At 40.6% G+C, this 57,671-nt stretch carries 59 protein-coding genes (1 of these 59 running past the window's edge); 34 read left to right on the top strand and 25 right to left on the bottom strand.

Annotation, left to right across the window (positions count from 1 at the left end):
• From recQ to WC819_05380, 8 genes are all read right to left on the bottom strand, one after another.
• Positions 1–1,984, bottom strand: partial view of a DNA helicase RecQ gene (gene recQ, locus WC819_05415; protein ID MFA5986757.1) — the 5' portion only. Its footprint begins 161 nt before the window's first position; only the first 1,984 of its 2,145 coding nucleotides appear in the window; its start codon is at positions 1,982–1,984; its stop codon lies beyond the left edge, outside the window.
• A gap of 14 nt (positions 1,985–1,998) precedes the next feature.
• The gene (locus WC819_05410) at positions 1,999–3,126 is read right to left on the bottom strand and encodes an ATP-binding protein (protein MFA5986756.1); all 1,128 of its coding nucleotides are present in this window, start codon (positions 3,124–3,126) and stop codon (positions 1,999–2,001) included.
• A gap of 107 nt (positions 3,127–3,233) precedes the next feature.
• Entirely contained in the window at positions 3,234–3,953 is a 720-nt protein-coding gene (locus WC819_05405; protein ID MFA5986755.1) for a DNA alkylation repair protein, read from the bottom strand.
• Between the two features lie 60 nt (positions 3,954–4,013).
• The gene (locus WC819_05400; protein ID MFA5986754.1) at positions 4,014–4,241 is read right to left on the bottom strand and encodes a DUF1653 domain-containing protein; all 228 of its coding nucleotides are present in this window, start codon (positions 4,239–4,241) and stop codon (positions 4,014–4,016) included.
• 352 nt (positions 4,242–4,593) lie between these two features.
• A complete protein-coding gene (locus WC819_05395; GenBank protein MFA5986753.1) occupies positions 4,594–5,241 on the bottom strand; it encodes a hypothetical protein in 648 nt (215 codons plus the stop codon).
• A 322-nt stretch (positions 5,242–5,563) separates the two neighbouring features.
• Positions 5,564–5,839 carry a DUF5698 domain-containing protein gene (locus WC819_05390; protein MFA5986752.1) on the bottom strand — a complete coding sequence of 92 codons (276 nt, stop codon included), beginning with the start codon at positions 5,837–5,839 and terminating at the stop codon, positions 5,564–5,566.
• Between the two features lie 182 nt (positions 5,840–6,021).
• Positions 6,022–6,510 (bottom strand): NUDIX domain-containing protein, encoded by a 489-nt coding sequence (locus WC819_05385; protein MFA5986751.1) that lies wholly within the window; start codon positions 6,508–6,510, stop codon positions 6,022–6,024.
• A gap of 8 nt (positions 6,511–6,518) precedes the next feature.
• Positions 6,519–7,307: a helix-turn-helix domain-containing protein gene (locus WC819_05380; GenBank protein ID MFA5986750.1), complete on the bottom strand. Its 789-nt coding sequence runs from the start codon at positions 7,305–7,307 to the stop codon at positions 6,519–6,521.
• 151 nt (positions 7,308–7,458) lie between these two features.
• Between WC819_05380 and WC819_05375 the strand changes: the two genes are divergently transcribed.
• The 3 genes from WC819_05375 (at position 7,459) to WC819_05365 (ending at position 8,972) form a co-directional block, all read left to right on the top strand.
• Complete coding sequence (locus WC819_05375; GenBank protein ID MFA5986749.1) at positions 7,459–7,869, top strand: hypothetical protein; 411 nt, start codon at positions 7,459–7,461, stop codon at positions 7,867–7,869.
• Positions 7,870–7,913: 44 nt separating this feature from the next.
• The gene (locus tag WC819_05370) at positions 7,914–8,228 is read left to right on the top strand and encodes a hypothetical protein (protein ID MFA5986748.1); all 315 of its coding nucleotides are present in this window, start codon (positions 7,914–7,916) and stop codon (positions 8,226–8,228) included.
• A gap of 111 nt (positions 8,229–8,339) precedes the next feature.
• Positions 8,340–8,972 carry a hypothetical protein gene (locus WC819_05365; GenBank protein MFA5986747.1) on the top strand — a complete coding sequence of 211 codons (633 nt, stop codon included), beginning with the start codon at positions 8,340–8,342 and terminating at the stop codon, positions 8,970–8,972.
• A 45-nt stretch (positions 8,973–9,017) separates the two neighbouring features.
• On the opposite strand, the gene WC819_05360 is transcribed toward WC819_05365, so the two are convergent.
• Positions 9,018–10,439: a methionine--tRNA ligase gene (locus WC819_05360; protein MFA5986746.1), complete on the bottom strand. Its 1,422-nt coding sequence runs from the start codon at positions 10,437–10,439 to the stop codon at positions 9,018–9,020.
• Between the two features lie 166 nt (positions 10,440–10,605).
• On the opposite strand from WC819_05360, the gene WC819_05355 reads away from it, so the two are divergent.
• From WC819_05355 to WC819_05345, 3 genes are all read left to right on the top strand, one after another.
• On the top strand, positions 10,606–11,082 hold the full coding sequence (locus WC819_05355; GenBank protein ID MFA5986745.1) for a hypothetical protein: 477 nt from the start codon (positions 10,606–10,608) through the stop codon (positions 11,080–11,082).
• A 198-nt stretch (positions 11,083–11,280) separates the two neighbouring features.
• Positions 11,281–11,631 carry a hypothetical protein gene (locus tag WC819_05350; GenBank protein ID MFA5986744.1) on the top strand — a complete coding sequence of 117 codons (351 nt, stop codon included), beginning with the start codon at positions 11,281–11,283 and terminating at the stop codon, positions 11,629–11,631.
• 106 nt (positions 11,632–11,737) lie between these two features.
• Positions 11,738–12,073 (top strand): phage holin family protein, encoded by a 336-nt coding sequence (locus tag WC819_05345; protein ID MFA5986743.1) that lies wholly within the window; start codon positions 11,738–11,740, stop codon positions 12,071–12,073.
• Positions 12,074–12,303: 230 nt separating this feature from the next.
• Here the strand turns inward: WC819_05345 and rsmI are convergent, their stop codons facing one another.
• Positions 12,304–12,987, bottom strand: coding sequence for a 16S rRNA (cytidine(1402)-2'-O)-methyltransferase (gene rsmI / locus WC819_05340; protein ID MFA5986742.1), 684 nt, complete (start codon positions 12,985–12,987; stop codon positions 12,304–12,306).
• Positions 12,988–12,991: 4 nt separating this feature from the next.
• On the bottom strand, positions 12,992–13,555 hold the full coding sequence (ruvA, locus tag WC819_05335; GenBank protein ID MFA5986741.1) for a Holliday junction branch migration protein RuvA: 564 nt from the start codon (positions 13,553–13,555) through the stop codon (positions 12,992–12,994).
• Positions 13,556–13,916: 361 nt separating this feature from the next.
• Between ruvA and rpsT the strand changes: the two genes are divergently transcribed.
• On the top strand, positions 13,917–14,186 hold the full coding sequence (rpsT, locus tag WC819_05330; GenBank protein MFA5986740.1) for a 30S ribosomal protein S20: 270 nt from the start codon (positions 13,917–13,919) through the stop codon (positions 14,184–14,186).
• 108 nt (positions 14,187–14,294) lie between these two features.
• Here rpsT and WC819_05325 read toward each other — a convergent pair whose 3' ends face one another.
• From WC819_05325 to WC819_05310, 4 genes are all read right to left on the bottom strand, one after another.
• Positions 14,295–15,245, bottom strand: a complete 951-nt coding sequence (locus WC819_05325; protein MFA5986739.1) for a type I phosphomannose isomerase catalytic subunit — start codon at positions 15,243–15,245, stop codon at positions 14,295–14,297.
• Between the two features lie 318 nt (positions 15,246–15,563).
• Positions 15,564–16,505: a DNA polymerase III subunit delta gene (gene holA, locus WC819_05320; protein MFA5986738.1), complete on the bottom strand. Its 942-nt coding sequence runs from the start codon at positions 16,503–16,505 to the stop codon at positions 15,564–15,566.
• Between the two features lie 78 nt (positions 16,506–16,583).
• Positions 16,584–17,855 (bottom strand): DUF3048 domain-containing protein, encoded by a 1,272-nt coding sequence (locus WC819_05315; GenBank protein ID MFA5986737.1) that lies wholly within the window; start codon positions 17,853–17,855, stop codon positions 16,584–16,586.
• A gap of 231 nt (positions 17,856–18,086) precedes the next feature.
• The gene (locus WC819_05310) at positions 18,087–18,344 is read right to left on the bottom strand and encodes a hypothetical protein (GenBank protein MFA5986736.1); all 258 of its coding nucleotides are present in this window, start codon (positions 18,342–18,344) and stop codon (positions 18,087–18,089) included.
• 240 nt (positions 18,345–18,584) lie between these two features.
• Here WC819_05310 and WC819_05305 point away from each other — a divergent pair, with 240 nt between their 5' ends.
• Positions 18,585–19,148, top strand: coding sequence for a hypothetical protein (locus WC819_05305; GenBank protein MFA5986735.1), 564 nt, complete (start codon positions 18,585–18,587; stop codon positions 19,146–19,148).
• Positions 19,149–19,316: 168 nt separating this feature from the next.
• Here the strand turns inward: WC819_05305 and polA are convergent, their stop codons facing one another.
• The 3 genes from polA to WC819_05290 form a co-directional block, all read right to left on the bottom strand.
• Positions 19,317–22,013, bottom strand: a complete 2,697-nt coding sequence (polA, locus tag WC819_05300; GenBank protein MFA5986734.1) for a DNA polymerase I — start codon at positions 22,011–22,013, stop codon at positions 19,317–19,319.
• Between the two features lie 132 nt (positions 22,014–22,145).
• Positions 22,146–22,799 carry a class I SAM-dependent methyltransferase gene (locus WC819_05295; GenBank protein MFA5986733.1) on the bottom strand — a complete coding sequence of 218 codons (654 nt, stop codon included), beginning with the start codon at positions 22,797–22,799 and terminating at the stop codon, positions 22,146–22,148.
• 67 nt (positions 22,800–22,866) lie between these two features.
• Positions 22,867–23,241 carry a hypothetical protein gene (locus WC819_05290; GenBank protein MFA5986732.1) on the bottom strand — a complete coding sequence of 125 codons (375 nt, stop codon included), beginning with the start codon at positions 23,239–23,241 and terminating at the stop codon, positions 22,867–22,869.
• Positions 23,242–23,473: 232 nt separating this feature from the next.
• On the opposite strand from WC819_05290, the gene WC819_05285 reads away from it, so the two are divergent.
• Complete coding sequence (locus WC819_05285) at positions 23,474–24,211, top strand: helix-turn-helix domain-containing protein (GenBank protein ID MFA5986731.1); 738 nt, start codon at positions 23,474–23,476, stop codon at positions 24,209–24,211.
• Between the two features lie 182 nt (positions 24,212–24,393).
• Here WC819_05285 and WC819_05280 read toward each other — a convergent pair whose 3' ends face one another.
• Positions 24,394–25,140, bottom strand: coding sequence for a peptidylprolyl isomerase (locus tag WC819_05280; protein MFA5986730.1), 747 nt, complete (start codon positions 25,138–25,140; stop codon positions 24,394–24,396).
• Positions 25,141–25,179: 39 nt separating this feature from the next.
• The gene (tsaE, locus tag WC819_05275; GenBank protein ID MFA5986729.1) at positions 25,180–25,602 is read right to left on the bottom strand and encodes a tRNA (adenosine(37)-N6)-threonylcarbamoyltransferase complex ATPase subunit type 1 TsaE; all 423 of its coding nucleotides are present in this window, start codon (positions 25,600–25,602) and stop codon (positions 25,180–25,182) included.
• Positions 25,603–25,702: 100 nt separating this feature from the next.
• Between tsaE and WC819_05270 the strand changes: the two genes are divergently transcribed.
• Both WC819_05270 and WC819_05265 read left to right on the top strand, forming a co-directional pair.
• Entirely contained in the window at positions 25,703–26,857 is a 1,155-nt protein-coding gene (locus WC819_05270; protein MFA5986728.1) for a hypothetical protein, read from the top strand.
• A 145-nt stretch (positions 26,858–27,002) separates the two neighbouring features.
• Positions 27,003–30,023 (top strand): GspE/PulE family protein, encoded by a 3,021-nt coding sequence (locus WC819_05265; GenBank protein MFA5986727.1) that lies wholly within the window; start codon positions 27,003–27,005, stop codon positions 30,021–30,023.
• A 44-nt stretch (positions 30,024–30,067) separates the two neighbouring features.
• Here WC819_05265 and WC819_05260 read toward each other — a convergent pair whose 3' ends face one another.
• Entirely contained in the window at positions 30,068–30,871 is an 804-nt protein-coding gene (locus tag WC819_05260) for a hypothetical protein (protein MFA5986726.1), read from the bottom strand.
• A 424-nt stretch (positions 30,872–31,295) separates the two neighbouring features.
• On the opposite strand from WC819_05260, the gene ruvB reads away from it, so the two are divergent.
• The 14 genes from ruvB (at position 31,296) to WC819_05190 (ending at position 46,501) form a co-directional block, all read left to right on the top strand.
• On the top strand, positions 31,296–32,312 hold the full coding sequence (gene ruvB, locus WC819_05255) for a Holliday junction branch migration DNA helicase RuvB (protein ID MFA5986725.1): 1,017 nt from the start codon (positions 31,296–31,298) through the stop codon (positions 32,310–32,312).
• A gap of 16 nt (positions 32,313–32,328) precedes the next feature.
• Positions 32,329–32,553: a hypothetical protein gene (locus WC819_05250; protein ID MFA5986724.1), complete on the top strand. Its 225-nt coding sequence runs from the start codon at positions 32,329–32,331 to the stop codon at positions 32,551–32,553.
• Between the two features lie 5 nt (positions 32,554–32,558).
• The gene (locus WC819_05245; GenBank protein MFA5986723.1) at positions 32,559–33,110 is read left to right on the top strand and encodes a PH domain-containing protein; all 552 of its coding nucleotides are present in this window, start codon (positions 32,559–32,561) and stop codon (positions 33,108–33,110) included.
• Positions 33,111–33,234: 124 nt separating this feature from the next.
• Complete coding sequence (locus WC819_05240) at positions 33,235–34,191, top strand: lamin tail domain-containing protein (GenBank protein ID MFA5986722.1); 957 nt, start codon at positions 33,235–33,237, stop codon at positions 34,189–34,191.
• 55 nt (positions 34,192–34,246) lie between these two features.
• Positions 34,247–35,758, top strand: a complete 1,512-nt coding sequence (locus WC819_05235; protein ID MFA5986721.1) for a lamin tail domain-containing protein — start codon at positions 34,247–34,249, stop codon at positions 35,756–35,758.
• 83 nt (positions 35,759–35,841) lie between these two features.
• Positions 35,842–36,540: a YebC/PmpR family DNA-binding transcriptional regulator gene (locus WC819_05230; GenBank protein MFA5986720.1), complete on the top strand. Its 699-nt coding sequence runs from the start codon at positions 35,842–35,844 to the stop codon at positions 36,538–36,540.
• Between the two features lie 35 nt (positions 36,541–36,575).
• Positions 36,576–37,085: a crossover junction endodeoxyribonuclease RuvC gene (gene ruvC, locus WC819_05225; GenBank protein ID MFA5986719.1), complete on the top strand. Its 510-nt coding sequence runs from the start codon at positions 36,576–36,578 to the stop codon at positions 37,083–37,085.
• Positions 37,078–37,770, top strand: coding sequence for a 7TM domain-containing protein (locus WC819_05220; protein ID MFA5986718.1), 693 nt, complete (start codon positions 37,078–37,080; stop codon positions 37,768–37,770). Before ruvC ends, WC819_05220 begins: the two co-directional genes overlap by 8 nt.
• A gap of 11 nt (positions 37,771–37,781) precedes the next feature.
• Positions 37,782–39,191 carry a sugar-transfer associated ATP-grasp domain-containing protein gene (locus WC819_05215; protein ID MFA5986717.1) on the top strand — a complete coding sequence of 470 codons (1,410 nt, stop codon included), beginning with the start codon at positions 37,782–37,784 and terminating at the stop codon, positions 39,189–39,191.
• Positions 39,192–39,197: 6 nt separating this feature from the next.
• On the top strand, positions 39,198–40,157 hold the full coding sequence (locus WC819_05210) for a YheC/YheD family protein (GenBank protein MFA5986716.1): 960 nt from the start codon (positions 39,198–39,200) through the stop codon (positions 40,155–40,157).
• Positions 40,158–41,207, top strand: coding sequence for a glycosyltransferase (locus WC819_05205; protein MFA5986715.1), 1,050 nt, complete (start codon positions 40,158–40,160; stop codon positions 41,205–41,207).
• A gap of 38 nt (positions 41,208–41,245) precedes the next feature.
• Positions 41,246–42,472, top strand: coding sequence for an ATP-grasp domain-containing protein (locus WC819_05200; GenBank protein MFA5986714.1), 1,227 nt, complete (start codon positions 41,246–41,248; stop codon positions 42,470–42,472).
• Between the two features lie 53 nt (positions 42,473–42,525).
• A complete protein-coding gene (locus WC819_05195; GenBank protein ID MFA5986713.1) occupies positions 42,526–43,779 on the top strand; it encodes a tyrosine/phenylalanine carboxypeptidase domain-containing protein in 1,254 nt (417 codons plus the stop codon).
• 94 nt (positions 43,780–43,873) lie between these two features.
• Complete coding sequence (locus WC819_05190; protein ID MFA5986712.1) at positions 43,874–46,501, top strand: PBP1A family penicillin-binding protein; 2,628 nt, start codon at positions 43,874–43,876, stop codon at positions 46,499–46,501.
• 41 nt (positions 46,502–46,542) lie between these two features.
• On the opposite strand, the gene WC819_05185 is transcribed toward WC819_05190, so the two are convergent.
• From WC819_05185 to dnaA, 3 genes are read right to left on the bottom strand one after another with little or no spacing between them, the layout of a single operon-like run.
• Positions 46,543–46,845 carry a DciA family protein gene (locus tag WC819_05185; GenBank protein MFA5986711.1) on the bottom strand — a complete coding sequence of 101 codons (303 nt, stop codon included), beginning with the start codon at positions 46,843–46,845 and terminating at the stop codon, positions 46,543–46,545.
• A 2-nt stretch (positions 46,846–46,847) separates the two neighbouring features.
• Positions 46,848–47,990 (bottom strand): DNA polymerase III subunit beta, encoded by a 1,143-nt coding sequence (gene dnaN, locus WC819_05180; GenBank protein MFA5986710.1) that lies wholly within the window; start codon positions 47,988–47,990, stop codon positions 46,848–46,850.
• 48 nt (positions 47,991–48,038) lie between these two features.
• Positions 48,039–49,466, bottom strand: coding sequence for a chromosomal replication initiator protein DnaA (gene dnaA / locus WC819_05175; GenBank protein ID MFA5986709.1), 1,428 nt, complete (start codon positions 49,464–49,466; stop codon positions 48,039–48,041).
• A 334-nt stretch (positions 49,467–49,800) separates the two neighbouring features.
• Between dnaA and rpmH the strand changes: the two genes are divergently transcribed.
• The 9 genes from rpmH to WC819_05130 all read left to right on the top strand — a co-directional run bounded on the left by rpmH (position 49,801) and on the right by WC819_05130 (position 57,109).
• On the top strand, positions 49,801–49,935 hold the full coding sequence (rpmH, locus tag WC819_05170) for a 50S ribosomal protein L34 (GenBank protein MFA5986708.1): 135 nt from the start codon (positions 49,801–49,803) through the stop codon (positions 49,933–49,935).
• Between the two features lie 32 nt (positions 49,936–49,967).
• Positions 49,968–50,303 (top strand): ribonuclease P protein component, encoded by a 336-nt coding sequence (rnpA, locus tag WC819_05165; protein ID MFA5986707.1) that lies wholly within the window; start codon positions 49,968–49,970, stop codon positions 50,301–50,303.
• Positions 50,304–50,322: 19 nt separating this feature from the next.
• Positions 50,323–51,084, top strand: a complete 762-nt coding sequence (locus WC819_05160; protein ID MFA5986706.1) for a YidC/Oxa1 family membrane protein insertase — start codon at positions 50,323–50,325, stop codon at positions 51,082–51,084.
• Positions 51,085–51,099: 15 nt separating this feature from the next.
• On the top strand, positions 51,100–51,588 hold the full coding sequence (locus tag WC819_05155; protein ID MFA5986705.1) for a R3H domain-containing nucleic acid-binding protein: 489 nt from the start codon (positions 51,100–51,102) through the stop codon (positions 51,586–51,588).
• Positions 51,585–52,997, top strand: coding sequence for a flippase (locus WC819_05150; GenBank protein MFA5986704.1), 1,413 nt, complete (start codon positions 51,585–51,587; stop codon positions 52,995–52,997). Before WC819_05155 ends, WC819_05150 begins: the two co-directional genes overlap by 4 nt.
• Before the next feature lie 7 nt (positions 52,998–53,004).
• Entirely contained in the window at positions 53,005–53,859 is an 855-nt protein-coding gene (locus WC819_05145) for a glycosyltransferase family 2 protein (GenBank protein ID MFA5986703.1), read from the top strand.
• Entirely contained in the window at positions 53,843–54,622 is a 780-nt protein-coding gene (locus WC819_05140; GenBank protein MFA5986702.1) for a glycosyltransferase family 2 protein, read from the top strand. Before WC819_05145 ends, WC819_05140 begins: the two co-directional genes overlap by 17 nt.
• A 200-nt stretch (positions 54,623–54,822) precedes the next feature.
• Entirely contained in the window at positions 54,823–55,893 is a 1,071-nt protein-coding gene (locus tag WC819_05135) for an O-antigen ligase family protein (GenBank protein MFA5986701.1), read from the top strand.
• A 241-nt stretch (positions 55,894–56,134) separates the two neighbouring features.
• The gene (locus WC819_05130; GenBank protein MFA5986700.1) at positions 56,135–57,109 is read left to right on the top strand and encodes an O-antigen ligase family protein; all 975 of its coding nucleotides are present in this window, start codon (positions 56,135–56,137) and stop codon (positions 57,107–57,109) included.
• On the opposite strand, the gene WC819_05125 is transcribed toward WC819_05130, so the two are convergent.
• Positions 57,077–57,671 (bottom strand): hypothetical protein (locus tag WC819_05125; protein ID MFA5986699.1); only part of this gene is annotated, 595 nt, incomplete at its 5' end. The genes WC819_05130 and WC819_05125 overlap by 33 nt on opposite strands.

The raw sequence follows: 57,671 nt of genomic DNA, 5'->3' as shown, positions 1-57,671 counted from the left end.
CATCAGAAGCGATCAATTTTTCGATATGCGCAATGATCGTACTTTCCGCGAGTCCGCGCTCCTGTGCGATGTCTGCAATCGACATTTTTTGTTTTAGCAGATCTTTGGTGATGTGATATGTTCCACCCTTTACATTCACTGTGCGTGTTTTTTTGATTTTTCTTTGTTGAGAATTCTTATTGAGATCTTTTGATTGTACATCATTTTTATCCACATATGTCCGTATTTCTTGCAAAAATGTCTGACCAAAATTCTTCAATTTCTGCTCACCCACGCCGGTAATCTGCAAGAAGCTTTTCTCATCTACGGGGAAATCGTGCGCCATCTCACGAAGTGATACATCGGAGAACACCACAAACGGCGGCACATTCATATCGTTTGCAATGCTCTTGCGCAATGCTCGTAATTGATCAAACAACACTTCATCATACGCAAAATTGCCTTGATCTTTTATTCTCTTTGTCAAAACCTCTTCTTTCGGTTTTGGGAGAAATATTTTTTCTGTGTCATTGAGAAACTTTTTCCCTTTATTTGTGATCTCCACTATCGGATAATCCCCTTGTGCTTTTTGTAAAATACCCGCGCCAACGAGCGATCGCATGATCTCACGCAACTGTCCTGCGGAAAAGTCTTTGACAATGCCATAGACAGAAAGCGTGTCATGCCCGCGATCCCGTATCTGTTTGATGTTTTTGCCCACGAGAACATCAGCGATATACCCCGCACCAAAACGCGAACCCGTACGAATGACTGCTGAAAGAATTTTTTGCGTAACAGTTGTTGCATCAAAAACTTCTTTTTCCGAAAGACATTCATCGCATCCGCCACAGTTTTCTTCCTCGTATTTCTCGCCAAAATATGAGAGGAGATGACGCCTTCTGCAAGAATTGAGATCCGCATATTCCATCACTTCACGCAACTTTTGTTCGGTTTGCTTTTTGATATTTTCATCTGCAATGTCATTCAAAAAATATTGATGTTTGCGCGCATCCGCATATGTATAGAACATCACACACTCCCCCGGCAACCCATCACGACCGGCACGACCAATTTCTTGATAATACCCCTCAAGAGACTTGGGAAATGTATAATGCACAACGAGTCGCACGTTTGGCTTATCAATGCCCATCCCAAATGCAATCGTTGCAACAATAATATTTGTTTCATCTCTGATAAACGCCTCTTGTGTTTTTTTCCTGCTTTCTGCATCCAATCCCGCATGATATGCCAGCGCAGAGAATCCTTCCGCACGGAGATTTTGGGCGATATTTTCCGTATCTTTACGTGAAAAGCAATAAATAATGATCGATTCGTTTTTGCGATCCTTGAGCAGTTGCAAGAGCTTGTCAAACGCATTCTTTTTTTCTACCACACGGAAAAAAAGATTTGCCCGATCAAAACTGGAAATAAAAACATTGGAATCATCAAACCCGAGTTGGTCCAAAATATCCTGACGCACCTTTTCTGTTGCGGTTGCCGTAAGAGCGATAACCGGCACACCGGGGAAAATGTCCTTTAATCTTTTGAGATTGCGGTATTCCGGACGGAAATCATGTCCCCATTCGGAGATACAATGCGCTTCATCCACGGCGATGAGGCTTGGTTGTAATTTTTTCAAAAAATTCTCAAACCCTGCCAACGACATCCGCTCCGGTGCGATATAGAGAATCTTGATATGCCCGGCAAGTGCATCTTTTTGGATCCTCTGGATCTCATCAAGAGACAGCGAGGAATTCAAGAATTCCGCAGACACACCATTGGCACGCAGTGCATCCACCTGATCTTTCATGAGAGCGATCAGCGGTGAAATGACGAGCGTGATCCCCGGAAACTTCAATGCAGGCAACTGATAGCACAATGACTTTCCTCCACCGGTCGGCATCAAAACAAATGTATCTTTCCCCGCCAAAACATTTTCTATGATCTCTTTTTGCAATGGTCGAAACTCCTCAAAGCCAAAGTATTTTTTTAGAATAGTTCTCATAGCTCAAAAAAAAATTAATTGTGAAATATATCCAAAAAATTATCCCTATTGATCAAAATAAAATTTGAATTTTGATAAGCATCCAAAAAATCTTTAGGCACTTTTGATTTCTTAACCTTCCATTTGACTTCAAAGGCACTAAGAACACCACCCCGTTCTTCCACCAAGTCAATTTCTTTTTGATCCCAGGTACGCCAAAAATACATATTTTTGTTTTGAAAATGATTGTTGTTGCTTTTTATTCTTTCGCTGATCACATAATTTTCCCACAGCGCTCCCACATCTTGGCGAATATCCAGCGTATTAAAATTATTGATGAGCGCATTCCTTATGCCTGTATCATAAAAGTAAATCTTTCTCATTTTTTTCAACTCATTTCGCAGATTCCGACTGAATGGATTGAGACGAAAGATGATAAAAGCTTTTTCTAATAGCTGGATATAGCTGGCAACGGTAACTTTATCTATGCCTACCAAGCTCGCCAATTCATTATATGAAACCTCATTGCCTATTTGCAAGGCCAGCGCTTGCAACAACTTGATCAGAACCTCCGGATTTTTGATGTTGTGATATTGCAAGATGTCCTTATGCGTATAATTATTTGCCAATGTGATCAGTGTTCTTTCTCTATTTTTTTCACCCATTACCATCGCCGGATAACTTCCAAACAACATGCGTGTCTCTAAAAGCCTCTTCATTTCTATTGGATCATATATTGTTTGAAGTTCTTCCACAGAAAAAGGATATAACGTATATTCTATAGCCCGCCCCGTAAGCGGTTCTACGATCTTGTTTGATAATTCAAAAGACGAAGACCCGGTAGCCACCACTTGAATTCCTGGATAATTATCCACGATCAACTTCAGCGTCATGCCAATATTTTCCACCCTTTGCGCTTCATCAATGATAATCAGCCTCTTTCCCTGAAAAAAGTGAAAGAGTTCAGTGGATGTCTTACCGGTCAAAGATTGCTGCACATCAGGCTCATCACAGTTGATATACAGTGATTCATTGAGATATTTTTTTTGGATTTGCTTTACTAAAGTGGTTTTTCCCACTTGTCTCGCCCCATAAATAATGATTGCTTTCCCACCAAAAAGATCTTTTTCAATGGGTTCTTGGATGATCCTTTTGATTATCATAATCTTTAATATTTAGGTGAATTAACTATCCTTAATATATACTATTTGGGTGAATTAGTCAACATCTCTTGTTTTCGTGCAATTTTTAGGCTTACCCACATAAAATCCTATACAGACCTCATCATCGCCTGCTCTTTTAGCTCTTTGGGCATTTTTTCGATCGCATAACGCAGTGCTGTGCGTGGCATCACAGATTTGTTTTGCATCACGTAATCAAAGACCTCTTTTTGATGTGCCTGACTTGCCACTTTGAGCATCCATCCATAGCCTTTTTGCACCATATCATCACTGTCTGTAAGCAATATATCCGCAATTGCAAAAATATCCGAAAGAAATTTCCCTTTCTTTGCCGGCACAATGAGCGTCACCGCCGACGCTCGGCGCACCCAACGATTTTTGGATCGTGCCCACTTTTTGAGATCTGCGATATGCTCCGGATACATTTCCACGGTCGTGCCGATCGTATGATTGCACAATGTGTCACATGATGCCCAGTTTGATACATAATTTTTTACCCATTTTTCAAAAACTCTGAGATCTTTCTTCTCATAATTCTTTCGTAGGGAATATGACCAATTGCATGCGATAAATGACTCCTCCATATATCCTGATTGCCACAACTCTTCGCAAAGATCAAAGATTTCCTTTTTCTGCAGATCTTTGATCAAAGAAAAATATTTTTTTGCGATTTTTGCCACTGTCGCCGTTTTGATACCATAAAACTTTACATCCTCCTTAAAAAATCGCTCTCCACTTTTTTTGACGTCTTTGTCAGCATTTTTGCGCAATTCCTTGCGCAAGTCTCCGAGAATATTTTTTTGTGCCATATTTTTGCCCTCACCCCGCCCTCTCCCTAAGGGAGAGGGGGTTAAATTACGTATAAAAATTTATTTAATAAACTGAAACCGTGGTTTTTTTACTCCGCCGATCTCTACCATCTCACAAAACATGCTCTTTGGCCGTACCCACATCGCATTGTCCCCACATTCTTCCGAGTGATACAGCGCACGATATACCACCAACTCCTCCAATGTCTCACTATGGCGCGCCACGCCGATCACTTCGTACCGCTTCCCCTTATAGTGCTGATAAATACCATTTTTTAAATTTTCCATATTTTTATGGGAATCAAATTACCCTTACCCCAACCCTCTCCCTGCGGGAGAGTAGAATTAAATTATATATTTCAAATACATCATCTCACAATTCCCATTATATAGACAAATATACCAAAACTATATGCCTCTTTATCTTCTTGAGAAAAGTCGAGAAATCTTAAAATCAAAGAGTGTAAGAATATATTGTTTTTATCAGATTTCTCCACTTCACCTGCAGACTGGTTAATACGATGGGAACTGGATTTATGAATAAAAGTTTTGTTTTAGGAATTAAAAAACGACCCGCTCTGCGATAAGTAACGGATCGTCATATGGTATGTAGGATTTTATTGAATAATTCAGAAGATACTCAAGAATCAGCAGGCTGCATGCCGTTAAGGTTACCTATTCCTCTACACTTGACCTCAGCCATTTGAATGAAAACGGGATAGTAAAGATCTTCGTCATTTTTCCTCCTTTTATCATTGACCAAATCACCAAAGATAGAATATGCTATCTTTCCCCGTCTCTTTGTTTTCCATAAGAAAGCAATGAAACTCTCTTCTGAAGTATTGCAAAGAAACATTTCCCCAGGTTCAAGCTCTGGATGTCGATCGTTTGAAAAAGGTTTTTCATGAATGACATTAACTTCTCCACCTTTTTTATATGCTTTTAATTCTGGGATGGATCCCATTGATTCCGACGTATAATTTTCAGGACTATTCTTGAAAAAATTCATTCCGATACAGTCCTTCAAGAATAATGAATTCGCCCTGGCAAAAGCGAGAAAGTCATCAAAAACTTCTCGCCATGTATTCCCAAAAGGCGAAACATGCACATTAGCAGAGATAGCCATGTACGTTGTCTCTTGCCGGGCATCGTCTTTAATGCTGAAAACTGCACAATTAGGACATGACGGCAAAGATTCCACAAATACATGCGGGAAAAAACTAAAGTTAGAAATCTGAAAAACCGGAATGTTTGCATCTTCTTTAGTTAGATCTTTAAGAATATTCATGATTCATCCTCCTCTGGATGGTTGATTTAAATTATTTGCCTTTTAAAAAACTGACTCTATACAATATACTATTTTTTAAATTATGTCAATAAAATAGGCAAGGCGACACAACCAGAGCTACAAATTAATGACTTATCTACGCAATACAAATTTTTCGCTTTGTTGCCGGTAGATGGTGTAGAAATAACAAAGATGCTAACAAATGCACACGTCCTCTATAAATAAAAAACAAAAACCGCTCTTTATCACTTTCATAAGAGCGGTTTATGTTCTTTCGATTTGCGCTTTCCCTAAAGGGACATCGTCTTTCATCTGTTTATAATTACGAATTATTTTGTTCTATCAAGCGAGCTTTGGCTCCCTCGTCCATGTGGAAATAGTATGTACTGATCACAGTTCCCACAGCACACCCCACGGCATACAAGAGAACCAGTTGCCAGTTGCTGATATCATCCACGATCTTTTGTAGTACATAGTACCAGATCAGGATATTTACCATCGTTACCGCCCCACTGGCGATCACTCTGGTTTCGACAACCATTTTGGTCCACAATGTGACAATAATCATCTCCAAAACCCCAACAAAAAATAGTACCATATGGTTTTTACGTTAGGCGATTTATGCAATTGTTAATGTCGACCTTTACTGCGCCAGTATGCCTCTCTAGCACTGACTAAAGTCAGATCAAAAGTGCCTTTTTTGCAAGGATCACCTTTGATAAGACCGTCCAAAAAGTATAGCAGAAATCACGCCTTACGTCAATTCATCACACAAAAAACTCAACGCCACCCATGCTCACTGTATGGCACATCATTGATGATCATTTGAACCGCTTGCGCGATATAGGGAATGGTGTTTTGAGGCAAATTTTCACCATCACACCACAAAAGATCGTCACATTTATGAGGCTCACAATTTGTGATCTCGCCCTGCCACCGCGTTGTCACAAAAAACAGATCCACACGCTCACTATCTTTTCCTATTTTCCTATGCATTGTATGCACCATTTCCAAATCATCTGGTTGCACGATGATCCCGATCTCCTCCCTTGTTTCCCGCACAATGCATTGTACAAACGTTTCTCCCCGCTCCACATGCCCCGCCACCAGACTATAATTGCCATCTTCATACCCTGTCTGAAATCGCCGCGCAAGCAAGATTTTCCCCTGCCACACAGGGATCACATATGCTGCAGGCGTCACTTTATAACGCACCTTTTTACCAGCATCCCGCACCGGCACATCATTTTTTTGATAGATCCATTTCATATTTTGTTTTATAATTTATTCGCCTCTTTTGTCGGAATTTCCCATAACTTTCGAAATATTTCTCGCATATTAAGCGCCATCATTTCATCATGAATTTCAATGAGATAAAAAGGGGTGTGGCGCGTATGGATCATGACAATATAATTTCCACACACCCACGTGGTTGCTGTAAAATTTGTATCCGCCAAAAATTTGACATGTCTTTTTGGCTGGTATTTCCCTTTTAATCTCCGCTCAGGAGCCGAATCATTTGTAAACACTTGCGGTAAATAATTTTTATGCTGACTTTCCTTTGTTTTCCAACTCTCCGCGATCCAAGCGGGATAATTTTCAACAAACGTGTGGTCTTGAAAACCCCACCAAAAACCGTCTGATGCAATGACATTTTTTTGCCACTTCACCAAATTATCAAACAAGAACTTTTCCAGATCTTTCTCTTCTATAAATCTGATCTTGGGGACGGGATATGATTTTTCTGAACTAATAAGTCGAAGCTCACCAACTGCCCGCTTGACCAAATCCTCTTTCTCTTTTAATGCCCTTTTGTCAGATTCTAAAATATTTTTCAGATCGTTGATCGGCAAAGATACATATTGCAAAGTTTTACCGCTCAAGTCTTCGGCAATGATACCTGAAGAAACCAGGCCTTTGGCAATATGATAGAGCGTTGCCCTGTTGAGCTTGGTCAGTTTTGCCAATTCTGCAGGTTTAGTTTTTCCACGCCGAAGCAAAGCGAGATATACTCGCACTTCTTTTTCATTAAGCCCCAATTTTTTGAGTGTTAGATTGACTGACATATATATCCTCATCCTATACTGTTGTCAATATATTGTCAACATTTGTTGAACTTTAATTGACATATTGCAGATAGTGCCATATGCTTGACTGTCAATCGTTCTTTCACAATGAAGATGCGCCAAACAAACCACCAACTAAGGAGATCGTGCCATGCCAACTCAAAAAACTGTAGAAAAATTTATGGTGGAAGGTTTTGCCAGAGAAATGTTAAATGGAAAAATCGTTCGTTTTATCGTGAACAAGGAGCTGTGTCCGGATGAATTTACAAAATTCAATAACCCGTGGGTTAACTATGTATCAAGTATTTTCAGTGAGGAATCCCATGCGCGTGGGCGAGGGATCTTTTCTGGAATATTTTTCACTTTCGAACAGTGGAAATGGAAGGATGCTCAAATATCTGAATCAGAAAAACATCTTCACATACTCCTTTTTGATACAATTCTACACAACAGCCATTTCAACATGGGAGAAAAAGGAATTATTGCCGGATGGTTTCTATCAGAAATACTTTCGGAGGTTCCGGAATCTGAAGGCGCTTACATCCATGGTGAGCGCTGGTAAAAACTGCATCTACTCATATTAACCTCAAATTTTAGGAGAAATACATGGACACTGCCACAATAATGAATGCTTTGAAGGAAATTGAAAGACGAGATGCCTTGCAACAAGAACAACTTAAGCAAACATTTATCGCCTATCAAAAACAATTCTCTCAAAGCTATTTAGAAAAGAATGCTGAACAACCCATAGAGTTACTGACACAATTACTTGTTCAGTGTGTCACTTCACGATTAGGTATAAAACTATTGTCATTTGTCGCAGAAAATCGCGAATTTTTAGAAGGTGATACGCTATTTACGCTGGAAATGCTCCAGTCCATTTATGAACGCATAATCACATTTATCGATCACGTTGAATAATCACTCATCAAAAATCCCCTCTGCATCGTCATTGGGGATTTTCTGTTTTTGGTTTTTGTGAATATATTTTATTTAGAGTACTATTATAAATACTAAATATAAATTAATTTTATGATCTATTTGATCAGTGGTTCGCCACGCGCAGGCAAAAGCACTCTGTCCAGAGAGTTAGGTGACAAACTCAAAATTCCCTATCTTTCCGTCGATAATATCCGTCCTATTATTATGCCTTATTTTAAAGCTGACGAGCGAGAAAAAAAATTTCCCTTTATGAAAATGTTCAACGCCGATAAGATTGATGATTTTTTTAGAAATTACACAGATCAAGAGATCTTTGACGCTGACATGACAGAGATCACGTCTGTGTGGCCAGGTGTGGAATCTCTAATTGACCATCTCTTGTTATGCAAAATGGATTATATTATCGAAGGCACTCACCTACTACCACATTTGGTAAAAAAATACAAAGATAATACAAACATTAAAATTATGTATTTAGTTAAAATACATAAAGAAGAGATTCTCAAAGGATTATATCAAAATACCAGCCAGTATCACGATTGGTTGATGGGTAATACCAAAAATGAGGAAACAATCAAGTTTGCTGCGAAATCATTGATTGTATATGGGAAATATTTTAGTGAGGAAGCGAAAAAACATGGACTCATGTGTATAAATACTGAGGACAACTTCGAGGATAGACTCACACAAGCCAAGGATATTTTAACATCAAAGAACTTGTGATCTGATACAGAAACAGATTATAAATCTGCTCCTGCATAATTGATTTTATATCCTTCCAAAAAGGATTACGCGTTCGCGGGTTTTGAGCGCGCTCACGATCTTTTCTGATGATTCCGGCATAAATGGTTGCAGTGCAACTGCGATCGTATGCAGGTCTTGCAATAGTGTGACCATCACTTCGGTAAATTTTGCTTCATCGTTTTTGCGCAATTCCCATGGTTTGTTGTCCTCGATGAATTTGTTGGCACGTGTTACCCTTTCCCACACTTTTTCCAATGCGTGATTCATCTGCATTGCATTCACATCTTCCGCGAGGTCGATGTGCTCGATCTTTTCTGCATCATACTGCAAATCTCCTGCAAGCGTGATGATGCGCGCCGTGAGATTGCCCAGACCGTTTGCCAGATCAGCATTATATTTTGCCGTCATTTTGTCCCATGAAATGTCCCTGTCCTCGCCGAAGTTGCTCTTGGTGAGGAGGAGATAGCGTGTACCGTCTACCCCGTATTTTTCTACCATTTCTTTTGGTGCAATCACATTGCCCAATGATTTGCTCATCTTTTGTCCGTCCACACCGATAAACCCATTGATAAATATTTGTTTGCTTGTTGGCAATTCTGCCGCCATAAGCATCGCTTGCCACATTGCGCTTTGCTGGCGCAGATTGTCTTTTCCTGCAATTTGAATCGCGTTTGGCGCATCAGTCGTACCCCAGAATTTTTCAAAATTTTTCTCATCATCAAACCACCCGATAGTGGAGATATAATTTGTCAGCGCATCAAACCACACATACATCACATGATCGTCATCGCCCGGCACCGCAACACCCCATGGCATTTTTTCTTTGAGTCGCGAGATCGAGAAATCCTGCAACCCCCCTTCTACAAAAGATGCGATTTCGTTCAGTCTCTTGTGTGGCATAACAAACTCCGGGTTGTTTTTATAGAGTGCAAGCAATTTTTCTCCAAATGCACTGAACTTAAAGAAATAGTTTTCTTCATCGATAAGTTCCAATTCTTTCCCAGGGTGTAGCGGACACTCTCCATCCACCAACTCACTATCCGTCTTTTCCAATTCACAGCCGACGCAATATTTCACACTGTATTGTTTTTTGTAAATAAAGCCATTGGCATCCACGCGTCGCCACATTTCCTGTGCCGCAGATATGTGATGCGCGTCTGTCGTGCGGATGAAATGTGTGTAACTCAAATTCAAAAGATTTTTGAGCTCATCAAATTTTGTCGCATATTCATCCACATATGTTTGCGGATCCTTTCCTGCTTCTGTGGCCTTTTGCCAGATCTTACTACCATGTTCATCTGTACCGGTATTGAATACCACATCCTTGCCTGAGAGTCGTTCAAAGCGTGCACGTGCATCTGCGTACACGATCTCACTGGCAAAACCAACATGTGGCGCAGCATTAACATAAGGCAAAGTCGTCGTGATGTAAAAATTTTTTGTCATAACATGCATAAAAAAGAAGGATTATCTATAGCAAGTATAAAGGAAAAACCTTATAAAATCAAGAAAAAATGATGCATGCAGTTGACAAAGTCGCCTTTTTCTGCTAGGATACTCTGTTTACCTTAACAATTACCCTCAACAACAAACCCTAGGAGGAGGTCTCCCCATGAACAAAGTGATCCAACGTACTCAGGCAATCAGGCGTGGTGGTGGCAATCATCTTGCTACTGCAGAATTTGAACTTCGTCAGATCGCCGATCGATTAACCTTTCAGAGTGATCTGAAGAATTTTTTTATCACCTTTAAAGATGATGTCCGCTTGATCGCGAAAGTGATCAGCATGGGCATCGCAACCGCAGAAACACTACAGGCTGAACTTTCGCAAACGTTCAGGTTTAACTACACACTCTGTGAGTCTGCTGCAAAAATCCATAAAGATGATCAGGATTTCATTGTGTGGCTCATTGCGAGCATGCACAAAAGAAATTCTCCGGATGCTCGACGTTTGTTTTCGCGAGTCATTATGCATCTGTCCACAGATAATCTCTGGTTGATCGACGCGGCTACCAATGACCCTAAAATAGCGGCCATTTTAACTCCAGTGATGGACAAACGCCACGCCACTTTACCTCTCGCCGCCTGAAAACTGCCCCAGAACCTCCACACCCGATATCGCACAACTGCGTTTGTGCATATCGGGTTTTTATTTTGCCAAAAACCCTTTATTTATGGCACTTTTTATCACTAAATATTGACAAATTGTCAATTTGGTGATATAATAGTCAGTTGGTTTTTTAGTGAAGTAAATTTAACAATAAACCCCATGAATGGAGGTATTTCAATGGCTACTAGAACTCCCGTATCCCCTAACGCACAATCCATCATCGAGGCAGTAATGAACTCAAAAAACCTTGGAAAGGACATGTACGATCAGATCACAACACATGCAGAACGCCTGTGTGAGACTGACATCTGGAACATCGTCAGTTACTATCACTCAAACATCAAGGTGGTGGAAGCTGTGATCCGATCGACGATCCTCAAAAAGGAAGTTGCCTGTAGATTCTTGCGCGTGTTCAGTTTTAACTCGTATCTCTGCGAAGCCGCCGAGTATGCGTATGATGACGAGCAATTCTCAAAGCTCCTGGAGGAACGGCGTGCAGAAGTACGTCCCTCCGGAGTGTTTCATTAATACCAACGTCCGATCGGCACAATCATTATATTGACTGTGCCGATTTCTTTTTTTCTCCTGCCAAACATGGTATAGTAAACGTACAGTAATCACTTAGAAAAAATTTATGACCCCATCTCACAAAGAAGAATCCTCACCAATAGAAAGTGCCCTCTCCTCGCCGGTTGTGTCCGCGATCTCCGAGCTTGCAGGATCGCTTCTCAAGCTCGCACAAGATCGTATCGCTGAACGCGTAGAGGAGACAGCAAATCGCATCACACACAATGCCGTTGTGACATTCACGATCGTATTTGTCGGTATCATCGGTGGTGTATTTGTCCTCACAGGATTTTCGCTCTGGCTCGGATCCATTTCACATCTCGGTGCATGGTTTGGATTGCTTGTTGTCGGCATCCTCCTTTTTATCGTTTCTCTTGTTGTTGGGCTTATCCGCAAGAAATAATTTTTTGAAATTCAAAAACTCCCCCGTCGACTGACGAAGGGAGTTTTTTATTTTTGAATTTTTTATGAGCTCATTTAATTTCCATGTCATCCTGAACTTGTTTCAAGATCTATATAAGCCATACATGTGAGATCCTGAAACAAGTTCAGGATGACAGCATTTTGCTTTCAATAATGCTGTCTGAAATTACCTTCGTCCACCATAGGCGAACTCGCAATGACACTTTGATCTTATTTGCACACAATAACCACAAATTCGCCACGCACTTTATCCGGATGTTCTGCAAAATACGCCAGCACTTCCGCCACTGCGCCACGCACGATCTCTTCATGCATTTTGGTCAATTCGCGTCCGACGATCACGTGTGGTTCTTCTTCTGATAATTCTTGGAGGAGGTGGAGATTTTTGATCACACGATGCACGCTGTCATAATAAATTACCGGCACATCAGATGCGATCACCTGATGAAAGAATGTTTGTCGTCCTTTTTTGTGTGGCGGATATGCCAAAAAGAGAAATTTCTGCAGATCAATGCCGGCAACGGAAACAATCGCGCCAAGTGCCGACGGACCGGGAATCGGCTCAACGCGAATACCGTTCTCAACTGCCAATGCGACAAGTTTATTGCCCGGATCACTGATGCCCGGTGTACCGGCATCCGTCACGACAGCAACATTTTTTCCCTCGATGATCTCATCGATAATGCGCTGTGCTTTGTCATCCGTTGTATGTTGATGATATGAAACCGTTTTGGTGTTGATCTCATAGTGACGCAACAATTTTACTGTCACACGCGTATCCTCGCACACGATCAGATCAACAGTCTTTAGTGTCTCGATCGCACGCATGGTCATATCGCCCAGATTACCGATTGGCGTTGCCACTGCATATAATACACCGCATGTTTTTTCCATATTTTTATTTGCCCAAATATTTAAGCGCCAATCGCACACACTCGCCCACATCTTTCACGTCCTTTGGCACATTGCTCAAGGCATCGCGCGCTTCGGATGCGCTATAACCGAGAGAGCGTAATGCATCGATCGCATCAGCGTGTGTCATCGCATTACCGATTGCCGCATCGATTGGTGCGACAACTTTTCCGGAAAGTTCCAGGATGACTTTTTCTGCTGTTTTTTTGCCAATGCCGGATACCCTTGTGAGGATGCTTGTGTCTTTGTGCGCGATCGCTGTTGACAATGTCGGCACGTCGGCAATTGAAAGAATATTGAGTGCCGCCTTTGGCCCGATACCGGAAATGCTGATGAGCATCTCGAACATCCGCAATTCCTCTTTTGTCAAAAATCCATAGAGAGAAATTTCTTGTTCGCGCACATGTGTATGAATATGAAGAGATACATCCCCATCAACTTTTTCCACAGCAAAACCAGACATAAAAACCTCATATCCCACATCATGAACATCCACAATAATAGCATCTTTGGTCTTGGCGATAATAGAACCTTTGAGATAACCGATCATTTTTTAGACTGTTAGACATTTAGACTAGTAGAAATGTAGACAAAAAGTATACAAAATTATCATTAAAACGGCAATGCTTTCTATCACAAGTGTACCACTACATTATGGATATACGCAAAAAAATATTTACAATACACCCTTTCACTGGTCTACTAATCTACCTGTCTAAATGTCTACCAATCTAATCTTGCCAAAATCAAAGTTCTGTGCTAAAAATAAGAAACGATCGTTTTCGTGAATTTCTCAGTTTTGCGGATGTGATCGGTATCTAATGCTTATCCCGTCACTCGCAAGTGGCAGGATGTATCCAGTCGCTCGTGAGCGACAGGACGAATTTAAATTCAATTATCTCAATAACACTATGCCAATCATCGATGCTGCAAAGAAGTATGTAAAAGTCACTGCAAAAAAAACCGAGGCAAATCGCAAAACCCGCGGTGCATATCGTACAGCAATCAAAAAACTCGAAAAAGCAATTGCAACCAATAACACAAAGGAGGTTGACACATATTTGAAACTTTCACAAAAAGCACTCGACAAAGCCGTGCAAAAGAATGTCATCAAAAAAAATACCGCCGCACGCAAAAAATCACGCCTCAACAAAAAAGTTGTTGCGATGAAGAAAAAATAACCTTTCAAAAAGCATCCTCACTATGGGGATGTTTTTTGTATGAAGAAAAACCCACATACTGTAGCTCCAAGTATGTGGGTTTCATTTTTTTGTCACATTTTTGACGCATCACACATGGATACGTGTCACAAGAACTTTTGCAACATCACTTGTGGAAATTGAGAAACTTTCTGCATATGGCAGAAGAGCCGTTGACCCAATGTGCAAAATTGCACCAGTGTTCTGGTCAAATACTGTGCCTTCCACAACATGTAATAGTCGTGGACAGTGGTTTGCTCTCAGTGCTAGCGGCTTACCAGCGTGCTCGATCGTTGTTGCAGTCACAGTAAATGAAGAATTCGTCGCCAGAATCGCATTTGAGAGATTTTTATGCATATGCGGTTCATAATCACTGAAATTGGTACTAGACAGTGACTCCTTAATATGCAATTGGCGCGGTTTGCCATCGAGACCGGGACGATCCCAATCATACACACGAAATGTTGTCGTGGAATTCTTTTGAATTTCCAATATGACATTCCCTGTATCGATCGCATGCAACCGTCCACTTGGGATAAAGATCGACTTCCCTTTCTCACATTTCTCCGCGTGCAAACACGACTCCAGGTTCCTTTGATCCAATGCTTGTATGAAAATTTCTCGCGTCACACCTTTTTTCAAACCGGCAAAAATTTGGGCTTCCTCCTTTGTGGTTTCTATCACATACCAAAATTCATCCTTAGCATCACCACCAAATTTTTTTGCTATTTCATGTGGCGGATGTACTTGCAGACTCAAGCGATCATTGCAATCCAATAATTTCACAAGTATCGGAAATCGATCTTGTGCGTCCCATCTCGGACCCATCACGTAAGCACCATCGGATAATATAACCTCTCTCAATGTTGTCTTTTGTTGTTTATACCTTACGCAAGATTGATTATTGGGTCGATCAACAATTTCCCAGCTTTCTGCAATGTGCGAAGATTTCTGTGGCAACTTTCTTCTAAAGAGCGTTGCTAAATTGAGACCGCCCCATATCGCCTCCTTGTAAATTGGTTGAAATATGATCCACGACATTTTCTCCTCTCCTTTTTATCTCCATGTATTGATAAAAGAACAAACGGCAATACCACATGTGATATGCCTTTTATTCCATTATAGTGCCACACAAAGAATATTTTGGCAATTTTTTACATTGTCCCTATTCACCTTTTCCCAAGAAAATATCTCTAAAACTCTTGTCTTTGCGAGGAGGAACGACGAAGCAAACTTGTTTGGATATACTGTATTTTTTTCAATATTTAAGATTGCTTCGTCGTTCCTCCTCGCAAAGACGTACATTTGTCAGATAATTTTATAATATGTAGAAAAAGGTGAATAATTGTTTTACATTTTCTATATCCCCATGACAAAAAGATCCAATGCACTCTGCACATCCCGTTTACCGGTTTTGATCTCTCTGTCCAGAACCGTTAGGTGCTTATGTGCGTTTGTTAGTACTTTTTGTGAGACTTTTTTGACAAGGAGAAGTGCTTTTTGTGCGACAAACGGGTGCACCCCCGCAAGCTTTGCAACAACATTTCTATCCTGAACCACGCCCCATTGTGATGCACCACCAACGAGAAGCAACGTGCGGATCTGATATGTATACATGCTAAAAATATGGAAGGGATCATCACCTTTGGCAAGCTGTTTTTTGAGCAATGTCAGTGCATGTCCCTTGTCTCGTGCAACGATTGCCTCAATCGTTGCAAACATATCCGCATCAATCTGCCCATGCACCAAAACGTGTACATCTTCAACTGCAATGACACGTCCGGACACATATGCTGACAATTTATCAATCTCTTGTGCCAATCGCCATAGATCATTGCCTACATAGAGAACGAGCTCATCGACCGTCTCTCTGTCAATTTTCGCATTACATTTTTTGGCATATTGTGTGATCCACATGGTCAAATCATGACCAACGAGTTTTTTCCCTTCGAGAACTTCATCAGCATTTTTGTTGAGCCAACCCACTAAAAATGCATTCTTGCGTGGCAGACCCGTTTCCCAAAAAACGATTATATCTGTGCCGGAAATTGCTTTTTGCATGATCTTTTGCTCTTCGGCTTTTGTGGACTGGATAAAATTTTTGATAATGATCATTTTTTCTGACGCAAAAAGGTCCTGTGCTCCGATCGTGCGACAGATCTCATACACATCACACTTTTCATCACAGTCAAAAACCACGCAATTCCCTCCTCCAACATTTTTTTGTATGTATGCAGACTTCAATTCTTCAACTTTATGATGTGTTGTATATGTTTCTTCACCACATATGTAGATAAGCATAATTTTCCATTAAAAAAGCGCCCATTTGCACATTATAGCATACGTTGGACGCTCTTTATTTGATCCTTTTTGGGTCAATTACTCTGCTGTTGTTTCTGTGGTAGCCGTAGCATCCGTTGCGGTCGTCGCCGGCGCAAGAGCCGCCTGTTCGCGCTTTGTCTTATTTTCTGCACGATCCTCTGCCGTACCGGGATTCCATTTTACCGTCTTGCCATTAGACACAACCTGCAACCAAATTTGTCCTGGCACAAAGTGAACATCCTGTCCATTTGCATCATAAAATTTGAATGGTTTTTTGTCTCCTCGTTCTTTCTTCCATGTGCCAACGATCTCTTGTCCGTTCATATAGAAATATGCTTCTCCCTCAAATCTCGTATCAAACCACGGATCACCGAGCTGAAAGTTCGGATATTGTCCATTGTCGTTCTTTTTGTGCGTTTCATCTATACCAGCCCATGGATCACGAAGTCCCTGCGACACATAGTCTGTGTCGATATAAAAAGCATCTTTTTTTGTCTGGATCACGATCACATTCTTTGGCGATACCCGTTCCTTGGTCACAAAATCATATTCCTCCTTTTTGTTGAAAAGACGATCATAAGAGTTTGTCTCAGGATTGTATTCGTAGTTCACACGAAATGGATTGTCATAGCCCACTGAGATTTGGCCATATTCCGGACGCTGGTCTCTGGAAATTTCTCCTTGATGTTCAAATCCGGCAAATGTATTTTGGTTGGAATAGCCATATCCGCTCGCTGATTTGATGAGTTCCGGCATCGATGTAAACGCGCGGTCTTCCATATCCAATGGCACAACGCCCTTGTCCAAGCGATAGCATGCCGCATCACCCGCATTTACACCACCATCAGCGCATGTCAGACTGTTCATCACTTTGTTATCCAAGAGATTTTTGGTCACGCTATCCCCGCCCCACAACACGAACACTGCATCGATCGAGCCTGCCACATTCATAAAATCCACTCGTGCTGATCGCATCGGACCAATTTGTGTCGGCGCATTACACCCGAAAACACCCATCACACGCGTCCCATCATGGATCGCGCGGTGTGGCATCTCCACCACCATATCCGCCTTGGTAATATTGGAAAAATACGGTCGTGTCTCCACATCACCACTATACATCACGCCAAAAGGACGTTTGTCATAATTATCACATGCAAGCCCGGTGATCGGACTGGCATTTGCCGGTTTTTCATATGGCACAACAACGTTTCCGGGCGTTTTTTCCTCAGTAGAAATCTCCTCTGCATTTCGTTTACATCCGCATCCAGACAATGCGATCACCGCAAGACATCCGGCGCTGACTGCATATATATATCCTTTTTTCATATATTATGATATTTAGTTAATGTTCATTTGTTAGTATATCACACATTTTATACTACGTGCCAATTGTGTATTATAATGCACACAATCGTTTTAAACAAGAGTAAAACCATGTAATAAATTCCGTGTGCTTGAACGAAATAAAAGGAGCATGTTGCAAACATGCTCCTGCAAGGTTAAATCATCCGTGAGGAATCATTGACTCTCAAAAAAATGGCTTTCCTTTGTCGATCGTCACTCCAAAACATTAACGAAGACTTCTCTGTTATAAAACGGGCATCTCTCCGGCGATGTGACCTTCCAATTGCCGTCTTGATAGACGAGTACGACCGGTATGGTCGACTTGGGAGCATCAGTTACATCGAGAACTATTTCTTGGCTTACTGGATTTGCGTATCGATATTTAACGCGAGCCTCCATAACAAAATCTTTAACTGTAATTTCTACAATTTGTCCAACTTTTGGAATTGCACTTGTAAATTTACTCTGCATGATTACCTCCCTTTATATGTATGATTCTGCAATAAGCCACCTCGACATTACAGCTTTGCAATGTACTCCAAAATAGTAAGATTGTCAATATTTTGTTTTTCCATGTTTTTCCCATATAAAGAGGAGATGAGATTGATCATTGACTTTTTTTGCAAAATGAGCTAATTTTAATTGAAATTTGGATAAATATATTTCGTGGCATTTTGCCATCATATTGTACCTTAAAAGGAGAAACTATTCATGATTACATCATTAATAGCATTGATTTGTTTGGCATTATTTTTTGGGAGATTTGTTGTAAAAGCAAATGAAATTCATGCGGAGAAAAAAGGCCAAAAAATTACTCGCACTAATACAATTATATCATCTGTTATTGGGGCAGGACTTGGCACTGTAATTGGATTTATTATCATAGGCTTTTTAATCCGGATTTTTTCCACGACGCAATTAGTTGAGGATTACAAAATGTCTATAGCTCCAATCTCAGAAAATAGTTATGTTTCTGAAGTGCGAATTGATAACAACTGTTATTACGCATTTCATCAACAAGATCTAGACAAAAACGATCGCCGTAAAGTTGCCTTTACAATGCTTTCATGCCGTAAAGTGAAGATACTCCAGGATAAAAATAGAGAAGATGCATATATTGCATTTGAAGTAGAAAAAAACACGGTTCAACAACCCCTAATGCATTATTTCTTACCAAAAATGCTTTACGAAAATTTACAACCAAATTTTACAGGTAAATATATTATCCATATTCCAGAAGGAACTTTAACTCCGCCATACCCTATTCCGAGATAAATTTCTCCAAAAAATCAACGCTAAGTAGCTTTGTGCTAAAAACATAAAGCTACTTTTTTTATGAGATGTTTTAAAAAAATTGATGAATTGATCAAAAAGGCAGAAAAGCTTAACACAATTTTCCGCCTTTTTTATTTTTGATACAAAGCATAAAGAAATGTAATAATCCTACAGCTCACTCCACCGCTCGCCTTGTGACACATCGACAGCTAGTGGAACTTTCAACGTGCAGACATTCTCCATTACATGTGTCATCTGCTCTGCAAACTCTCCTGCCAATTCTTCACACACTTCAAAAATGATCTCATCGTGAATTTGCAATACGGCATATGCATCATCTGTGCCATACTTCTTTGCGATATGACGATCTGCCGCGATCATCGCCAGTTTCATAATGTCTGCCGCAAGTCCTTGGATCGGCATGTTGATCGCCGCACGCTCCCCTGCCGCGTGTAATTGAAAATTCTTTGATTGGATCTCTTTGACATAGCGTCTGCGACCGAAAAGCGTTTCCACATACCCGCTCTTCATCGCTTGTTTTTTGGTATTTTCGATATATACCTTCACACCGGCAAACTTTTCAAAATATGCCGTAATGAATTTCTTGGCCTCTTTGGTATCAATGCCAGCCGCTCGTGCAAACCCAAACTGTCCCATGCCATAGATGAGCCCAAAATTCAATTCCTTGGCACTTCTACGCTGTTCCTTGGTAATCTCCTCCGGTGCAATACCCAACACCTGTGCCGCCGTATATGTGTGAATGTCCATACCGTCATTGAACGCTTTGATCAATGCCGGATCACCACTAACATGCGCCACACACCGCAGATCGATCTGCGAATAATCCACGCTGACAAATGTATATCCTTTTTTTGCTTTGAAGCCTTCGCGCAAACGCCGTCCATCCTCTGTGCGGATCGGGATGTTTTGCAGATTTGGGTCTGATGATGACAATCGTCCCGTCGTTGCCACCGCTTGATTGAATGTTGTGTGGATACGATCTTCCGCATCGGTCAAAGTTGGCAGTACATCCACATACGTTGTCTTGAGCTTGAAAAGCTCACGATATCGCTCGATCTCCGCAACGATCGGATGCACGTCACGAATTTTTCCCAACTCATCAGATGCCGTAGAAAATCCTGTTTTGGTTTTTTTGATATTTTGCGTCGAGATCTGTAATTTATCAAAGAGGATCACGCGCAATTGTTGTGTAGAGTTGATATTGAAAACTTCTCCCGCATGACCGTAAATCGTCTGCGTAAGTGTATCAATCTCCGCATTGATCACTGTGGCAATTTCTTTGAGACGACCTTTGTCAATGCCAATGCCTCTCTTTTCCATGTGAAAAAGCACATCGATGAGTGGCATCTCAATCGTATCCAAAACGGTTTTGATATTCGCTTTTTCTTTTTGCGTTTTGATGATCTCATCGATCTTTGCACAAAAATGTGCATGCAACATTGCCGTATGATATGCGCGTGTGCATACGACATTGACCTGTTCATCATGATCGCGTAACATAAGCGCCATTTGATTGCTTGTCTTTTTTCCCTCTGACAAAACACCTAGCACATCAAAGGCAAGCGCATCGAGATCGAATTTTTTGTTTTGTTGGACCACATATGCTTGAAGCAACACATCATCCACTACGCCGTCAACTGTCATATGCCACCGCTCCACATCATGCAAAAATGATTTTACATCATAAATCACTTTTTTGATCGTACTGTCCTTCATAAAATGCCCAAGGATTTCCGCTGTTTTTTGTGTATATGGCATATACTGTACTTGATCACCCACAAACAGCGCCATACCATACATTTGCGTCTGCGAAGCGTCAATCGCAACACTTACCACAGATGATGCGCATTTTTTGCATACCATCGCCACATCACGTTCCGCGACAACTGTAATGTGCATTGCGTTTTTTTGCGATTGTGTTTTTTCCTGCGCCCCTGCAGAAGTGGGAAATCGCCTGATCAAACTATTGAACCCCAGTTTGTGAAACATCGTGCGTGCGCGATCAAATGTGATATCCGCTGTTTGTGCCGCACCGAGATTGATGAGGGCAACAGGCACATCCGTACGAATGATGCCAAGTGTTCGTGAGAGATAGGCTTTTTCTTTATTTGCTTCCAATTTTTTGCGCACGCTGTCCTTGATCTCATCGATATGACTGTAAATGTGGTCCAGATCATGATATGTTGTCAAAAGTTCGACAGCCGTCTTTTCTCCGATGCCCTTCACGCCGGGGATGTTATCACTTGGATCCCCGCGCAAGCCCTTATAGTCCACGATTTGCTCCACCTCTACACCCATTTTATCTTTGACCAATTCCCTGTCATAGAGCACCATGTCATGGATACCGCGCGACATTGTAAATACGCGTACATGATCGTTGACCAGTTGCAATGTATCTTTATCCCCTGTCACGATCACCACATCCACATCATCAGTAATATGTGTAGAGATCGTCCCGATCACATCATCTGCCTCAAAGCCTTCTTTCTCCACAATCGTGATCCCCAACGATCGCACCACATCCTTAACGAGATCAAATTGTGGCGTAAGGTCTTCCGGCGTTTCTTTGCGCTTTGTTTTGTATTCAGGAAACATCTCATGACGAAAATTCTTCCCCGGCACATCAAACGACGCCACGATATATTCCGGCTGGAATTTTTCCAATACAGTAAAAAGTGTGGATACAAATCCATACACCGCATTGGTCTGCACGCCATCATCGGTCGAAAGCGGCGGGATCGCATGATACGCCCTATGCAGAATCGCATTTCCATCAAGAAGTAAAAGTGTTTTACTACGTCCCGCCGTAGCTTTAGCGGAGGAGGAATGTTTATTTTTTGTCATAGAAGATATTATAAAAGCACACTTTTATGATAGCGTGCTTATACCAATTGTGCAAAAAAGTCTTCGCAATTTTTTGCATCTTTTAAAAATAAAAGCCCCGCTGATGCATTGCATCAACGGGGTGTGAACGTATTATTTCAATACATACATCTCATAAATCGGTTTGTCTATCTCTTCAGATTGGAAATCTTTTATCTCCACAATATATAGACCAACCATTGCACACATTTCTTTCATTTCTTCTCTCCCGATTACATAATCATCAAACTCAATAGACCTCCCATTGACCAATTTGGCCTTAAGTCTCACTTTATCATCCGCCAGCCTATAGCTAGAAAGAGATTCTGAGTTAAAATCAGTTCCCACCAAATCAGCATTGGTGTTGACCACATAAGCAATTCCTTCTTCAGTTTTTATTTCTTTTATCTTTTCGAGGATTTTTATCCTATCTGAAAAAGGAACGGTGGTTAAGATGTTGATCAACAAGATGGTTTGAAACTTTTTGTTCGTTTCAAATGAGACAAAATCCGCTTGATCAAAATCGAATCGATCAGTGCTTTCCAATTGGCTATTCAGATCAACTCCTGATACTTTATAGCCCCTCGCACATAGAATTCCCGAGAAATATCCCGTACCGCAACCAACATCTAAAATAGACTCTTTCACATCAACTTTTTCAAAATACGGTCTCAGCAATTTATCTTTCAAAACTGTTGGTACTCCATATTTCTTCAGTATCTCCGACCAATTTATTCTATTTTTTGAATTTTCCATTTTTAATTCCATATTTTTATAATTAAACCCCGCCGATGCATTTGCATCAGCGGGGTGTGAACGTAAACATTACAGAGATTTAATAAAGTCCTAGGGACTTTATTTTGAAAAGTGTATTTCTGATATCCTCTGTCGAGGATGCTTCAATACGTTTTTCCAACTCTATGTTGCATGCATAGCATGTACCTTTTTCACCAATTCTACAGGTGTGGAACTGACCTGATTTTATAACATTGAATTTCAAGAAGAGTTTTTTCACAAGATCCTCATGAACATATGCTGCCCATATTATGAGCAACTTCCTTTCCTCTCCTTTCAACAGTCTATTAACTGCTTCAAAGAAGAGCTCTCTCCTCCCGCAACAATCACCCATGCAGGTGATTTCATACTTTCCGTTGCGGGAGAACACAACGTGTACTTCTTCTTCCATATAAATCAGATCTATTCTTTCCATTTTATTCCTCCTTGGGAATTATTTTCATTCAGTTTTTAAAGATCCTCAAGTCTCAAAACTCTTTCTTAACTTGACTGTGTAGTATAACATAAAAATTGACTTTTGTCATTATAAATGCCTGGTGTGACAAAATTATAATTTAGAATATCATAAAAATACCTTATTTATTGACTTTTTTTGTATATATGATATAATAAATGTGTTGTCATTTCCGATGACACTATTTACATCTATGCTTTACAAACAACTATCAGACGCCGGACTCACTGAAACAGAGGCCAAAATCTATTTGGCCGCTTTGGAGTTGGGCGAGGCCTCGGTGAGCAGGATCGCTACCAAATCAGACATCAAGAGAACCACGGTCTATCTCTCATTGGAAAACCTGATGAAAAAAGGCCTTATGAGTGCCATCAAAAAAGGTGGCAAAATCCATTATTTTTCTGAAGACCCTCGCAATCTGGAACGCGTGATGGACGAAAGAAAAAAACATATTTCCGATCTCATGCCCCAACTTCTCTCCTTTGCCAATTTCATCGACAAAAAGCCGACCATTCGCTATTTTGAAGAAACCGCTGGGATAAAGGAGGTCTTGAAAGATGCACTCAACTATCCCAAAAAAGAAATTTGCGTCATGTATTATGATGCGTATACGTCTAATTTTGACGAAGATTTTTTCTCTGAATATTTTATTCCCGAGAGGATTAAAAAAAGGATTTCTGTAAGAAAACTATTGCCACAAAGTGAAAAATTAAGTCCATTTGATAAAACAAATTCAGAATTCTTACAAAAATCACGATGCCTGTCTACTGACATTTTCAATATTGAGATAGAGATCATGATCTATGGCAGTGACAAAGTAAGCATTTTATCCTTTGAAGAAAAATTCGCACTGATCATTGAGAGTCGAAAGATCCATGCCAGTCTGAAAAGTATTTTTGAAACCATGTGGTCGATCGGCCAAGAATATTAATATTGACTTTCAAAAAAAAGAGCGACGTGCATCACTGTGCGTCGTTTTTATTTTCTAATAAGTTTTCTTAGTACTTACCAAGATTCTTTTTATAAATACTCACCGCTAAAATGAAAGGAGCAGGTTATAAACCTGCTCCTGCAAAATCACTACACGTCGTTTTTATATTCTTACAATTTCACTTATTGCACACTCACATCAACACTTGTGATCACCACATCATCGACTGGTTTGTCTTGTGCGCCGGTTGGTACCCCTTGAATCGCTAGAGCAACATCCAGTCCACTCGTCACTTCCCCAAACAGCGTATAAAGTGGTGGCAAGCCCACACCAGCGTCCCCTGTCACGATAAAGAATTGACTACCGTTGGTATTTGGTCCGGCGTTTGCCATTGCGAGTGAGCCGATCTTGTATGCACCGGCTTGTGGAAGTTCATCAGCAAATTTGTACCCAGGACCGCCTGTACCCGTGCCTGTCGGGTCACCTCCTTGGATCATGAAATCTTTGATCACACGATGAAAAATTACACCGTCATAAAACCCTTTTTGCGCAAGTGTACAAAAATTTGCCACGGTAACCGGCGCATCTGCATTATGAAATGACACGGTAATATCCCCTTTGCTTGTTTTGATCGTTGCGCTTTTACATGTTTGCGCGAGATCCATATTGATCTGCGATGGAACGTTTTGCATAGTTGTTTGTGAATTATTGTCTGCTGATAATGTTTCATTTAACCTCTTGTTTTCTGCTTCGGTCGCACTTGCAATCTTTTCGCGCGACGACTTATTGACAGCTGCCATTGTATCAATATATCCCTTAGCCTTCTGCGTTTCTTGTTGTGATTGATCTGTTGTTGCTTCCTGTTGTTTACATCCGGTGAGGATCATACACCCACCGAGCAAAACAACTGCCGCTATGGTTCTTTTCATATATGTTACTTAGTGATTTATCATTTTTTCATTTACTGATTACATAATATACCTACGCGTTTTTTCATCGATCCATTCACACGAGATTTTTATCGCGTCAGCCGGCAAAATATCGGCAATGCGCTCTGGCCATTCGACAATTATGAGATTTTGACGATCGCTGATCATCTCTTGCCATCCCAATTCTATCATATCATGACTGCCGATGCGATATGTATCAATATGATATACGCGCTTCTTGCCGTATGCATCGATATCATACTGTTTTATGATCGTAAATGTCGGACTGGTATACGGACCCTCTGCACCACAATACTCCAAAATCCCCTGTGCTAAAGTCGTTTTGCCACTACCAAGCTCACCCTGCAAACAAATTATGGTGGTTTTATCAGGCAAATTTTCAATAATATCTCGCGCAAATGCATGCGTTTGCGCAATTGACGTTGAAATAATCGTTTTCATACTTCATAGAATACGACATTTTGACCGGAGAATCAATTGTTTGACAAAGCAATCATCCGTTGATACTCTGTAATATCACCTAAATAAACGACAAACAGCCATGTCCAAAGATGTTGTCAAACAATTTGATAAACTGTTAAATAACAGTTCTCACGTCCTCATTCTTTTGCCGGAAAGCCCAAAGCATGACTTGTTTTGTTGCGCCCTGGCTTTGACGCATTTTTGTGAGGTAAAAAGTATCACCACAACAATTGCCTATTCCGATCCATTTGAAGAAACTGCGTCACTCAACTTTCTTCCCCGTGCAAAAAACTCTTCGATCGTTCATTCTATCTCCGGCTCTCGTGATCTCATCCTTTCTTTTAATACAAAATACAACAAAATCCTCAATGTACAAACAGAACCGGGTGAGGACACGCTCAATATTCGCATCACACCAGAGCATGGCATGGTTGATTCTCGCGATTTTTCATTTCTCCCTGGCAAGTTTCCCTATGACATCATCATCGCCATTGGTGCTATTGAAAAAGAATCCATGGGAAAGATCTATGATGATATGCCGGATATTTTTTATGAAATTCCAATCATCAATATCGACAACAAAAGTGCCAATGAACAATATGGCCAAGTGAATATCGTCAATGCTGTCGCATCCTCTGTATCAGAAGTTGTCGGTGATGTCCTCGAGAAATTACCCAGCACAAAAATTCCCAAAACCTGTGCGCAATGCCTCCTTGCCGGCATCATCAGTGAAACAAACAGTTTTCAAAATCACAACACCACACCGCATGCATTGACGCTAGCAAGTCACCTGATCGAGCTTGGCGCAGATCAGCAGATTATCATTCACAACCTCTATCGCAATCAGACTTTCTCTCTCTTACAATTGTGGGGACGCACGATGAAAAATCTCACCACACTGCCCTGTCATAAACAAATCGTCATCTCAACGATCACACATCAAGATCGTATACAGACAAAAGCAGAAAAACACCAATTGCACGCGATCTTGAAAAAAATGAAACAAAATTACCCATCAGGCAAAATATTTCTTCTCGTGTATGAAAATGACGATCACACATTTTGTGCGTTGATCGACACAAAAAATGCAAACCTTGCATTGGAAGAAACGCTCGATGGTATCACGGTTCTCGAAGAGTATAACTACGAGCTACCCCTTGCAGCACATTCAACAGAAGAAATCCATACAGATATGTGTGATCTCCTTATGCCATATATCTCCCTTCTTAATTAAACATCCTCATCGCTTTCACTTCTCAAAAAAAACTGCTAAAATAAGGACATCTTATTCTGTGACATAATGATGGTCTCTTGTAATTTTTGCAGATTTTCATCATTGCTATATCCCTTTTTGTTCGTAAATAAAAAAATCAAAAAATATGGTCATCATCACACACCCTGACGAGCAAGCCGAGAAACTTCACGCAAGAGAAACCGAACGCACCCTGCAACATCTCCAATCAAAAAGTCAGGAAGAATTTGCTTCCTACACCGCAAAAAGACTCGGCCTCCCTTATATCGATCTCAACATCACCCCAATCTCTAGTGATGATGTTTCCACGATCAAAGAAGATGTCGCCAAACAATATCAGGTTGCAGCGTTCCACTCATCAGGAAAATTTCTCAAACTCGGCAGCCCTAATCCGGAAAACCCCGAGCTTCACCAACTCATTGCAGATTTGCGTGACACAAAAGGATGGGACGTGGAGCTGTTTGTGATCTCTCATGATTCTTTTGAAAAATTACTGCGTCAATACAAAAATGCGTATTTTATTGACGCAATCGACACAATGCGTCTAACGCTTACAGGAAAAGATCTCGAGGAATTTGAACAAGGTCTCGGACAATTATTGCGACTCAAAGAAAATATTGACGAATTACCCACAACCGAGGTGCTCAATATTATTTTTTCCGGCGCAGTCAAGCTTCTTGCAAGCGACATTCATCTTGAACCACAAAAGGAATCTGTGCACATGCGTTATCGCATCGATGGTGTACTGCAAGACATTACCACCATCCCACATCACACGCACAAACTATTGACCAACCGTATCAAACTCATGAGCAAAATGCGGATCAATATCCGCGATGAGGCGCAAGATGGTCACTTTACTTCTGAGCTTGATGGCACGACGCAAATTGATGTCCGTGTATCCACAATTCCGGGTAAGGAATTTGAGGGTATCGTACTTCGTCTTTTGCGCAGTGATAGCATTACCGTAGACATCAATACTCTCGGCCTCGCAGGAAAAGCCTTTGAGGATATCCAAAAAAATATCGCCAAAAATGCCGGCATGATTCTCACAACAGGTCCAACAGGATCCGGCAAGACGACAACACTTTATACGCTTATCAACCACATCAAAACGGCAGAGACAAAGATCATCACGATCGAGGATCCGATCGAGTATCAGATCGAAGGCATCTCCCAGACGCAAATTTCGAAAGAGCATGGCTATACTTTTGCCAGAGGATTGCGCGCAATTGTGAGGCAAGACCCTGATGTCATTCTCGTCGGTGAGATCCGCGATGATGAAACAGCTGACGTTGCTGTGAACGCCGCTCTCACCGGTCATCTCGTGCTTTCCACACTACACACCAATAACGCCATTGCAACGATCCCTCGTCTCATGGAGCTCGGTGTCAAACCAACGCTCATCCCATCTGCAACAAATGTCTTTATGGCACAACGTCTTGTGCGTACCCTGTGCGAAAACTGCAAAGAACAATACGTGCCGGCGCAAGAGACCATCGAGATGTTCATGAAAATGGTAGCTCTCATTTCGCCAAAAGCAAAGTTGGAAATCCCAAAACAAATCACTTCCATATATCGCGCTGTCGGATGTGATCAATGCCATAACACAGGCTATAAGGGTCGCATCGGCATTTTTGAGGTTCTTACCATGACCAGCACAATTGAACAAATGATCCTTGATCTCGCAAGTGAGACTGAGATCATGAAATCAGCAATTGAAGACGGTTTGGTCACGATGACACAAGATGGTGTTTTGAAAGCATTAAAAGGACAAACAACGATCGAGGAGATTATGCGAGTCACGACTGAAGGAGAACTCATCGAAAAACTTTATGAAGACCTCATGTCGCAATCTCTTGCACATGGCATTTTTGTCAAAAATGAGATCCAAAATCTTGCCGGCGCCAATGCGCAAAATTTTACTGCCATCGACGCCTGTGTCAACAAAGCTGATGACAATGATGTTCTCCCCGTGATCCTCGCCTATGGATCAACGCTCAAATCAAGTGATATCCACATTGAGCCGCAGGAAGATTTTGTCGATATCCGTATGCGTGTCGATGGCGTATTGCAATCCATCGCCCATATGCCGATCATCAGTTACCCCCTTCTTCTCAGCAAGATCAAGGTCATCAGCAACATCCCTACGACAATTCGCCAAGGTGTTTCCGACAGTCGTTTCCGCATTCTTTATGAAAAGGAAGATGCAACGGAAAATCATGTGGATGTGCGTGTTTCGATCATCGTCGGCGGTTATGGCGAGACAGTTGTGTTGCGCCTCCTCAACAGAGAAACTGTCAACATCGACTTGCATACAATTGGCATCCGTGATTACAATCTCGACCGCATCATGTCACAAGCACATAAACCATACGGCATCATCCTCAACACAGGTCCGACAGGCTCCGGTAAAACCACAACACTGTACAGCGTCTTGCGTGAGATCAGCAACCCTGACATCAAGATCATCACCATCGAAGATCCGATCGAATATCAGCTCGATGGTATTTTGCAAACACAGATCGATAAAAAGGCCGGCTATACATTTGCTTCTGCACTTCGCGCCCTCCTCCGTCAAGATCCCGATGTGATGTTGGTTGGTGAAATCCGCGATGAAGAAACGGCGGAAACAGCAGTCAATGCCGCACTTACAGGTCATCTCCTCATCTCTTCGCTTCACACCAACGATGCCGTTGGTGCTGTACAGCGCCTCATCCGCCTCGGCATTGGCACTGACGACCTCACTACCGCCGTCAATGCCTTTATCGCCCAGCGTCTCGTACGTACGCTCTGTGAATGTAAAAAAGATCGTCCGGTAACGGAAGAAGAAAAAATCATGATCACAAAAACACTTGAAGGCATTTCACCGGTTGTCGCAATTCCACGCCCCCAGACAGAAAAAATCTTCATCCCGGGCGGATGTCCAAAGTGTAATGGCATCGGGTATAAAGGCCGTACCGTCGTATCGGAAGTATTTATCATGGACGACGATTTGCGCGAACTGATCGCTCACGGCGCAATGATGGCAGATCTCAAGAAAAAAGCGATCGAAAAAGGCATGCTCACCATGGAGCAAGACGCTCTCCTCAAAGTCCTTGAAGGCGCCACAACCCTTGAGGAAGCCAAACGCGTTACAACGCTGTAAACAAAACAAAAACTGATTACCTTATGTAATCAGTTTTTTATTGTTTACTTCTCCAGCTCCGGACGATCGATTTGCCCGTCGCGCACATTTTTGTGATGAGGATCTTGCACAGATCCATTCATTTCTTCTACATATTCATGGTAATTGCCATACACGACATTTTCGATATTTTTACCATTTTGACCGACCAAAAACGGCTTCAACATTTTCATAGTAAAGTGTGTTGCGTTATATTCTTTTTTGAGCATAGCATCCTGAGAATCCATATTTTCCACATTACTATCCATACCGCTACTTTCCCACACATGTCCAATTTTGTGCAACAATTCCACAATGTCGAGAAGTGACGTCATGTTACCCATAACATAAATATTTTTATTTGCCTCGTCCGTTGCCACGGAGTGCTTGTCTTGTGCAAGCGAAGGACAAAAAAATATTTTGTAATGACGCATTTCCGGCATGATCTTGGTGAAATCTTTTTCCTCTTGTCCATTATTCACAACAAAACGATCCAACCGTTGCCATTCTTCAGCATTTGGCAATTCCCGCACGCTTACATCATTCTTACTGTTGCCAAGACCATGTTCATTTTTGCGTTTAAACTCGGCAAGTTCATCCGCCTCTCTCTGATCCAAGTTCGTTTTTTGTATCGTGATCTTTGCATTTTCCGCAGACAGTTTTGTTTCACCATCCTCACCCTCTTCCACCGCTAGCGGTTTTTCCAACTGTTTCTTTGCATTACGTCGATCTTCTGGTGTAACATACGGGATATCCATTTGACCCTCTTGAATGTTTTGTTCCACAAAATTATGCGGGATCTTTTCTCCATTTTCACCTGAATTATTCATACATATTGTTTTTAAAAATATTCTTAATTATATCATGCTGTATAAATGTCATGTAAAAAACCCCGCCAAAGTGGCGGGGTTTATTTGCTGTTTGTTGCTGTTTTTGTATCTGTAGACAGTTGCTACCTCCTTAGTTGAAACCGTAGGCAGCATACCCGCATGGTCGATGACGCATGCGGGGAGAAGAAGCATCGAGGAGAGCCGCAGCCGAAACCACAAGAACCCGATCTGGACGAACATCTTCCGATATGAGCTTCAAAGATAGAAAAGCCCATAGTTGTGCCTACAGATACAAAAACATCAATTTTTAAACACATCCTAACAGGACTTACTATCTTAGCATACCTTTGAAATCCTGTCAAGAGGTGCTACAATATACTACGTAGAACCCTTACTTTTCCTTTCTTAAAAAGCAAAAACGGCTATGACACTTATTACGCATGATCACAGCGCAGAGAGCGACACGCAACCACAAGAACCGGCAATTCCGAGTGAATTCACCATTGATTATACACTTCGTCCACAAAAACTTAGTGAATACGTCGGACAAGAAAAGATCAAAAAACAACTCCGCATCTTCCTCGACGCCGCAAAAAAGCGCAAAGAACCGCTAGAACACATCCTCCTCTACGGACCGCCGGGGCTGGGCAAAACGACACTTGCCAACATCATTGCGCGCGAGATGAATGTCAATATCAAAACGACATCCGGACCGGCAATCGAACGCGTCGGCGATCTCGGATCGATTCTCACCAACATGCAAGATGGCGATGTACTTTTTATCGATGAGATCCACCGCCTCAACAAAGTAGTTGAGGAGGTGCTCTATCCGGCAATGGAAGATCACAAACTCGATCTCATCGTAGGCAAAGGACCCAGTGCACAGGCATTGCAGATCGATCTGCCAAAATTCACCCTCATTGGTGCAACAACGCGCATGGGCAATCTCACAGGACCGCTTCGCGATCGTTTTGGCGTGATCCATCGCTTGGAATTCTATAAACAAGAGGATATTGAGAGGATCATTGCACGCAGTGCATCGATTCTCACATGTGCGATCGATGATGCCGGCGCTCTCTGTCTTGCGCGTGCCGCACGCCAGACACCGCGCATCGCCAATCGCCTCTTAAAGCGTGCCCGCGACTGGGCAGAAGTGCATGAACATGATGTGATCAATGCCCATGTCGCCCAACAAGCGCTCGAGATGCTTGATATCGATGACAATGGTCTTGAGCCGACTGATCGGGAGTTTTTGACACTTATTATCGACAAATTCAACGGCGGTCCCGTTGGCATCCAGACAATCGCCAATGCACTTTCAGAGGAAGTTCAAACCATTGAGGATGTTTATGAGCCATATCTCATGCAAAGAGGCTTTCTTGAACGTTCTCCGCGCGGACGCATCGTGACCGATCATGGCTATGCCCAATTAAAACGCTAACTCATCATAAAATCTTATGCTACTCCTTTTTGCCATCATCTATATCCTCTTTGTTCTCACAATTATGCTCGCAAGTTTTTTTATTGTTACGCGACTACAAGAATACTCCATCAACCCATCCTTTACCAAGCCACTCATCATCTTTTTTATTGTGACAACGATTGCCCTTGTGATCGTCAATTTTTCTCTTTTTGTTTCTATTCCTTTTGATGAGATCTTTTCTAGCAGTAATTTATATTAAAAAATATGAAACCATTGGATTATTATTTCACATCGCAAAATCCGAATGAACAGATCATTCGCATCATTCATAGACACTGGTTCAACATCGTGATCCAATTCATGCCCATTTATGCGCTTTTGGGAACAATGTTTCTTAGTATCATATTATATCCCTATATTTTTACAGAATTCATCGATGAAGGCGCCAAAACACTTTTTTATTTTCTCCAAACATTCTTTGCGCTTCTTATGTGGATTTACGGTTTTGTCATTTGGTTTGATTATTATCTCGACATTTGGATCATGACCACAGAACGCATCGTCAACGTCGAACAAAAAGGTCTCTTTTCTCGACAAGTGAGCGAGCTTAAATATCGTTCGATCCAAGATGTGTCCACAGAAGTCAAAGGCTTTTTCCCCACAATTTTTAATTTTGGCGATTTGACTGTGCAAACTGCTGCTGAACAATCCCGTTTTATATTCCGTTCTGTCGGCAACCCTTATGAAATCAAATCGCAAATTGTTACACAACAACGCAAAAAGAGCTTGGAGCAAATTACCGGTAGTGGCATGTGAGATCTTTTATTGACACTGCACATCAAAAGCCGTAAATACGGCTTTTTTTGACAATTATATTATTTTTGCTAAGATAAAAAACCATGCAAAAACAAAAAGATGTTTCCTGTTTATAATTTTTTTTATGCGCATAGTCTTTCGTGTCATTTTGTTTGTTTTGCTCATTGGCATACCGCCATTCTATACATGTGCTGACACGCCCACATCAACCGATCCGCCCGTTTCAGTTCCTCCTATTCAAGAGACACCAACACCAAAAAATGATCTTCCTCTCACAATGGAAGAGAGAGAAGAAGTGTCCCCTTCTGAACAGCTGCCCTCAATCCCATTGGAAGAAGGCGCCCCTTCATCACCGCTTGATACAATCCTCGATCCCACAGAAACGCCAACACCGCCAACACCCAATGAACCACAAAAAATTCTTACAGAAAAAACTGCAAGATCTTTGACTGCAGACGCTATCCGCATCAATGAAATTTTAGCAAACCCGTCCGGATCGGACACAGGCAATGAATTTATCGAATTATACAATGACAGCGATAGCACTGTCGATTTAAAAGATTGGGAAATCTATGATAAAACCGGCATCGCAAGTCCATCGAAGCGTTTCACATTTGGCAATATCATACTAGCGCCACACGACTATCTCACACTGTACAATCAACGAGATTTTTCTTTTGTGCTCAACAACAGCGACGAAGAAATCTTTGTGGATAACGCGGACCACATCCGCATCGCACACTATGCATATACAACATCTCACGAGGGATTGTCGTGGAATTATGACGATTCGCAGTGGTATGAAGAATCTCCGACGCCACATGCAGAAAATATGGAAAATCCCCTCACAAAAGATTATCCCGCGCTCATGCTTAACGAGCTTCTCCCTGACCCGATCGACAATGAAGAAACTGATGAATTCATTGAGATCTACAATCCTTTTGATACATCTGCATCACTAGAAAATTGGATGATCAAAGATGCAACGGCAACTGGAACATATCTTTTTGGTGATGCGACAATCGATGCACATGCATATTTAGATCGTATATCGCAGCACATTCGGATTTGCGCTCAATAACAGTGGTGACGAAACAGTCTCACTCATCGCACCAAACGGTAAAACAATCTCTACTGTGTCGTACACACAAGCGCACGAGGGATTATCGCTGAATAACGCTCCTGATTGGTATTGGGCAGAAATGACTCCGGATACATCCAATACGCCAGATCCGCGAACACAATCATATCCGCAACTATTATTGAGTGAGATATTGCCAAATCCGCTTAATGACGAGGAAACCAACGAGTTTATTGAGATTTACAACCCCAATGATATTTCTGCTGATCTCAAAAATTGGACATTGCATGATGCCTCTTCTACCGGATCCTATACATTTACACACAGTACTATTATTGAAGCACACACTTACATTGTGATCTTCCGCACACAATTCATCTTTGCACTCAATAACAGCAATGAAACAATATCCCTTATCGCACCGAACGAAAAAATCGTCAGCACCACTTCATATCAATCCTCTCGAGAAAACCTTTCTTTTAATTTTGATCTCACAAACCAATCATGGCGCTGGAGCAAATTTCTCACGCCACAAAAGCCAAACGTCTTTAATAATCTTCCTATCCTTACAAAAACCGTCATACAAAAAATTGCCTACACAAATGTCTACGCGGATTTTTCAATACGTGCAACAGATATCGATGGTGAAAAATTAAAAGTACGCTGGGACTTTGGCGATGGCCACCGAAGCTATGTATGGGAAACGCGCCACAAATATGAAACTGCAGGAACATACTACGGCTCTGTGCGCGTGCAAGATGACAGCGAGGACATTGTGCAGAATTTTACCGTTGTTGTCACAAAATATCCAAAATATAAATTGAAAATTACAAAAATTGTCCCAAATCCTGCCGGCAAAGATACGGGCAATGAGTATCTTTTATTGCACAATGCAGAAAAAGATTCTCTCGATCTTTATGGATGGAGCATCGCGACCGGCTCAACAAAAAAGACGCTGGTCAATCATCCAATCAGTCAACATATTACGATCAAAAAAGGCGCCACAAAAATGATCACACATACATATGCCGCCATTACCCTCCCCAACAAAACCGGCGTGATCGAATTGCGCCGACCGGATGGATCCGTGTCCGATCACATATCTTATGGAGACACAACAGATACTATTTCCGATAATGCTACCTATGAGCTAATCGGCAACACATGGCAGTGGACCATCCCAAAAGATCGCGCAAAACAGCAGCAAACTCTTGCAATTATCATGCGCGCCATCGCCAATGAACAATTGCTCACACAACAAACTGCCGAGCAAACCATTGCCTACGATGCTATTTACAACCCTCACATGCACACCTCTTTCGCGCGCTCACAATTATCTTTTTTTGTTGTTCTTTTTGAAAAAATAAATGCATTGATCACACATACTCTCTCTGGCGTTGATAAAAAAATTGCAGAATTTGTCCCCTCGTTTTACAAACAACAGTATTTGTTTCCATCATACACACTCACACAAGATACAAATCGATGCGATATTCCCTCCATTGTGCCATCTGACGCATCTGTATATAATTTCTGCACAGGTACCCCAAAACATGACGTACAATAAAAAATCTTGCGCAAAAAATAAAAAAATGAGAATATAAAAACACTCAATCAATTTCACTATTAAACTCTTAGAAAAACTTCTCTATGTCAGGACATAATAAATGGTCGGGTATTAAACATCGCAAAGAAGCACAAGATACCAAACGATCAAAAGTGTTTACACGCATTGCCAAGATCATTGCCGTTGCTGTACAAAACGGCGGATCAGATGTGATTACAAACAATGCTCTACGCATCGCAATCGATCAAGCGCGCAAGACAAATATGCCAAAAGATAATATCGACCGTGCGATCAAGCGTGGCAGTGGCACAGATAGTGCGCGCATTGAGGAGGTTGTGTATGAGGCCATGGGTCCGGGTGGCGTTGCAATGATGATTGCCTGCGCCACGGACAACACCAATCGCACGCTCACAGAAATCAAAACTATTCTCAAAAAAAACAATGGAAAATTTGTACCAAGCGGAAGCGTCGCCTTTCAATTTGATTACGTTGGGTACATTGTCACTGCATCACAAGATGTTGACACGGCAGAAATGACGGCAATTGATGCTGGTGCTGATGACGTTTTTGTTGAGGATCATTCTGTAATCATTATTACCAAACCACAAGAATTACATGCCGTACTTTCACACATTACAGATGATGTTACCGAAGCAAAACTTGTCTATAATCCTACGCAAACAATACAATTAAGTGAAAATGATAAAGGTGCATACAAAAAACTGTATGACCTCATTGACAACCTTGACGATGTGGTGGAAATCTTTGACAACGTTGCTTAAATGTGCTATAGTTGAATGTTAAAAATAAAATTATGGTGCGTATACTAGGCATAGATCCCGGCACAGCAATTGTAGGATGGGGCGTGATCGATCATGATCCGCAAAAACTTTCCAACAAGGTTGTTGCCTATGGACACATTGAAACACTTTCGACACTGTCCGATGCTACACGACTTGCGGAAATCGTTTCAGGAATCACTGATCTGATCAATACATACAAACCACATGAGGCTGGACTCGAAACATTGTTTTATTTCAAAAATGCAAAAACGATCATCACTGTTGCGCAAGCGCGTGGCGTGATCCTACACACATGTTTTTCTCATAAACTCGTGATTGGTGAATACACGCCGCTACAAATCAAACAATCATTGACGGGATACGGCCGCGCAAATAAAAGCCAAATGCAAGAAATGATCAGAAACGTGTTAAAATTAAAAAAAGTTCCCACACCGGATGATACGGCCGATGCCCTTGCCGTTGCTCTTTGCCACAGTAACTCACGCAAATATTTACAAACAATTAATTTCCACACTTATGTATGAACCATATTATAATCCTCTGATCCATTTTTTATTGGCACAGCATGTTGAGATCTCAACGATCACACTTCTCTTGCTTTTTCCTGTGATCGTTACTGTCGTTGTTGTACTACGTCAAATTGTTGGCATCCAAGCGTTTGGTATTTATACGCCATCCATTATCACACTCGCATTCGTCTTTATCGGTCAACAGCGTTGGTCGGATATCAAATACGCCATCATGGTTTATGTGACCGTCATTTTTGTCGGCATGATGATGCGGTATGTTTTGAAAAAATTTCGTCTTCTCTACCTGCCTCGCGTTGCCATCACGCTCACCGTTGTCTCTTTCGCCGTTTTGGCAATTTTAGCATTTGGTGGTAGCACAGGTCGCACAGGGTTCTCTTCTGCGCCGGTTTTTCCCATTCTTATCATCATTATGCTTGTGGAAAAATTTGTAACCGTGCAAATTGAAAAAGGTTCTCGCACTGCACTCCTCCTTGCCGTTGAAACTCTTTTTATTGCTCTTGTCGGATATACGATCCTTTCTCCGACAACAATCATCGGACAAACGATCATCCGTTTTACACTCATCCACACATGGGTCGTGCTCCTCATTATCCCAATTAATCTCTTCATCGGAAAATGGACTGGATTGCGCTTGAGTGAATATCTCCGCTTTCGCGATGTGATCAAAAAAATTCAATAATATCTCTGCTCATGTTTACTTTGTTTTCCGCAAGCAAGAAGATCCTTGGGATGAATGCGCGCAACCTTACATACATTCGTCCAAATAATCGCAAAAAAGCCAAACGACTTGCTGATGAAAAAATCACATCAAAAAAATTACTCCGAAAAGCCGGGGTTCCCGTGCCACGATTGATCGCGCAGATTTCGTCACGCCGTACACTGGAAAATTTTGATTGGAGCATCTTACCATCAAGTTTTGTACTCAAACCAAATCGTGGCCTGGGCGGTGAAGGTATCATTGTGATCTATGGCAGAAAAAAAGGATCATTGGATACATGGGTACGGTCAAATGGCAGACCCGTCTCAATTGCCGATCTCAAAATGCATATTGGACATATCTTGGATGGTGAGTTTTCTCTTTCCGGTACGCCGGATATTGCTTTTTTTGAAGAACGTCTCAAACTATCAAAAGAATTCCGTCCATATGCATATAAGGGCATCCCTGATATCCGCGTCATTGTTTACAATAAAGTGCCTGTTATGGCGATGCTGCGCCTTCCAACCGAAGAATCCGACGGCAAAGCAAATCTCCAGCAAGGTGGCATTGGCGTTGGGATCGATATGGCACGCGGTGTAACAACAACAGCAGTACAAGGTAAATCTCGCATTGTGGAGTATGTGCCAAATACACGCCTCCTACTTTCCGGCATCAAAATCCCCCATTGGGATGAAATTCTCCATTTAGCGATCAAATCACAAATTGCGTCCGGACTCGGTTATCTCGGTGCTGACATTGCAATTGATCGCGATAATGGTCCCGTGATCCTGGAACTCAACGCACGCCCGGGACTCTCCATTCAAGTTGCAAACCTCGCAGGACTCAAGCGTCGCCTTGAGCGCGTAGAAGGCCTCAAGATCAATTCTATCGCTCGCGGTATTGCTGTGGGCAAAAATCTCTTTGGCGGTGAAATCGAGGAAGAGCTTGAGAGCGTTTCCGGAAAAAGCGTGATCGGCTCAGTAGAAAATGTGGAAATTATCGGCACAAATGATGCAAAAATCACAACGAAAGCAAAAATTGATACCGGAGCCTATTCTACATCCATAGATACAGAACTTGCGCGCAAACTTGGCTTTGGTTCAACTATTGATGCTTTTTCGAAAATTGATCTTGCAGGATACGACCTTGTTCCTCAAAATGAGCAGGTCATCAAAGACGATTTCATGCGAAAATATAAAAAGAATATTCCTCACATCACAGATATTGCGGTTGTTTTTTCTTCCAGTGGTGCATCGATCCGACCTGTAGTAAAAGCAGAAATTACTTTGGACAAAAGACGCATGACTGTTAGTATGAACATCATCGATCGTGAAAATCTCACATATGATATGATCATCGGAAAACGAAATCTCGGAAAATTTTTAATTGATGTAAGCAAATAAAACATTATGGCAAACAAAAAAATGATGGTCATTTACACCAGTAATGATTGGCATAAAAAAATACCAATTGCAAGCGATACCACAAGAGAATCTTTTGAAGATTGGCATGAGAGGGGCTTGTTAAATGGCGTAGAAATGTACCGAGCAAGTATTGATTGGTATGATGGAAAAACCAACGCCTTTAAAAAATCATGGGCATTTCGCAATAAAAAATGGATCAAAATAAAAACACCAATCACACCGGATCTTGTCTTTGACAAAATTTCCGGAAAATATGATTATGCGCTCTTTGATTTTAAAATGCTTCTTTCTCAAAAAACAAAGATTTTCAATCACCCTCTTTTTAGAACATTATTGGACAACAAGCTTTCCCAATACTTGATCTTTGGCGAATTTATGCCACGATCATTCTTGGCGACAAATAAAAAAGAAATGACGGAAGCACTTGCAAAAATTTCCTCCTCAAAAGTCGTTATAAAACCATTATATGGCTCTGGTGGTTTTGGTATAATCATTGATGAAAAAAATAAAATTCCAAAAAATAAAATTGTTTTTCCAGCATTAATCCAAGAATTCATCAAGAGTGAGAAAGGCATTCCCCACTTTTCAAAAAAAGATGAGGTGGCAGATCTGAGGTTAATATTTATCAATCACAAATTAGTCTATGCCCTCTCCAGGATCGCCAAAAGAGGTTCCCTTTTTACCAACTTTCATCAGGGCGCCTCAGCCGTTTTTGTTCCACGCAAAAATATTCCGCCGTCTATTCAAAAGATCGTCAAAAAGATCGTCAAAAAATTGTCCCTTTATCCTGAAGCCAATTATTCTTTAGATTTTATCTTTACAAATACAGGAAAACCGCTTCTTGTCGAAATGAATACTACGCCGGGATTTGATCTGCTACATCTCGTTGGAGATGAAAAGACAAAAGAAAAACACTTTCAAGAATTTATTAAAACGATTGTTTAAATGAAAAAATCTGTGCTAAAAATTGCAATGGTTGCACCTCCCTTTGGTGCCACTGGCGGACCGGAAGTCGTCGTAAAAAATTTAACAGATGCTCTTTTGGAAAAAGGAGTCGATGTAACTCTTTTTGCACCCGGAGATTGGAAAACAAAAGCAAAACACATTCACACATTACCGAAAAGCTTGTGGAACATGAAGGACTTTTCACAACAAACGGATAAGGAGAGAAGGAATTTGATCATCATCAGCCAATGCATGGTTTTACAATATCAAAATGACTTCGATATTATTCACCTCCACAATCAGAGATACGCAGCATCAGTTGCAAAATTATCACACACACCTTGTGTCATAACATTACACAATCCAATACAAAAAAGGGACAGTTACCAACTAAAGCGCAGTGGCGCGTATCCTGTAGCGCTTTCCAAAGGCAGAATGAATACACTGACTGGGTATGCGGACATTATTTCCAATGGCATTCCGATCAATACCGTTAAATATTCCTCAAAAAATGGCTCATATCTGATGACGCTTGGTCGCATAAATAAACACAAGGGATTTGATACAGCCATTCACCTCGCAAAAAAAAGTGACAAAAAACTGCTCATTTTTGGAAGAATCGGTAACTCTTTGGAGCGACAAAACTATTTTGATAAAAATATCAAACCGCATCTTGATAAAAATATCATTTATAAAGGAGAAGCTTCTCGCAAAGATGTGTTTGCATATGTAAAAAATGCTGAGGCGCTTTTGTGCCCTATTCGCACACCACTTTCTGTTTTTCCTCTGGTTGCAATGGAAGCATTGGCGTGTGGCACACCAGTCATCGGTTCATTCATCAATGCCTTACCGAAAAAAATGTATTTTGAGATGGAAAAAATCGGTTGTTTTTCAAATGATCCTGCTGATTTGCTCGCGGCCACAAAAAATATTGATCGCTTTGAAAGAGATGCCTGTCGCAAATTTGCCGAGAAATATTTTGATCGTTCTCTTATGGCCACACAATATATTGCCCTTTACAATAGAATCCTTAAGAAACCGTCAATCTGAAAAATCAGAGAGGTTTTTAATTAATTATTTTTTTATATATGATCATTATTTTGGGAATTGCTTCTCACGATTTTATGGAATATCTTTCTACAAGATCAATCCCTTATATTATTTGCGTCACGACCGAAAAGGAGCGTGAGAAAATGTCACTGTACCAAAATATTTTTCTTGTTGACATACGATCAAAAAATCAGTTTCTTCATACCCTGCGCACTATAAATTTTTCCGCACAACCGGTGGCAATCATAACATTTTATGAAAGATATGTGATTGCACGATCCTGGCTCGGTAACTTCTTGGGTATTCCCACAATTACAATCACGAGCGCAAAAATGGCAATTGATAAGATCCTTATGCGCAAAGCACTCACCGCATATGATCCAACAATGACCCCAAAATATAAAATCATCAATAACATCAATGATGTAAAACGTTTTGCAAAAAAAATTGGATTTCCTCTCATGATCAAACCGGCAAATCTGCAAAAAAGTCTTCTCGTCACAAAAGTGCTGTCAAATGATCACCTGGTTGCAAGTTACAATTTCATAAAAAAGACCATTACATCAATTTATAACAAAGAGCATCGCACACAAAAACCGCGCATCCTCATGGAAGAGTTTTTGCGCGGATCCATGCATTCCGTTCAAACATTTGCGCAAAAAAACGGGCATGTGACCGTTTTTGGCGATCCTGTTGATCTATTTGTCGCAAAGGATCGCGACATTGAAGATCATCATATTTTTGCACGGATCTCCCCATCAATCCTTTCGATCAAAAAAATAGCAAAGTTAAATCATGTTGCAAAAAAAGCAACGCGTGCGTTAGCATTTACAAATACACCCGGTCATGTTGAATTAATTTATACAAAAAAGGGTCCTATGGTAGTGGAAATCGGTCCACGCGTCGGCGGCTATCGCACACGACTATATCACATGTCTCAAGGATTGGATCTCAATGCTGCACTCATTGCAAATGCGCAAGGTAAAAAGATTTTTCAAAAAAATAAAAAGTGTATTTATACTGCTGTTATAGAACTTTTCCCAAAAAATGATGGGGGTTTCAAGAAAATCACGCATCTACAGGTATTAAAAAAACTTTCAAGTTATCACTATCACTCCATAAAAGCCATTCCTTCTCAAAAAGTCGGTTTGGCAAAAAACGGATATCGCACGGCATGTGTTATAATAATAAAAAATGCACACAAAGATCAATTTTTACAAGATTTTACATTTATTCGTGATCATATGCATGTGATCACCATATAGCTATGTCATCACCCGAAAGCACTTTTTACCCGGAAAAACAAGGAGGAATATATGTGGACGAAAAATGGTATGACCGCCTTGAATTTGTTGGCGGTTTTCAGCCGTACACATATTTTGATGACGATCCACAAAAGAGAGAGGATCAAAAAAACCTTTTCCTTCGTGGAGAAATTGAAAATCCGCATCTCGACTATCCAAAGATCAATCCCAATGAGCTTGACTATCGCGAAAAAGAACTCGTGGAACTCAAAAGGGATATTCTGCATGAGGAAAAAAATGACGTTGTACGGCAAATGTATCGATGGAAGATCAATGAAAAAATCGCGGAAGTACGCATGATGCGCGCAACCTTAGACGGTGATGATAAAAAATTTGATCATTACTCATCTTTTGTCTACGGCGTTCCAGAACAAAACATTCACAATTATACGCTGTGGCAAACCGCAAAAAAAATGTGCGATACAATCTCTTCTGAAAAAAGCACGGATGAACAGAAAGATTCTGCACAAAAAATCCTGGATCTATGTGATACAGAAACAGAAACAACAATTCCACCACATGAAAAGGTTGAGCCCATTCGCTTTATTTCCTCTCAGGAGCAATATACTGCCGAGAACATCCAGGAAGCATTTGAAAATGCCTTATTGTCACAAAATATCAGTGGATGGCACGTTGCAATTGATGATCATGTAAAAGCAATTTCTGTCTCTCAGGATGATAAAAAAATCAAAATACCCCAAAAGCGCACTGTTTCCGGACTAAAATTACAAGGCTTGATCGCGCATGAGATCTTTATACATGCCCAAAGACGTGCTGCTGGTGATCGAACCAAAATCCATTTGTTGGGACTTGGTCTTGATCGTTACACAAAAGGCGAGGAGGGTATTGCAACGTATCAAGAAGGACAAATTATGGGAGAAGAGGATTATGCGGGATTTGGCGGACATTTTACCGCCGCTCTTGCAAAAGGATTGGACGGGAAAAAACGAGATTTTAGAGCAGTTTTTGATATTTTGAAAAATTATTATATAGCCAATGGAAAGGATGCCAAAAAATCCGAATCTCTCGCATGGAATCTGTGCGTACGAACATTTCGTGGCACAACATGCTCTACTCCAGGCACCTGTTTTACAAAGGATATTGCCTACAGAGAAGGAAATATCGGCATCCATACACTGATTAAAAATGATGATCCAGAGCAAGCGCGTTTTTTGGTTGGTAAATACGATCCGACAAATCAGCGACACATATGGATCCTTGACCAATTAAACATCACCGAGAAAGATCTGGATTTTTTGGAAAAATAGGAAGAAATAAACGCTTTACAAAAAAGTGTTTATTCTTTATACTGTATCCACTCTTAATTTTCAAAACATCGCAAAGAGTGTATGATATAAACATATGAAAAACACGTTTTCGCGCTACACAATGCGCACACAACCGTATCGCAGAGACCTTTCCCGTTCACGCAAAAAAAATATACTTACACGCCTATGGAACAAGATTGGCAACGTTTTTACTTCCCGCCGACCATCTTCTCTGCAAAAAAAACCACACCGTGATTTTCGTAAAAAAATGATTGTTTTTTTGAAATTTTTTGGCATTCTTTGTGCAATTGGCCTTTTGTTTGTAATGGGTGTTTTTGCCTATTTTGCCAAAGATCTCCCGGAGCCGGGCAAGATCAATGCCAGAACGATCAATGAAAGCACAAAAATCTATGATCGTACGGGCACCATACTTCTTTATGACATTCACGGCGAAGAAAAACGCACATTGATTCCTCAAGAAGAAATCCCTCTCGTTGTCAAACAAGCGACGATCGCACTTGAAGATCGTAATTTTTATCATCATCCGGGATTTGACGTCAAAGGTGTGCTCAATGCTGTCATTTCCAATATTTTTCACATTGGCGCGGGACGTGGCGGTTCAACGATCACACAACAATTCGTCAAAAATTCCATCCTTACGGATGAGCGTAGCATGACACGTAAGATCAAAGAGCTCATTCTCGCCGTTGAGATTGAATTACGTTTTTCCAAAGATGAAATTCTCGGCATGTATCTCAATGAAATTCCTTATGGTTCAAACGCCTATGGCATTGAAGCCGCCTCGCAAACATTTTTCAACAAGCATGCAAAAGATCTCACGTTGGATGAAGCAACGATCCTTGCCTCGCTTCCACAAGCGCCATCCCGTTACTCGCCTTATGGATCCTATACAGATCGCCTAAAGGTGCGGCAGGAATATGCCCTTGATCAAATGGTGGAACTGGGCTACGTCAGTCCTGATGCGGCAAAAGCTGCAAAGGAAACTGACGTTTTTGCAAAACTTGCCAAAAATACAGAAAATATCAAGGCACCTCATTTTGTCATGTATGTCCGTGATTACCTCGAAGAACAGTATGGCACCGACTTCCTCGAGAAAGAAGGCTTGAAGGTGATCACAACACTTGATTGGAACAAACAACAAATTGCAGAAAAAATTGTCCATGACAAAGCTCTGGAAAATGAACAAAAATATAAAGCTGAAAATGCCGCTCTGGTTGCCATTGACCCGCAAAACGGCGATATTCTCACCATGGTCGGCTCTCGCGACTATTTTGATGAAAAGATCGACGGTCAAGTCAATGTTGCCATCCGCGATAGACAACCGGGCTCATCATTCAAGCCTTATGCGTACCTTTACGCTTTTAAAAAAGGGTACACACCGGAAACCATACTCTTTGACGTCGAAACAAACTTTGCTGTTGATGGGGCAGAGGATTACATTCCACAAAATTATGATGGTACATTTCGTGGCCCCGTCAAAATGAAAGATGCCCTTGGCATGTCGCTCAATATTCCCGCAGTAAAGACACTCTATCTCGCAAACCCTGAAGAAGTAATTGTTTTTGCAAAACAACTTGGCATCACAAGCTTACAGGATCCAAAGCGCTATGGCCTCTCCCTTGTACTTGGAGGCGGTGAAGTCAAACTCCTTGATCACACAGCCGCATATGCCGTTTTTGCCAATAACGGCATAAAGCAAGAAAAGCGCGCCGTATTAAGCATTACTGACAAAGGCGGTGCAAATATCTATACAGCACAAACCACCGAGGGAGAGCGCGTAATTGACGAAAAATATGTTGCAATGCTCTCCCACATTATCTCAACGAATAAATATCGCGCACCAACATTTGGTGAAAATAACGTTTTGCGCTTTGATGATCGTCCCGTTGCAGCAAAGACTGGTACAACAAATCAAAACCGCGATGCATGGGTTATGGGATACACACCAGATGTCGCCGTAGGCATATGGAGTGGCAATAATGATAATTCGCCAATGAGTAGTTATGGCGCAGGCGTCAGCGCCTCCGGGCCGATCTTTCGTGATTTCATCTTACAAGCATATTCCGAGCCATCCGGCAAAGAATTTCCAAAATATGATAAAGACGAAAATAAGACTGGAAAAGACATTCTTGACGGGGAGCTTCCTGAAACAAAAAAAGTTGAGGTATGTGAGATTCCCGGCAAAGATGATGCATTTTGTCTTGCCAACAAATACTGTCCCAACAGCAAAAAAGATAAGATTTTATTTGCCAATATCCACAATATTCTCCATTATGTGATCAAAGACGATCCTCGTGGCGATGAGCCAAAGGATCCAAAATCCGATCCTCAATACAAAAATTGGGAAAAGGGTGTAAAAAAATATTACACAGAGAAGGACAAAAATGCTGTTTTTGACGATGTGCCGGAAGACTGCAAAAAAGAAGATTTTGAGGATCTAAAAGCAGAAGTTTCCCTCTCTGTTCCGGATTCTGTAAATTCTGACAAACTTACCATAAAAGTTAGCCCAAAAACAGATTACGACGTTGAAAAAATCGAATATTTTGTAGAGGGTGAAAAAAAAGTTGAGACAAAAGATAAAAGTTACACCTATTCGATTCCCTCTAGCCAAAATAATTCATCGATCACGATTGAGGTACGCTTGACTGACACAGCTGGCAACACCGCTTCTGCAAAAAAATCTGTTTCTGTAGCCTATTAACACCAAGCCTGTTGTTGTGCATTGTACAAAAAAATCGCCATTTATGTGGCGATTTTTATTCCTCTCACAACCTTGCGTCCGATTTTTTCGTTAAGAGCTTCGACAAAAAAATCCCGACGCAACCATATTTCCTGCGCCCAGATCGCGTTATGAATACTGATAAAAATCAGTCCATTTTTATATAATTTTGGTACAATATTTTTTTCACCTTGTCTGCCATATTCTTCTCGTACTGCACGTGAAAAAAGATGCATGATCGTTTGATCATCGACGGAAATATTTTCTTTGCGGATTGCCTGCGCATTTTTTTTCTTTTTTTGAATGTATGATTTGATCCCTTTCATTTTTACGCACTTTTTACAGGCATGACGATATATGTATATCGTTCACTTACTTCTCCGTTTTTATATCCACGAAACATCACCGGTGACGTATTACCGTTGATTGAAATACGCACATCCTCTTCATCAATGCGTCCAATACCATCAATGACAAATCGTGGATTAAGCACGATATTTTGTGGCTCTCCCTCAGTAAGTACAGGGAGCTCTGTTGTATTTTCCCCAACGTCCTGCTGTCGTGTCGTAATTTTAAGTATTTGTCCATCAATGTCAAAATGGATCTCACCACTTTCTCGCCCTGTAAAAACAGTTGTGATTTTCATCGCCTCCATGAGAGCATCCTTTTTAATTACGACATGTGTTAACGCATCTTTGGGAATAATTTGTTTATAATCAGGATAAGAACCATCAATCAACCGTGCAGTAATGGAAAGATCACCACATGCAAAGAATAAATGATTTTCTTCAATGTTGCATTGTACAATATCATGATCATCAGAAAGCTTATTGATATATGCACAAAGCTGTTGTGGAAGGATGATGTTTTTATTGTTTTCTGTAACAGTATGATATTCTTTTATGTTTACTGCCAATTCACTGACCGGAATCTTGACTTCTCCCAAACGAAAACTGTCAGTCGCTACACTACATACCTCATCAGAACCAAAAGACATAAACACACCTGTCAGTTCAATGCGTGTTTCACTTTTTGATGTAAAATGCAAAACTTTTGCAATGCATTCTTTGAGATATATCAGAGAAAATTCTACCATGTTTTGTGCACTGCTTTGTGGAATAATGGGAAATTCATCCACATTATACCCATTGATACGCGCTTTGTGCGCACCGCTCTGCAACAGCAAGATCTGCCCATCAACACTCATGGTGATATGATCCGTACCACGCAACGCTGTCAAAAAACTCCCCAGCAAACCGGCGGAAACAACAATTTTTCCCGGAGCATCAATTTTTGCTTGAATTCTTTTGATGATCCCAATTTCCAAATTTGTCGCCGAGAAACACAACTGTGCACCATCCGTTTCAATGAGGATGTTATTTAATATGGATAATGTGGCACTCTTGCTCGTAGCAAACTCTGTTGCATGTAGAGCGCTTTTAAGGTTTTCGTATGTACATGTTGCTTTCATAATACGCTACAATAAATGGATTATTTGAATAATAAATATCCTAAAAAATTACACGGAGTACAATTTCTCACGCAGAAACCCAATTTCTTCTCTCAAACGATCATTTTCCTTAATTTCCCTATTGATCTTTTCATATGCATGAAGCGCAGTTGTGTGGTCCCTTCCGCTGAAATATTTTCCGATACCCGGATATGACATGTTTAATTCTTTTCGCAAAAGATACATTGCCACTTGTCGTGGATACACAACTTCTTTCTTTCGTCCTTTTTTGATCAGTTCCTCCTTATCAATTTCATAAAATTCAGAAATGACATCAATGATATTTTTATTTTGTACACACTTCTTTTTGCTGCTTTGAATGATCTCCCCCAATGCCTGCTCCACCAATTGTTGCGTTGGCTCTTTCTTATGCAGATCACAGATCGCGATTACCCGATTCAATGCACCCTCCAGCTCACGCACGTTGTTTTTGATATTTTCTGACATAAACCGCAAAACATCGTCACTGAGATAAAATCCTTTTTCCATTGCTTTCGTGCGTAAAATTGCAATACGTGTTTCCAAATCCGGTTGACTGACATCCACAATCATACCGCCCTCAAACCGCGATCGCAATCGCTCCTCAAGTGTACTAATTGATTTTGGAGGACGATCACTGGAAATTACAATCTGCTTATTGAGATTGTAGAGCACATTAAAAATATGAAAGAATTCCTGCTGTGTTTTTTCTTTTCCTGCCAAAAACTGCACATCATCGATAATGAGCAAATCAACAAGTTGATAATCTTCCTTGAATTTATCCGCTTTATTATTTTTGATGGCATTAACCAATTCCGTTGTAAAACGTTCAGATGTTGTATAAACAATTTTTTTTGCTGCATCGCTCGATCGCACATAATTCCCAATTGCTTGCAATAAATGCGTCTTACCTAAACCAACTTTACCATAAATGAAGAGCGGATTATAAATTCTTCCCAAATTTTCACACACAGCATGACATGCCGCTTTTGCAAGCTCGTTGTGTTCTCCGACAATAAAATTATCAAATGTGTAACGGCTATTGAGACTAATGTTATTTGCGGATAAAAGCGATTGGGAAAAGCCTGTTTTTTGCTGTACATAGGGCTTTTTTTCTTCTTCAAATACCCGCTTCTTTTCCCCAATAGACTTTTCCGATAATTTTTGTTTTTCAGGCTCTTTGTTTACAGAGACGTTTTGTTCAATGTTTTGTGGATTATACACAGCACAACTCATACTCACAACATCCGGCATTTCAACACGCAATGCTTGTAAAATATATGACTGATATTTGTTTTCCAACCATTCTTTTGCAAATCCATTTGGCACACCAACAATAACATGCTTGTTTTCTATAGAAAGAATTCTCGTATTTTTGAACCACGTACTAAAATTTGCCTTTGAAATTGATAATTCAATGCTTCCCAATACTGATTTCCACAGATCTATAGTATCCATTTTTTTAATTCAATTCACTAATTACACTTAATATATCCGTAATATGAAAGAATTATCCCCAGTAATCCTTTAAATAACACACGTTTCGGGTGAATTACTATGTTATCCACAAAATGTCCACAGCCATGCATATCTTGATTCTATTTTCAATAGAAAAATTATAACATTTATCCACAATAAAACAAAATATATCAACTTATCCACAGTTTGTGAACAACTTGTGGATAACTTTTATTCATCCCTCGCTGCCCCAAAGATATTTATTGACTTTAAACACGTGCCATGTTAGGATAATTGAGCTATTTACTAGTGATTATTGTTACATAATTATAATATGAAAAGAACATACCAACCAAAAAAAGGAAAGCGAAAGTCCGTCCATGGATTTCTCAAAAGAATGCAAACGCGCACGGGACAACTTGTTCTCAAGAGACGACGCCAAAAAGGTCGTGTGCGTGCTGCCGTATAACAGATTCGTTGCAAGTCTTTATTTTTTTGTTTATGATTACAAAACCACATCGACTGCACACATATCGATTTTCTTCTCTATATTCACAAGGCAAGCGCCACTATTTTGGTGGTGCATTGCTATTTTTTTTACCCAATAATAGTCCACACTCACACATCGCATATGTTGTGGGGAAAAAATATTCCCCCAGCGCAGTGAAACGCAATAGACAAAGGCGCGTTCTTTATGCAGCACTGCATACACATCTTCTCAATCTTGCTCCCGGATACGATATCGTGATCTCCTATACAAATCGTGGTAAAGTGTTACCATATAGGGAAGCCTGCGCTACACTTTCAGCGCTTTTTTCTCAAGCAAAACTCATTTAATATATAAGATTACATCATTATGCACATTTTTTTTGTACTCATCTATCAACCGATTTATAACATACTTATTATTCTCTATAACATTTTTGGAGATTTTGGTGTTGCAATCATTGTTTTAACATTGGCTGTAAAATTTGCACTTATACCCCTCTCTCGCAAACAAATCGAGTCTCAAAAGGAGATGCAGGATCTTCAGCCAAAAATCAAGGAACTACAAAAAAAATATAAGGATGACAAGGAGAAGCTCTCCAAAGAAACAATGGCTCTCTACCGTGAGCATAAAGTCAATCCTGCAGCAGGATGTCTCCCTCTTATTGTCCAGATGATCATTTTTATCACTATGTATCGCGTGATCGTCAATCTCTCCAGTAGCCCCGACCTCGCAATTCATGCAGAAAATTTGTATTCCTCTTTTGTTTTCCTCCCTCAAGACCTTAACAAAATGTTTCTCGGTTTTATGAATATTACCGAACCATTCATTCCAATAGCTGTCATAACCGCATTGGCACAATTTTATCAGCTAAAAATGATGCAAACAAAACAAGCGCTACAAGTCGCCGCTGTAAAAAAACAAGATGAAAAAGACGTTACTCCAGATTTTGCAACAATCATGCAAAAACAAATGCTTTTTATTGTGCCAATCATGACATTATTTATCGGATTGAAATTTCCCTCCGGACTGGCAATTTATTGGCTTACATCAACCGCATTTATGATCGCACAACAATGGGTTGTTATACACAAAGAAAAACGGCTGTCCTCCACAAAAGATAACACGTAATTATCAACAAACATTATGAGTAATCCCCACGAAATCATTGAGGCTAGCATAGAAAAAATTCTCCATCTCATGGACTTTTCTGACGCCACAATATCAATCAAAGAAGAGATCGACTCAAAAACAGATGTAAAAACATTTTTATGCTCTCTTAAAACGCAGAAAGACTCACGATTTCTCATTGGACAACATGGATCAAATCTTTATGCACTTGAACACATCATTCGATCGATCCTCAACAAAGATGGCTTTTTGGAGCGCATCAATCTGGATATCAATGGTTATAAGGAAGATAAGGATCGCATGATCACGCATATTGCCAAAGATGCGGCCGATCAAGCACATCGTGAAAAAAAGCCGATCATTCTTCGACCGATGAATGCCTATGAACGACGCATTGTCCACACGACCATCAGCGGTGATATGCGCGTAGAGACTGAAAGCATTGGCGAGAAAGATGATCGAAAAGTTATTGTTAAACCACGTGGCATTATGCAGTCTTTATGATCGCACAAAAGATTTCCTATAATATCATTTTCAATGTCATAACAAAAGTGATATCCATTGCACTGGCACTTTTTGCCATCGGCATGTTAGCGCGATACCTTGGCACAGAAGGCTTTGGTAAATACACGACCATGCTTGCCTTTTTTGCCTTTTTCTCCGCAATTGGTGATTTTGGCCTTTATCCAATCGCAACACGAGACATTTCTCGGGACGGTGCTGATGAATCATGGATTATGAGCAGAGTGTTCACGCTGCGCATGATCATTTCGTGCGTAATTTTTCTCCTCAGCACATTTTTTGTATGGTTTTTGCCCTATACTACGGATGTAAAAACGAGCATTCTCATTGCTTGTGCCGCTTTCATTTTCTCCTCTGGTTATGGACTTCTTAATGGTGTTTTTCAAAAACATATCGCCATGGATCGCGTTGCCCTCGTTGAATTATCCGGGAAAATCATTCAGGTTTTTACAATCGTACTTGTTCTCACACTACATCTGCGCTTCACCGCTGTGGCCATTTCTCTTTTAGCCACAATGTTCTGGAATTTTATCATTCTTTTCTTTGTTACTCGTTCTTATGTCACAATATCTTTTATCCCTGATAGCGTCTACTGGAAAAAATTCCTCAAAGAATCCGCTCCTATGGGCATCAGTGCTATCATCACCTTTCTTTATTTTAAATTTGATGCAATCATGCTTTCTTTTATGCAATCTCAAAGCGATGTTGGCATCTACGGCGCTGCTTATAAGATCATTGAAACGCTTATTTTTTTTCCTGCAATGATTGTCGGACTGATTTTTCCTCTCCTGTCCCGCTATATTATTTCGGATATTTTAATTTTCAATAAGATCACAACGATCATTATCAAACTTTTCACAATTATTCTCATACCCCTTGTCATTTGCACGGTCTATCTTGCGCCGGAGATTATCGCTATTGTCGGTGGACCGGATTTTCATGATGCAGCCCCTGTATTGCAAATACTCATCTTTGCACTTGCATGCGTATTTTTTGGACAACTCTTTACCAACATTCTCATCGCTGGCGCACATCAAAAAGTACTTATGTATGCTCTTTTTTTTGCAGCACTCCTTAACATCGTTGCGAATGGCATTTTTATCTATTTGTATTCCTATACCGGCGCAGCAATCGTTTCTGTGATTACGGAATTTTTTGTTGCTTTTGTGGCGATCATTATGACAAAGCGTCTCACACCATTTGTTTGCGGAGACATCAGACTCCCTTTTATCATTCTTTCTGGCGAACTTATGGCAATTTTGCTCTTTTTCCTTCCTCTGCCACATGTTTTTAGTACATGCATTGCCATCGTCGTTTATCTTTTTCTTCTTTTTTTCTTCCGCATTGTCACACACAATGATATAATGCACATATTACCAAAACGGTCATAACTATCTTATGGATGAAAGACATTTTTTTGTCGTCGTGAATTATAATAGCGGTGATTCGATCATTCGTTGCCTTCATAGTATCCTGCAGTCACAACACGTCCATCCACTGATTGTTGTTGTTGACAATGCATCATCGGATCAATCATTGGAGCTTTGCAAACTCAAATATCCCAATCTTATTTATATTTATAATACGCAAAATGTTGGCTTTGCCACAGCGGCAAATATCGGCACACGCTATGCTTTGGAGCGAAATGCCACAACAATCACCTATTGCAATCCTGATGCCACCCTATCCAAAGATTGTGCTTCTTTATTGACCACAGCTGTGACTGATAATATAGTTGCAATCGCCTCTCCTTTGATCTTTGATACAACAAGAAAAAAACAATGGTTTTCTGGTGGAAAAATCAATTTTTTTACATGTCAGAACACCCACGCGGAGCCTATAAAAGATCTCACGCAAAAAGTCGTTTCTTCAGAATACATTTCTGGCTGCGTCATGACAGTACATGCTTCCGTTTACAAGAAAATTGGTCTATTTGATGAACGTTTTTTCCTCTATTATGAAGACGCTGATTTTTGTTTACGTGCAAAAAAAGAAGGATTCTCCCTCGGTCTTCTGCCACATGCCAAAGCATTTCATGATGAAGTCAGCGAGAACCACAAGGAAATAAAGACGTATTTTCTCGTGCTTTCCGGTTTATTGTTTTTTGACAAGCATGCTCACGGACTTGCAAGGATATGGTTTCATATCCACTTCTTTCTTCGCAAAATAAAAAATTATTACGCACAAAAAAAATTTCACCCATACGCGTCATCTGTTCACAAGGCATTTGTTGATTATGAATCCCTCACATAAACCCATATCTTTTATTATCGTTAATTATCACAGTGCAATAGAATTGCACAAGTGTCTTTTTGACCTCGCACACGTACCAAATGCGCACATCCACGAAATAATTATTGTCAATAATGATTCTACAGCACTCTCTCTTCAAAATTTTGGTTTTTTGCATCAAAAATGCATTGAGATCGGTAAAAATATCGGCTATGGCGCGGCAAATAACATTGGCCTCACGCATGCGAAATTTCCCTTTGTGTGTTTTCTCAACCCTGATACGCATTCTTTTTGTAAAAACTTCTTTGATATTGTGTTCCATATTGATGAGAAAACGATTGTCTCTCCGCGTGTTAACACAGAAGATCTTCTCCCGCAGCAGTGGTCTGTCGGAGAAAAAATCACTCTTTTGCATCTAATCAAAAATCATATCGGCATACACAAAAAACCATGGAAATTTACAAAAAAAACACCTGTACGATGGGTGAGTGGTGCTGCCATGTGTGCACGCACACAATTTATACGGGATATCGGTGGATTTGATGAATCGTTTTTTTTGTATTTTGAAGACGTGGATTTGTGCGAACGCGCGCATCATAATGATGGCTTTGTTTATTATATCCCGACAATTTCGCTCATTCACACAAGTGGACAGAGCAGCAAAAACACTGGAAAAATCCAGAAAAAATGGTATTATGCTTCTCAAGATACCTTTTTTAAAAAACATTTTGGCGCATGTCATGTGCTACTATTACGTATATTTCGCTTGTTTTACATTAAATGAATATCATTCAATACATTTTAGCATTAACATTTTTGTTTCTGCCACTACAATTTGCCCTCAGCCCTTTTGCTGGCGTCGATCTTGCCATTGTGCGCATCATTATATTATTCCTCTTTTTCTGTGTCATAGCGATTTCCTTATTTAAAAAATCACTTTACATACCAACAGGGTGGCATGTGGTATTTTTTGCATTCTTTTCAATGTATATTGTATTCTCCCTCTTTTATTCTCCGGAACAATTGTGGACATTGCGTAAAATTTTATTTTTACTTTCATTTGCTCCCTTATATTATATCTTGATCACACTTTTTATCGCACAAACCAATGCTCATGTGTTGTTATGCCGTGCCATTGTGTATGGAGCAACGCTTGCCGGAATTATTGGGATCATTCAGTTTATTATGCAGTTTATTGTCACACTCTCCACACTTTTAACTTTTTGGTCACTATTTACACCATTTTTCCTCGGTGGAACTTTTTCCGCATCAGTCAGCACATACAATAGTTGGCTAGTGCATGTCGGCTCACATGACATCATGCGTGCAGTAGGTTTTTTCCCCGACCCTCACATATTTTCTTTTTATCTCGGACTTATTATTCCTATCGCATTTGGTCTATATATCACCTCTCGCAACAAAAAATGGATCATCCTCTCCTTTATTCTTATCGTTGCCGACCTTCTCACATTTTCGCGCGGTGGCTACGTTGCTCTACTTAGCGGTCTTTTTTTTAGTGTTATTTTTTTATGGCATTCATTGCACACCACGCTAAAACATATTTTTATTGCGATTCTTTTTTGCTTCATTCTTTTTTTTATGGCTCCCCATAATCCATTCACACAAAGATTTTTTTCCTCATTCGACGCAACTGACACCTCGAGCACACACCGAATCGTTTTGTGGAAACAAGCTTGCGATGAAATTGCGCAACGACCATTCTTTGGTGTTGGACTTGGTGCATATCCATCTATCGTTGATCCGACGGCAACATATCGCACACCAATCTATGCACACAATCTTTTTCTTGATATTGCAGTAGAACTTGGTTTGATTGGATTATTTTTATTTTTATGTCTTATTACATATACCGTCATCATTTTTTACCGCAATAGAAAACAATCTCTTGCTTTTTTTGCTATAATAAGTTTGATCGTCTTTTTCACACATGCGTTATTTGATACACCATTATTTTCTGTACACGTTCTCCCCATATTTCTTTTTATTCTTTCTCTTGCGGCATATTATGAAATTACCAACAATAAATCAATTTAATAAACTGCAACTATTTTTTCTTGATTTTTTCATTGCTTTTGTTGTTGTGATCATTCCCGCATACCCTTTGCGTATTTCGTTGTTTTTTGCGTCATTAAGCATCCTTTCTCTATCGTGCATTGTTTTAAATATTATCCTCTTTTTTACACATCGCACCACGATACGATATTTTTTACAAAAAAATTCTTTTTTGTGGTTATGTGTAATTTTGCTGATATTATCGTTCCTTCCCTCGCTTATCATGCACCCATCTATTCATGCTCTTGGCGTCTATATTGAGTGGATCTGCATCCCCGCCTGTACAGGTCTTCTGCTCGCCGTACACCTGGCACAAAATAACACTAATCGTTCAGTGCTTCACTATGGATTGCTTCTTTCTCTCATATTCGTTGTCAGCATTGCTCTTTTTTATCTTATTACTGGCAACACCACATTTGACGGACGCCTATCCGCTTTTTATCTCTCACCAAACCACCTTGCGTTGTACATTGCTCCTCTTATTTTTATCCCCTTTATAATTCACTGTTATAAGACGCTCTATTGTCATCTTCTCTCTTGGATTATTTTAGGTGCATCTCTTTTGATCATTTTTTATACACATTCCTTTAATACCATTTTGGCATTATGTCTCACGATTACCACAGTTACTGTTTTTATTTTCAAGAAAAGATTGTTTTCATTTTTAATTATTGGAGTTCTTTTTCTCCTCCTTTGCAGTATCGGATATCAAAAAATGATTACCAGCAATAGTGACTTTTCTCACGGATCACTAGCATCCCGTATTATGATCTGGGATGTGACACTGTTTTTTATCCAAGAATCTCCTTTAACCGGTCATGAGATCGACAACTTTCAATCGCATTACCTCAATGCACAAAAATGGTTTTCTCCATATCCCGATTGGGCAGTGCCAACACCACACAATCTTTTTTTCACACTGCTTTATGCGGGAGGCTTTTTCTCATTATTTTTCTTCGTGCTTTTTTATGCACGCATACTCTTCCTTTTATATATGCACTATTCCGTACACAAAGATACTCTGAGTGTACTTTACACAGCATCTCTTCTTCTGATCATTTTTTCCGGTATCGGCGATACACCCTACTGGAAAAACGACCTCTCGCTTCTTTTTTGGATTTTTATTGCTCTTGCAATTTCACACTGCACTGAAAAGCAGTATATTTTATCGAGTTTTTCCCGCACCCAGAACAAGTGACGGGACAAAAAGCATAATGGACATGATGAGTGCCATTTTGAGAATAAAGAGAAGATAAAATGGCGTATTGTATGAGATCGAGGCAAAGAAACCCGTGATACCTTTGTTTTGTACGATAGAATCTTGATCAATGACGATCTGGACGGAGGAGGAGAAGGTTGTGGGAATGGATTCTTCTTGTGAGATGCCAAATGCCCCACGCAATGCTTTGCGATCTTTTTTTGCTATTGATCGTACCACCCGCAACCCCACAGACGTCGTCCCATCCGGTACAAAGCTGATCGTTTTATCTGTTGAATAATTTTCTCCATCCAGCGTCCATTGATAGGTTGTCGTGTCTTCTTGGTTGTTGAGGAATCCCGGGTAGAGATTTGCTTCGAGTGTAACGGTTTGACCTTCTTGTGCGATGAATGTTTTGTCGGATTCGTCGGTGAATTCTTCTTTTTTGAGATTGCGGTACGTCCCCAAAACCTTCCGCGATGCTCCTGATACCGGTTCGATGGTGACATCAGGGTCTGTGATGCGAAAGACGCGTGTGACCTGCATGGATTGGTTTGTGTCT

It is taken from the genome of Parcubacteria group bacterium (assembly GCA_041660065.1).
GTDB lineage: Bacteria > Patescibacteriota > Minisyncoccia > Moranbacterales.
The sequence above is the reverse complement of the archived record's forward strand: the minus strand, read 5'-3'. Positions and strand labels throughout refer to the sequence as shown.

What these genes read in the sequence shown, in the direction of transcription:
- WC819_05250 (MFA5986724.1), top strand. Translation starts at nt 32,329, where the DNA reads ATGCTACTCCTTTTTGCCATCATCTATATCCTCTTTGTTCTCACAATT.
- WC819_05315 (MFA5986737.1), bottom strand. Translation starts at nt 17,855, where the DNA reads ATGAAAAAAGGATATATATATGCAGTCAGCGCCGGATGTCTTGCGGTG.
- rpsT (MFA5986740.1), top strand. Translation starts at nt 13,917, where the DNA reads ATGCCAATCATCGATGCTGCAAAGAAGTATGTAAAAGTCACTGCAAAA.
- rpmH (MFA5986708.1), top strand. Translation starts at nt 49,801, where the DNA reads ATGAAAAGAACATACCAACCAAAAAAAGGAAAGCGAAAGTCCGTCCAT.
- WC819_05355 (MFA5986745.1), top strand. Translation starts at nt 10,606, where the DNA reads ATGAACAAAGTGATCCAACGTACTCAGGCAATCAGGCGTGGTGGTGGC.
- WC819_05360 (MFA5986746.1), bottom strand. Translation starts at nt 10,439, where the DNA reads ATGACAAAAAATTTTTACATCACGACGACTTTGCCTTATGTTAATGCT.
- WC819_05285 (MFA5986731.1), top strand. Translation starts at nt 23,474, where the DNA reads ATGCTTTACAAACAACTATCAGACGCCGGACTCACTGAAACAGAGGCC.
- polA (MFA5986734.1), bottom strand. Translation starts at nt 22,013, where the DNA reads ATGACAAAAAATAAACATTCCTCCTCCGCTAAAGCTACGGCGGGACGT.
- WC819_05160 (MFA5986706.1), top strand. Translation starts at nt 50,323, where the DNA reads ATGCACATTTTTTTTGTACTCATCTATCAACCGATTTATAACATACTT.
- WC819_05215 (MFA5986717.1), top strand. Translation starts at nt 37,782, where the DNA reads ATGTTTACTTTGTTTTCCGCAAGCAAGAAGATCCTTGGGATGAATGCG.
- WC819_05295 (MFA5986733.1), bottom strand. Translation starts at nt 22,799, where the DNA reads ATGGAATTAAAAATGGAAAATTCAAAAAATAGAATAAATTGGTCGGAG.
- WC819_05350 (MFA5986744.1), top strand. Translation starts at nt 11,281, where the DNA reads ATGGCTACTAGAACTCCCGTATCCCCTAACGCACAATCCATCATCGAG.
- WC819_05370 (MFA5986748.1), top strand. Translation starts at nt 7,914, where the DNA reads ATGGACACTGCCACAATAATGAATGCTTTGAAGGAAATTGAAAGACGA.
- ruvA (MFA5986741.1), bottom strand. Translation starts at nt 13,555, where the DNA reads ATGATCGGTTATCTCAAAGGTTCTATTATCGCCAAGACCAAAGATGCT.
- dnaA (MFA5986709.1), bottom strand. Translation starts at nt 49,466, where the DNA reads ATGGATACTATAGATCTGTGGAAATCAGTATTGGGAAGCATTGAATTA.
- WC819_05155 (MFA5986705.1), top strand. Translation starts at nt 51,100, where the DNA reads ATGAGTAATCCCCACGAAATCATTGAGGCTAGCATAGAAAAAATTCTC.
- WC819_05220 (MFA5986718.1), top strand. Translation starts at nt 37,078, where the DNA reads ATGTATGAACCATATTATAATCCTCTGATCCATTTTTTATTGGCACAG.
- holA (MFA5986738.1), bottom strand. Translation starts at nt 16,505, where the DNA reads ATGCTTATCTACATATGTGGTGAAGAAACATATACAACACATCATAAA.
- WC819_05375 (MFA5986749.1), top strand. Translation starts at nt 7,459, where the DNA reads ATGCCAACTCAAAAAACTGTAGAAAAATTTATGGTGGAAGGTTTTGCC.
- WC819_05365 (MFA5986747.1), top strand. Translation starts at nt 8,340, where the DNA reads ATGATCTATTTGATCAGTGGTTCGCCACGCGCAGGCAAAAGCACTCTG.
- WC819_05135 (MFA5986701.1), top strand. Translation starts at nt 54,823, where the DNA reads ATGTATATTGTATTCTCCCTCTTTTATTCTCCGGAACAATTGTGGACA.
- WC819_05325 (MFA5986739.1), bottom strand. Translation starts at nt 15,245, where the DNA reads ATGTCGTGGATCATATTTCAACCAATTTACAAGGAGGCGATATGGGGC.
- WC819_05145 (MFA5986703.1), top strand. Translation starts at nt 53,005, where the DNA reads ATGGATGAAAGACATTTTTTTGTCGTCGTGAATTATAATAGCGGTGAT.
- WC819_05140 (MFA5986702.1), top strand. Translation starts at nt 53,843, where the DNA reads ATGAATCCCTCACATAAACCCATATCTTTTATTATCGTTAATTATCAC.
- WC819_05265 (MFA5986727.1), top strand. Translation starts at nt 27,003, where the DNA reads ATGGTCATCATCACACACCCTGACGAGCAAGCCGAGAAACTTCACGCA.
- ruvB (MFA5986725.1), top strand. Translation starts at nt 31,296, where the DNA reads ATGACACTTATTACGCATGATCACAGCGCAGAGAGCGACACGCAACCA.
- WC819_05345 (MFA5986743.1), top strand. Translation starts at nt 11,738, where the DNA reads ATGACCCCATCTCACAAAGAAGAATCCTCACCAATAGAAAGTGCCCTC.
- WC819_05390 (MFA5986752.1), bottom strand. Translation starts at nt 5,839, where the DNA reads ATGGTACTATTTTTTGTTGGGGTTTTGGAGATGATTATTGTCACATTG.
- WC819_05130 (MFA5986700.1), top strand. Translation starts at nt 56,135, where the DNA reads ATGCACCCATCTATTCATGCTCTTGGCGTCTATATTGAGTGGATCTGC.
- rsmI (MFA5986742.1), bottom strand. Translation starts at nt 12,987, where the DNA reads ATGGAAAAAACATGCGGTGTATTATATGCAGTGGCAACGCCAATCGGT.
- WC819_05280 (MFA5986730.1), bottom strand. Translation starts at nt 25,140, where the DNA reads ATGAAAAGAACCATAGCGGCAGTTGTTTTGCTCGGTGGGTGTATGATC.
- WC819_05400 (MFA5986754.1), bottom strand. Translation starts at nt 4,241, where the DNA reads ATGGAAAATTTAAAAAATGGTATTTATCAGCACTATAAGGGGAAGCGG.
- WC819_05290 (MFA5986732.1), bottom strand. Translation starts at nt 23,241, where the DNA reads ATGGAAAGAATAGATCTGATTTATATGGAAGAAGAAGTACACGTTGTG.
- WC819_05405 (MFA5986755.1), bottom strand. Translation starts at nt 3,953, where the DNA reads ATGGCACAAAAAAATATTCTCGGAGACTTGCGCAAGGAATTGCGCAAA.
- rnpA (MFA5986707.1), top strand. Translation starts at nt 49,968, where the DNA reads ATGATTACAAAACCACATCGACTGCACACATATCGATTTTCTTCTCTA.
- WC819_05305 (MFA5986735.1), top strand. Translation starts at nt 18,585, where the DNA reads ATGATTACATCATTAATAGCATTGATTTGTTTGGCATTATTTTTTGGG.
- WC819_05270 (MFA5986728.1), top strand. Translation starts at nt 25,703, where the DNA reads ATGTCCAAAGATGTTGTCAAACAATTTGATAAACTGTTAAATAACAGT.
- WC819_05240 (MFA5986722.1), top strand. Translation starts at nt 33,235, where the DNA reads ATGCGCATAGTCTTTCGTGTCATTTTGTTTGTTTTGCTCATTGGCATA.
- WC819_05210 (MFA5986716.1), top strand. Translation starts at nt 39,198, where the DNA reads ATGGCAAACAAAAAAATGATGGTCATTTACACCAGTAATGATTGGCAT.
- WC819_05190 (MFA5986712.1), top strand. Translation starts at nt 43,874, where the DNA reads ATGAAAAACACGTTTTCGCGCTACACAATGCGCACACAACCGTATCGC.
- WC819_05260 (MFA5986726.1), bottom strand. Translation starts at nt 30,871, where the DNA reads ATGAATAATTCAGGTGAAAATGGAGAAAAGATCCCGCATAATTTTGTG.
- WC819_05395 (MFA5986753.1), bottom strand. Translation starts at nt 5,241, where the DNA reads ATGAATATTCTTAAAGATCTAACTAAAGAAGATGCAAACATTCCGGTT.
- WC819_05245 (MFA5986723.1), top strand. Translation starts at nt 32,559, where the DNA reads ATGAAACCATTGGATTATTATTTCACATCGCAAAATCCGAATGAACAG.
- WC819_05200 (MFA5986714.1), top strand. Translation starts at nt 41,246, where the DNA reads ATGATCATTATTTTGGGAATTGCTTCTCACGATTTTATGGAATATCTT.
- WC819_05380 (MFA5986750.1), bottom strand. Translation starts at nt 7,307, where the DNA reads ATGTCAGTCAATCTAACACTCAAAAAATTGGGGCTTAATGAAAAAGAA.
- WC819_05410 (MFA5986756.1), bottom strand. Translation starts at nt 3,126, where the DNA reads ATGATAATCAAAAGGATCATCCAAGAACCCATTGAAAAAGATCTTTTT.
- WC819_05230 (MFA5986720.1), top strand. Translation starts at nt 35,842, where the DNA reads ATGTCAGGACATAATAAATGGTCGGGTATTAAACATCGCAAAGAAGCA.
- WC819_05310 (MFA5986736.1), bottom strand. Translation starts at nt 18,344, where the DNA reads ATGCAGAGTAAATTTACAAGTGCAATTCCAAAAGTTGGACAAATTGTA.
- WC819_05385 (MFA5986751.1), bottom strand. Translation starts at nt 6,510, where the DNA reads ATGAAATGGATCTATCAAAAAAATGATGTGCCGGTGCGGGATGCTGGT.
- WC819_05205 (MFA5986715.1), top strand. Translation starts at nt 40,158, where the DNA reads ATGAAAAAATCTGTGCTAAAAATTGCAATGGTTGCACCTCCCTTTGGT.
- WC819_05185 (MFA5986711.1), bottom strand. Translation starts at nt 46,845, where the DNA reads ATGAAAGGGATCAAATCATACATTCAAAAAAAGAAAAAAAATGCGCAG.
- tsaE (MFA5986729.1), bottom strand. Translation starts at nt 25,602, where the DNA reads ATGAAAACGATTATTTCAACGTCAATTGCGCAAACGCATGCATTTGCG.
- dnaN (MFA5986710.1), bottom strand. Translation starts at nt 47,990, where the DNA reads ATGAAAGCAACATGTACATACGAAAACCTTAAAAGCGCTCTACATGCA.
- WC819_05150 (MFA5986704.1), top strand. Translation starts at nt 51,585, where the DNA reads ATGATCGCACAAAAGATTTCCTATAATATCATTTTCAATGTCATAACA.